The 57,671-nt window shown below is 47.2% G+C and carries 53 protein-coding genes (1 of these 53 running past the window's edge); 41 read left to right on the top strand and 12 right to left on the bottom strand.

Going from position 1 to position 57,671, the window contains the following annotated elements:
* Positions 1-624 carry the start of a bifunctional uridylyltransferase/uridylyl-removing protein GlnD gene (gene glnD / locus AKJ31_RS09705; protein ID WP_053408897.1) on the bottom strand. 1,998 nt of this gene lie to the left of the window's left edge, so the window shows 624 of its 2,622 coding nt (coding positions 1-624); the start codon lies at positions 622-624; the stop codon falls past the left edge of the window.
* Between the two features lie 182 nt (positions 625-806).
* On the bottom strand, positions 807-1,685 hold the full coding sequence (map, locus tag AKJ31_RS09700; protein ID WP_053408896.1) for a type I methionyl aminopeptidase: 879 nt from the start codon (positions 1,683-1,685) through the stop codon (positions 807-809).
* Positions 1,686-2,059: 374 nt separating this feature from the next.
* Between map and rpsB the strand changes: the two genes are divergently transcribed.
* The 21 genes from rpsB to AKJ31_RS09595 all read left to right on the top strand — a co-directional run bounded on the left by rpsB (position 2,060) and on the right by AKJ31_RS09595 (position 24,638).
* Positions 2,060-2,788: a 30S ribosomal protein S2 gene (rpsB, locus tag AKJ31_RS09695; protein ID WP_053408895.1), complete on the top strand. Its 729-nt coding sequence runs from the start codon at positions 2,060-2,062 to the stop codon at positions 2,786-2,788.
* 130 nt (positions 2,789-2,918) lie between these two features.
* The gene (gene tsf, locus AKJ31_RS09690) at positions 2,919-3,764 is read left to right on the top strand and encodes a translation elongation factor Ts (protein ID WP_053408894.1); all 846 of its coding nucleotides are present in this window, start codon (positions 2,919-2,921) and stop codon (positions 3,762-3,764) included.
* A 153-nt stretch (positions 3,765-3,917) separates the two neighbouring features.
* Positions 3,918-4,649 (top strand): UMP kinase, encoded by a 732-nt coding sequence (gene pyrH / locus AKJ31_RS09685; protein ID WP_053408893.1) that lies wholly within the window; start codon positions 3,918-3,920, stop codon positions 4,647-4,649.
* Between the two features lie 103 nt (positions 4,650-4,752).
* Positions 4,753-5,310 (top strand): ribosome recycling factor, encoded by a 558-nt coding sequence (gene frr / locus AKJ31_RS09680; RefSeq protein ID WP_053408892.1) that lies wholly within the window; start codon positions 4,753-4,755, stop codon positions 5,308-5,310.
* Positions 5,311-5,407: 97 nt separating this feature from the next.
* A complete protein-coding gene (locus AKJ31_RS09675) occupies positions 5,408-6,163 on the top strand; it encodes an undecaprenyl pyrophosphate synthase (RefSeq protein ID WP_053408891.1) in 756 nt (251 codons plus the stop codon).
* An 11-nt stretch (positions 6,164-6,174) separates the two neighbouring features.
* The gene (locus AKJ31_RS09670) at positions 6,175-7,017 is read left to right on the top strand and encodes a phosphatidate cytidylyltransferase (protein ID WP_053408890.1); all 843 of its coding nucleotides are present in this window, start codon (positions 6,175-6,177) and stop codon (positions 7,015-7,017) included.
* Positions 7,018-7,058: 41 nt separating this feature from the next.
* Complete coding sequence (ispC, locus tag AKJ31_RS09665; RefSeq protein ID WP_053408889.1) at positions 7,059-8,267, top strand: 1-deoxy-D-xylulose-5-phosphate reductoisomerase; 1,209 nt, start codon at positions 7,059-7,061, stop codon at positions 8,265-8,267.
* On the top strand, positions 8,264-9,622 hold the full coding sequence (rseP, locus tag AKJ31_RS09660) for a sigma E protease regulator RseP (protein ID WP_053408888.1): 1,359 nt from the start codon (positions 8,264-8,266) through the stop codon (positions 9,620-9,622). Before ispC ends, rseP begins: the two co-directional genes overlap by 4 nt.
* 39 nt (positions 9,623-9,661) lie before the next feature.
* Positions 9,662-12,073: an outer membrane protein assembly factor BamA gene (gene bamA, locus AKJ31_RS09655; RefSeq protein ID WP_053408887.1), complete on the top strand. Its 2,412-nt coding sequence runs from the start codon at positions 9,662-9,664 to the stop codon at positions 12,071-12,073.
* 16 nt (positions 12,074-12,089) lie between these two features.
* The gene (locus AKJ31_RS09650; RefSeq protein WP_053408886.1) at positions 12,090-12,599 is read left to right on the top strand and encodes an OmpH family outer membrane protein; all 510 of its coding nucleotides are present in this window, start codon (positions 12,090-12,092) and stop codon (positions 12,597-12,599) included.
* Between the two features lie 6 nt (positions 12,600-12,605).
* Positions 12,606-13,637 (top strand): UDP-3-O-(3-hydroxymyristoyl)glucosamine N-acyltransferase, encoded by a 1,032-nt coding sequence (lpxD, locus tag AKJ31_RS09645; protein ID WP_053408885.1) that lies wholly within the window; start codon positions 12,606-12,608, stop codon positions 13,635-13,637.
* 171 nt (positions 13,638-13,808) lie between these two features.
* Complete coding sequence (gene fabZ / locus AKJ31_RS09640; protein WP_053409095.1) at positions 13,809-14,261, top strand: 3-hydroxyacyl-ACP dehydratase FabZ; 453 nt, start codon at positions 13,809-13,811, stop codon at positions 14,259-14,261.
* Position 14,262: 1 nt separating this feature from the next.
* Positions 14,263-15,051, top strand: coding sequence for an acyl-ACP--UDP-N-acetylglucosamine O-acyltransferase (gene lpxA, locus AKJ31_RS09635; RefSeq protein WP_053408884.1), 789 nt, complete (start codon positions 14,263-14,265; stop codon positions 15,049-15,051).
* Between the two features lie 87 nt (positions 15,052-15,138).
* The gene (gene lpxB, locus AKJ31_RS09630; RefSeq protein ID WP_053408883.1) at positions 15,139-16,287 is read left to right on the top strand and encodes a lipid-A-disaccharide synthase; all 1,149 of its coding nucleotides are present in this window, start codon (positions 15,139-15,141) and stop codon (positions 16,285-16,287) included.
* Between the two features lie 2 nt (positions 16,288-16,289).
* Entirely contained in the window at positions 16,290-16,907 is a 618-nt protein-coding gene (gene rnhB, locus AKJ31_RS09625) for a ribonuclease HII (RefSeq protein ID WP_053408882.1), read from the top strand.
* A gap of 105 nt (positions 16,908-17,012) precedes the next feature.
* Positions 17,013-20,492, top strand: a complete 3,480-nt coding sequence (gene dnaE / locus AKJ31_RS09620) for a DNA polymerase III subunit alpha (protein WP_053408881.1) — start codon at positions 17,013-17,015, stop codon at positions 20,490-20,492.
* 36 nt (positions 20,493-20,528) lie between these two features.
* Entirely contained in the window at positions 20,529-21,488 is a 960-nt protein-coding gene (gene accA, locus AKJ31_RS09615; RefSeq protein ID WP_053408880.1) for an acetyl-CoA carboxylase carboxyl transferase subunit alpha, read from the top strand.
* 96 nt (positions 21,489-21,584) lie between these two features.
* Entirely contained in the window at positions 21,585-22,904 is a 1,320-nt protein-coding gene (gene tilS, locus AKJ31_RS09610) for a tRNA lysidine(34) synthetase TilS (RefSeq protein WP_053408879.1), read from the top strand.
* A gap of 67 nt (positions 22,905-22,971) precedes the next feature.
* A complete protein-coding gene (locus AKJ31_RS09605; RefSeq protein WP_053408878.1) occupies positions 22,972-23,286 on the top strand; it encodes a c-type cytochrome in 315 nt (104 codons plus the stop codon).
* A 106-nt stretch (positions 23,287-23,392) separates the two neighbouring features.
* Positions 23,393-23,731: a nitrogen regulatory protein P-II gene (gene glnB, locus AKJ31_RS09600; RefSeq protein WP_053396781.1), complete on the top strand. Its 339-nt coding sequence runs from the start codon at positions 23,393-23,395 to the stop codon at positions 23,729-23,731.
* A gap of 52 nt (positions 23,732-23,783) precedes the next feature.
* Positions 23,784-24,638 (top strand): endonuclease/exonuclease/phosphatase family protein, encoded by an 855-nt coding sequence (locus tag AKJ31_RS09595; protein WP_053408877.1) that lies wholly within the window; start codon positions 23,784-23,786, stop codon positions 24,636-24,638.
* On the opposite strand, the gene AKJ31_RS09590 is transcribed toward AKJ31_RS09595, so the two are convergent.
* From AKJ31_RS09590 to gloB, 3 genes are all read right to left on the bottom strand, one after another.
* Entirely contained in the window at positions 24,635-25,321 is a 687-nt protein-coding gene (locus tag AKJ31_RS09590) for a YIP1 family protein (RefSeq protein WP_053408876.1), read from the bottom strand. The genes AKJ31_RS09595 and AKJ31_RS09590 overlap by 4 nt on opposite strands.
* Entirely contained in the window at positions 25,318-26,883 is a 1,566-nt protein-coding gene (locus tag AKJ31_RS09585) for a lytic transglycosylase (protein WP_053408875.1), read from the bottom strand. Before AKJ31_RS09585 ends, AKJ31_RS09590 begins: the two co-directional genes overlap by 4 nt.
* A 70-nt stretch (positions 26,884-26,953) precedes the next feature.
* Positions 26,954-27,712 carry a hydroxyacylglutathione hydrolase gene (gene gloB / locus AKJ31_RS09580; RefSeq protein ID WP_053408874.1) on the bottom strand — a complete coding sequence of 253 codons (759 nt, stop codon included), beginning with the start codon at positions 27,710-27,712 and terminating at the stop codon, positions 26,954-26,956.
* A gap of 39 nt (positions 27,713-27,751) precedes the next feature.
* Between gloB and AKJ31_RS09575 the strand changes: the two genes are divergently transcribed.
* Positions 27,752-28,483: a methyltransferase domain-containing protein gene (locus tag AKJ31_RS09575; protein ID WP_053408873.1), complete on the top strand. Its 732-nt coding sequence runs from the start codon at positions 27,752-27,754 to the stop codon at positions 28,481-28,483.
* A 4-nt stretch (positions 28,484-28,487) separates the two neighbouring features.
* Here AKJ31_RS09575 and rnhA read toward each other — a convergent pair whose 3' ends face one another.
* Complete coding sequence (gene rnhA, locus AKJ31_RS09570) at positions 28,488-28,952, bottom strand: ribonuclease HI (protein ID WP_053408872.1); 465 nt, start codon at positions 28,950-28,952, stop codon at positions 28,488-28,490.
* Positions 28,953-29,008: 56 nt separating this feature from the next.
* Here rnhA and dnaQ point away from each other — a divergent pair, with 56 nt between their 5' ends.
* The 8 genes from dnaQ to AKJ31_RS09530 all read left to right on the top strand — a co-directional run bounded on the left by dnaQ (position 29,009) and on the right by AKJ31_RS09530 (position 38,688).
* Positions 29,009-29,752, top strand: coding sequence for a DNA polymerase III subunit epsilon (gene dnaQ, locus AKJ31_RS09565; RefSeq protein ID WP_053408871.1), 744 nt, complete (start codon positions 29,009-29,011; stop codon positions 29,750-29,752).
* An 8-nt stretch (positions 29,753-29,760) separates the two neighbouring features.
* Positions 29,761-31,011 carry a TIGR03503 family protein gene (locus tag AKJ31_RS09560; protein WP_053408870.1) on the top strand — a complete coding sequence of 417 codons (1,251 nt, stop codon included), beginning with the start codon at positions 29,761-29,763 and terminating at the stop codon, positions 31,009-31,011.
* Positions 31,012-31,137: 126 nt separating this feature from the next.
* A complete protein-coding gene (locus AKJ31_RS09555; RefSeq protein ID WP_053408869.1) occupies positions 31,138-32,034 on the top strand; it encodes a LysR family transcriptional regulator in 897 nt (298 codons plus the stop codon).
* Positions 32,035-32,107: 73 nt separating this feature from the next.
* Positions 32,108-33,133: a helix-turn-helix domain-containing protein gene (locus AKJ31_RS09550; protein ID WP_053408868.1), complete on the top strand. Its 1,026-nt coding sequence runs from the start codon at positions 32,108-32,110 to the stop codon at positions 33,131-33,133.
* 140 nt (positions 33,134-33,273) lie between these two features.
* A complete protein-coding gene (locus AKJ31_RS09545) occupies positions 33,274-34,422 on the top strand; it encodes a DmpA family aminopeptidase (protein ID WP_053408867.1) in 1,149 nt (382 codons plus the stop codon).
* Positions 34,423-34,497: 75 nt separating this feature from the next.
* On the top strand, positions 34,498-35,682 hold the full coding sequence (locus tag AKJ31_RS09540; protein WP_053408866.1) for an MFS transporter: 1,185 nt from the start codon (positions 34,498-34,500) through the stop codon (positions 35,680-35,682).
* Positions 35,683-35,857: 175 nt separating this feature from the next.
* Entirely contained in the window at positions 35,858-37,201 is a 1,344-nt protein-coding gene (gene aptA / locus AKJ31_RS09535; RefSeq protein WP_053408865.1) for an omega-aminotransferase AptA, read from the top strand.
* A complete protein-coding gene (locus AKJ31_RS09530; protein ID WP_053408864.1) occupies positions 37,198-38,688 on the top strand; it encodes a CoA-acylating methylmalonate-semialdehyde dehydrogenase in 1,491 nt (496 codons plus the stop codon). Before aptA ends, AKJ31_RS09530 begins: the two co-directional genes overlap by 4 nt.
* Positions 38,689-38,741: 53 nt before the next feature.
* Here the strand turns inward: AKJ31_RS09530 and fadE are convergent, their stop codons facing one another.
* A complete protein-coding gene (fadE, locus tag AKJ31_RS09525; RefSeq protein WP_053408863.1) occupies positions 38,742-41,195 on the bottom strand; it encodes an acyl-CoA dehydrogenase FadE in 2,454 nt (817 codons plus the stop codon).
* 305 nt (positions 41,196-41,500) lie between these two features.
* Between fadE and lpcA the strand changes: the two genes are divergently transcribed.
* Positions 41,501-42,079, top strand: a complete 579-nt coding sequence (lpcA, locus tag AKJ31_RS09520; RefSeq protein WP_053408862.1) for a D-sedoheptulose 7-phosphate isomerase — start codon at positions 41,501-41,503, stop codon at positions 42,077-42,079.
* An 85-nt stretch (positions 42,080-42,164) separates the two neighbouring features.
* Entirely contained in the window at positions 42,165-43,010 is an 846-nt protein-coding gene (locus AKJ31_RS09515) for a class II glutamine amidotransferase (protein WP_053408861.1), read from the top strand.
* 98 nt (positions 43,011-43,108) lie between these two features.
* Here the strand turns inward: AKJ31_RS09515 and AKJ31_RS09510 are convergent, their stop codons facing one another.
* Positions 43,109-44,824 carry a proline--tRNA ligase gene (locus tag AKJ31_RS09510; RefSeq protein ID WP_053408860.1) on the bottom strand — a complete coding sequence of 572 codons (1,716 nt, stop codon included), beginning with the start codon at positions 44,822-44,824 and terminating at the stop codon, positions 43,109-43,111.
* Between the two features lie 113 nt (positions 44,825-44,937).
* Positions 44,938-45,633: a tRNA (N6-threonylcarbamoyladenosine(37)-N6)-methyltransferase TrmO gene (gene tsaA, locus AKJ31_RS09505; protein WP_053408859.1), complete on the bottom strand. Its 696-nt coding sequence runs from the start codon at positions 45,631-45,633 to the stop codon at positions 44,938-44,940.
* A gap of 126 nt (positions 45,634-45,759) precedes the next feature.
* Between tsaA and AKJ31_RS09500 the strand changes: the two genes are divergently transcribed.
* The 4 genes from AKJ31_RS09500 (at position 45,760) to AKJ31_RS09490 (ending at position 48,970) form a co-directional block, all read left to right on the top strand.
* Positions 45,760-46,011: a type B 50S ribosomal protein L31 gene (locus AKJ31_RS09500; protein WP_053408858.1), complete on the top strand. Its 252-nt coding sequence runs from the start codon at positions 45,760-45,762 to the stop codon at positions 46,009-46,011.
* Positions 46,012-46,022: 11 nt separating this feature from the next.
* Complete coding sequence (gene ykgO / locus AKJ31_RS22570) at positions 46,023-46,148, top strand: type B 50S ribosomal protein L36 (RefSeq protein WP_072161297.1); 126 nt, start codon at positions 46,023-46,025, stop codon at positions 46,146-46,148.
* Positions 46,149-46,370: 222 nt separating this feature from the next.
* Positions 46,371-47,957: an AbgT family transporter gene (locus tag AKJ31_RS09495; protein WP_053408857.1), complete on the top strand. Its 1,587-nt coding sequence runs from the start codon at positions 46,371-46,373 to the stop codon at positions 47,955-47,957.
* A gap of 149 nt (positions 47,958-48,106) precedes the next feature.
* On the top strand, positions 48,107-48,970 hold the full coding sequence (locus tag AKJ31_RS09490) for an AraC family transcriptional regulator (RefSeq protein WP_211263052.1): 864 nt from the start codon (positions 48,107-48,109) through the stop codon (positions 48,968-48,970).
* Positions 48,971-49,199: 229 nt separating this feature from the next.
* On the opposite strand, the gene AKJ31_RS09485 is transcribed toward AKJ31_RS09490, so the two are convergent.
* Genes AKJ31_RS09485 through metN form a run of 3 tightly spaced genes read right to left on the bottom strand, consistent with a single transcriptional unit; the run spans position 49,200 to position 51,738 of the window.
* The gene (locus tag AKJ31_RS09485; RefSeq protein WP_053408856.1) at positions 49,200-50,009 is read right to left on the bottom strand and encodes a MetQ/NlpA family lipoprotein; all 810 of its coding nucleotides are present in this window, start codon (positions 50,007-50,009) and stop codon (positions 49,200-49,202) included.
* A 27-nt stretch (positions 50,010-50,036) separates the two neighbouring features.
* Positions 50,037-50,714: a methionine ABC transporter permease gene (locus AKJ31_RS09480; RefSeq protein ID WP_053408855.1), complete on the bottom strand. Its 678-nt coding sequence runs from the start codon at positions 50,712-50,714 to the stop codon at positions 50,037-50,039.
* The gene (gene metN, locus AKJ31_RS09475; RefSeq protein WP_053408854.1) at positions 50,704-51,738 is read right to left on the bottom strand and encodes a methionine ABC transporter ATP-binding protein MetN; all 1,035 of its coding nucleotides are present in this window, start codon (positions 51,736-51,738) and stop codon (positions 50,704-50,706) included. The genes AKJ31_RS09480 and metN overlap by 11 nt, the downstream gene beginning before the upstream one ends.
* 218 nt (positions 51,739-51,956) lie before the next feature.
* Between metN and gmhB the strand changes: the two genes are divergently transcribed.
* From gmhB to treC, 5 genes are all read left to right on the top strand, one after another.
* On the top strand, positions 51,957-52,508 hold the full coding sequence (gene gmhB, locus AKJ31_RS09470; RefSeq protein ID WP_053408853.1) for a D-glycero-beta-D-manno-heptose 1,7-bisphosphate 7-phosphatase: 552 nt from the start codon (positions 51,957-51,959) through the stop codon (positions 52,506-52,508).
* A gap of 47 nt (positions 52,509-52,555) precedes the next feature.
* Positions 52,556-52,882: an MliC family protein gene (locus AKJ31_RS09465; RefSeq protein WP_053408852.1), complete on the top strand. Its 327-nt coding sequence runs from the start codon at positions 52,556-52,558 to the stop codon at positions 52,880-52,882.
* A gap of 105 nt (positions 52,883-52,987) precedes the next feature.
* Positions 52,988-53,935, top strand: a complete 948-nt coding sequence (treR, locus tag AKJ31_RS09460) for a trehalose operon repressor TreR (protein ID WP_053408851.1) — start codon at positions 52,988-52,990, stop codon at positions 53,933-53,935.
* 383 nt (positions 53,936-54,318) lie between these two features.
* Positions 54,319-55,743, top strand: coding sequence for a PTS trehalose transporter subunit IIBC (gene treB / locus AKJ31_RS09455; protein ID WP_053409093.1), 1,425 nt, complete (start codon positions 54,319-54,321; stop codon positions 55,741-55,743).
* 81 nt (positions 55,744-55,824) lie between these two features.
* Positions 55,825-57,507 carry an alpha,alpha-phosphotrehalase gene (gene treC / locus AKJ31_RS09450; protein WP_053408850.1) on the top strand — a complete coding sequence of 561 codons (1,683 nt, stop codon included), beginning with the start codon at positions 55,825-55,827 and terminating at the stop codon, positions 57,505-57,507.
* Positions 57,508-57,671 lie beyond the last annotated feature (164 nt).

Here is a 57,671-nt window from a genome sequence, read left to right as displayed (position 1 = left end):
GCCACCCGGTGTTGATTTGATATCCGGCTCAAGATTGTAGGTCGTGTCGTGGTAACGCGCGTGGCGTTCACGCTGCTCTTGAACCTTCGCTTGATAGAACTGCTCGCTGGGCCAGAATGACTCCGAATGAATCACCACTTTCAGTTGGTGGAAAGTATCCTCACAGCCACACAGTAGTCGAGCTTCTTGCAGGTTTGTGGCAACAGTTAAGTCTTCGCGGCCAATGGTTGCGCACTCTTCAATGCTGCGCACCGCGTGGCCCACTTCGAGTTTTAAATCCCAAAGCAGGGTAATAAATTCGCTGACTTTTGCGGCCAGAGACTCGGGTAACGATTTACGCGAAATAACAAGAATATCGATGTCAGAAAGCGGGTGTAGTTCGCCACGGCCATAGCCGCCGACGGCGACAAGGCTAATGTTCGGTAGGGAAGAAAAGCCAAAGTGGTTCCATAGCCTGTTGAGCATCAAATCAATGAACTCCGCACGACCTAATACGAGATCGGTGACCGGATGATGATTGAGAAATTCCGTTTTCTGGTACTCAGCAAACGCTTCGAGTTGGTTTTTTAGCTCACTAATGGTGATCTGGTGATCTTCTAAAGTCAGCGGTGATTGAATAGGCATATAGCGAGTCCGTGCAAAATATCCTGATTGGATTCAATCTAACAAAATAGGGTTGTAAGAAAAATAACTATTTGGCTTCTCAATAAGCGAGGCAGGCACAAACATGGTCAATCAAGATAGCGATAAAGTCGTGAGGATAGATAAAAAATATCCCCGCCGAGGCAGGGATATCGAAACATCTATTAAGCGTTGTTCATAACGCGAGGGATGGTGTCGTCACTGCGCAGTGTCAGCACTTCACAACCTGTAGCGGTAACAACGATGGTGTGTTCGTACTGTGCCGATTTCTTACCGTCGCCTGTGTAAACCGTCCAGTCGTCTTCCGCGTCTACGCTCACGCCGAATTTACCTGCGTTGATCATTGGTTCGATAGTAAAGCACATGCCTTCTTTTAGTACGCGGCGGTCGTTGTTCTTGTAGTGAACTACTTGTGGTTCTTCGTGGAACTCGTTACCGATACCGTGACCACAGAAGTCCTTCACGATTGAGAACTTATTACGAGGGTTCTTTTTGTTGTTCTCTTTGATGTATTTTTCGATTGCCGTACCGATATCACCCACAGTTGCGCCTGGTTTCACTTTGCGCATACCCACGTAAAGCGCTTCTTGAGTCACTAGACATAGGCGCTTATCCGCTGGGCTTACGTCACCAACAAGGAACATTTTCGACGTGTCACCGTGGTAACCTTCTGGGCGGACAGACAGATCTGCATTTTCGTCGTTTGGTACGATAACCGTGATATCGATGTTGATGATATCGCCGCTTTTCAGTACTGCAGGTTTCACCTGACCGTTGCTACCTTTTTCATCCTGTGATGCAGGAATACCGTGGCAGACGATATGGTTGATTGAAGTACAGATTGATTTAGGGAAACCATGGTAATCAAGCGGAGCAGAGTACGCACCTCTCTCTAGAGCGTAATCGTGACAGATTTGGTTGAGCTCATCTGTCGTCACACCTTCTTTCACATGTGGTTCAATCATCTCTAGAATTTCAGCGGCTAAAGCACCCGCTTTGCGCATACGTTCGATTTCTTCAGCTGTTTTTATCTTGATTGACATCGGCTATCTCTACTTTATTCAATTGCACCTTTTCGTGCGATTCGGCGCATTCTAACAGGAAGATGTCAGAATGTGTAATTGTGACCATCATTGAGACGGGTAGATATTATAATGGATGGCTGGCGATTTAGCGTTTTCTCCATGACGCCCGTCTGTTTTTTTACTAGCCAGATACTAGGGAAATATGGTATAAAGCGCGCCGGAATGTGCACCGTTCTCTCCGTCAGCATAAGCTAAGCGGCGAAGCTGTTTACTTCCAACTAAACTTATATCTTTAAATCACACACATTCCGTCACATGTTCCGGGGTGCTGAGCAGAAGCTCAGTCGGAATTATGGGGGATGTGGAGGCCTAACCCCATAGAGGATTTTAAAATGGCAACTGTATCAATGCGCGATATGCTGAAAGCTGGTGTTCACTTCGGTCACCAAACTCGTTACTGGAACCCAAAAATGAAGCCATTCATCTTTGGTGCTCGTAACCGCGTTCACATCATCAACCTAGAAAAAACTGTACCAATGTTCAACGAAGCTCTAGCTGAACTAGCTAAAGTTGGCGAGAAGAAAGGTAAAGTTCTATTCGTAGGTACTAAGCGCGCTGCATCTGAAGCTGTTAAAGAAGCTGCAATCGCAAGCAACCAGTTCTACGTAAACAACCGCTGGTTAGGCGGTATGCTTACAAACTACAAAACTGTTCGTCAGTCAATCAAGCGTCTAAAAGATCTTGAAGCTCAAGCTCAAGACGGTACTTTTGACAAACTAACTAAGAAAGAAGCTCTAATGCGTACTCGCGAAATGGAGAAGCTAGAGAAATCTCTTGGTGGTATCAAAGATATGGGCGGCCTACCAGACGCTCTATTCGTAATCGACGCTGATCACGAACACATTGCGATTAAAGAAGCTAACAACCTAGGTATTCCAGTATACGCTGTGGTAGATACTAACTCTAACCCAGACGGCGTTGACTACATCATCCCAGGTAACGACGACGCGATCCGCGCAGTTCAACTATACCTAAACGCTGCTGCATCTGCAGTAACTGAAGGTCGCAACAAAGACGTTGCAGTAGTTGCTGAAAAAGACGGTTTCGTAGAAGCTGAATAATAGCGGCTCTGTGTCACACTTAGTTTATGTGAAACCTTGTTGTAGCATAGACTAAGTTATAGTTAGCATCGGGGGCCGACAATGTAGGCCCCTGTTTTTTACCTTATTCGAATCAAACGAGGAATAGAGAATGGCAACTGTAACTGCTGCTCTAGTTAAAGAACTTCGCGAGCGCACTGGCGCTGGCATGATGGAATGTAAGAAAGCGCTTGTAGAAGCAAACGCTGATATCGAACTAGCAATTGAAAACATGCGTAAATCAGGCGCAGCGAAAGCAGCTAAGAAAGCTGGTAACGTTGCAGCTGAAGGCGCAATCATCATCAAAGAAGAAAACGGCGTTGCTGTTCTTCTTGAAGTTAACTGCCAAACTGACTTCGTTGCTAAAGACGCTAACTTCACAGCTTTCGCTGAGAAAGTAGCTGAAGAAGCACTTGCATCTAAAGTTGCTGTTGAAGAACTAGTAGCTAAATTCGAAGAAGAGCGTGTTGCTCTAGTTGCTAAGATCGGCGAAAACATCAACATCCGTCGCGTACAGTACGTTGAAGGCGCTGCAATCGCTTCTTACCGTCACGGTGAGAAAATCGGTGTAGTTGTTGCTGGTGAAGGCGACGCTGAAACTCTTAAGCACGTTGCTATGCACGTAGCTGCTTCTCGTCCAGAGTACGTAAACCCAGAAGACGTACCAGCAGACGTAGTTGCTAAAGAGAAAGAAGTTCAAGTTGAAATCGCTATGAACGAAGGCAAGCCTGCTGAGATCGCAGAGAAGATGGTTGTTGGCCGCATGAAGAAATTCACTGGCGAAATCTCTCTAACTGGTCAAGCGTTCATCATGGAACCTAAGAAAACTGTAGGTGAAATGCTGAAAGAAAAAGGCGCTTCTGTTTCTACGTTCGTTCGCCTAGAAGTTGGTGAAGGTATCGAGAAAGGCGCAGAAATGAGCTTCGCTGAAGAAGTAGCACTAGCTCAGAAAGGTTAATCCTTAGAGACTTGTGTAAGTATTAGACCGTAGCTCAGGCTGCGGTCTTTTTACGACTAACAAGTAATCGATTAACCGTGATGAATGCATACAGCTTTTCTGTGTTTATTCATGACTGTTAATCAAAAAACTCTCTTTTGGAAGGTAAAGTCCATGACTACAAACCCTAAACCTGCATATCAACGTATTCTGTTAAAATTGAGTGGTGAAGCGCTTCAAGGCGAAGACGGTTTTGGCATCGATCCAGCGATCCTTGATCGCATGGCACAAGAAGTGAAAGAGCTGGTTGAACTAGGCGTTCAGGTTGGTGTAGTTATCGGTGGTGGTAACCTGTTCCGCGGTGCTGGTCTGGCTGAAGCTGGTATGAACCGTGTAGTTGGTGACCACATGGGTATGTTGGCTACAGTGATGAACGGTCTTGCAATGCGTGACGCTCTGCACCGTGCATACGTAAACGCTCGTGTAATGTCTGCAATTCCTCTAAAAGGTGTGTGTGACGATTACAATTGGGCAGACGCAATCCGCGAACTTCGCCAAGGCCGTGTAGTGATCTTCTCTGCGGGTACGGGTAACCCATTCTTCACGACGGATTCAGCTGCGTGTCTACGCGGTATCGAAATCGAAGCAGACGTCGTTCTTAAAGCCACTAAAGTAGATGGCGTATTTACGGCAGACCCAGTAGCAAACCCAGACGCAGAGCTGTATGATAAGCTGACTTTCGCTGAAGTTCTTGATAAAGAGCTAAAAGTGATGGATTTGGCAGCATTTACACTGGCACGTGACCACAAAATGCCAATCCGCGTATTTAACATGAACAAACCAGGCGCACTACGCCGCGTGGTTATGGGTGAAGCAGAAGGCACGCTAATTAGCACTGCTGAATAATAGAATTCAACCGCAGCAAATGAATATCCTTGCTGCGGTATTGCCTTTTGAAGAATCCTGTTTAGGCTTTCTTCTAGAAGAATTACATAATTAAGGTGATATTGTGATTAACGAAATCAAAAAAGACGCTCAAGAGCGTATGGACAAAAGCGTCGATGCACTAAAAAACAACCTGTCTAAAATCCGCACAGGTCGTGCACACCCAAGTCTACTATCTGGTATTTCAGTAGAGTACTACGGTGCAGCAACGCCTCTTAACCAAGTGGCAAACGTAGTTGCAGAAGACGCTCGTACTCTAGCAATCACTGTTTTCGACAAAGAGCTAACGCAAAAAGTTGAAAAAGCGATCATGATGTCTGACCTAGGTCTAAACCCAATGTCTGCGGGTACTATCATTCGTGTACCACTTCCACCGCTAACAGAAGAGCGTCGTAAAGACCTTGTTAAGATCGTACGTGGTGAAGCTGAAGGTGGCCGTGTTGCTATCCGTAACATCCGTCGTGACGCTAACAACGACCTGAAAGCGCTGCTAAAAGACAAAGAAATCTCTGAAGACGAAGATCGTAAAGCTCAAGACGAGATTCAAAAACTGACAGATGCTGCAGTGAAAAAAGTCGACGAAGTGCTTGCGGCGAAAGAAAAAGAGTTGATGGAAGTATAATTATTCATAAACTCGGCTTATTAAAGACGCTGTGCTCGCAGCACAGCGTTTTTTTATGCTACTCTCTGACCTTTGCTGACAATCTACCTACCTCTTTATGCAAAATCCACAACTCTCACCAGAACAACTTCCTCAGCACATCGCGATAATTATGGACGGCAACGGCCGCTGGGCAAAAGCTCAGGGAAAACCACGCGTTTTTGGCCATAAAAATGGTGTTGCAGCAGTAAGAAAGACAATTTCTGCCTCTGCTAAGCTTGGCATCAAAGCGATCACTCTGTTTGCTTTCAGCAGTGAGAACTGGCGTCGTCCAGAAGAAGAAGTGGGTGTATTGATGGAACTCTTCATTACGGTGTTAACCACTGAGGTGAAGAAGCTGCACAAAAACAATTTACGTCTGCGTGTTATCGGTGATACGGCACGTTTCAATGACAGGTTGCGTAGTAAGATAGCTCAAGCTGAAGCCCTAACCGAAAATAACACAGGTATGGTTGTCAACATTGCTGCTAACTATGGTGGCAAGTGGGATATTACCGAGGCGACCAAAGCACTCGCAGCGAAAGTGGCCGCAGGAGAGCTGCAGGCCAGCGAAATTACTGAAGAATTGATTACCCAGCATTTGACCATGTCGGACTTGCCTGAAGTGGATCTGATGATTCGTACCAGTGGCGAGTGCCGTATCAGCAACTTTATGTTGTGGCAGATGGCTTATGCAGAGCTCTACTTTACGCCAATTTACTGGCCTGAGTTCGATGAAAACAGCTTAATTGAAGCAGTGACTTGGTTTGTTAACCGTGAAAGGCGTTTTGGCTGCACCGGTGAACAAATCAAGGCATTGATGGAAAGCGAATAAAGGATCCAAGTTTGAAACAAAGAATAATAACAGCACTCATCCTTGCGCCATTAGTGATCTTAGGAATTTTTGAGCTCTCATTACCGATGTTTGTCGTCGCCGTTGCTGCGATTATGTTGATTGGTTATTGGGAGTGGACTCAGTTTGTTGAGTCAAAATCTCGTGCGCTAGCATTGATCCCCGCGTTAGCGGTCAGTGCGTTAAGCCTCGCATTTATCCCGTTCGATTCGGGCAGTCTTAACTTAGTTCTAGAGCCTCATTACCTAATCTTGGCGATAGGCTGTGTTTGGTGGGTATCGGCCAGTGCGTTGGCGATCACTTACCCTAAATCTTCATCTTTATGGCAGCACTCAACACTTCTTCGTCACGCATTCGGTGTGCTGACGCTACTACCGTTTTTCTGGAGTGTGCTGTTATTACGTGCTGAAGGTATCGAAACTGAACCTTACCATGGTGCTAAACTAGTACTGTACGTCTGCTTAATTGTTTGGGCTGCTGACAGTGGTGCTTATTTCGCGGGTAAGAGCATGGGTAAGCGCAAAATGGCGCCAAATGTTAGCCCAAATAAAACCATTGAAGGACTAGTTGGCGGGATCATTACCGCAATTTTGGTCGGGTGGGGCGCATCAACTTGGTTTGATATCGAGTTTTCAAGCCCGCAGGTAATGATAGTGATTACATTGATCACCGTAGTTATTTCAGTGCTGGGTGATCTAGTTGAGAGTATGTTCAAACGAGTTTCTGGTATCAAAGACAGCAGTAACATCATTCCAGGTCACGGTGGCGTTCTTGACCGTATCGACAGCCTGACTGCAGCATTCCCCGTTTTTGCATTTCTTTACTTCATTCTGTAGGCGAGCTTCGGCTTGCCTCAACCACTTATCGGTTTCTTGCTATGCGTAAGTTAACAATTCTTGGTGCTACTGGCTCTATCGGTGCGAGTACATTTAAAGTTATCGAACAAAATCCTGAGCAGTTTTCTGTGGTTGCGTTGGCAGCAGGAAGCAACGTCGAAAAAATGCGTCAACTGTGTCAGAAGTGGCAGCCAAAATACGCAGTCATGGCGTGTGACGATGCGGCGCTACAGCTAAAACACCAACTGTCAGAGCTGAAAGTGAATACCGAAGTGCTGGCAGGTGTGGACGCTATGTGCCAAGTCTCTGCGATGGATGAGGTGGACACCGTCATGGCAGCGATTGTCGGTGCGGCAGGCTTGTTACCGACGATGGCGGCGGTCAAAGTGGGTAAACGCGTTTTATTGGCCAACAAAGAAGCGCTTGTGATGTCTGGGCAACTGTTTATCGATGCGGTCAAGCACTCGGGCGCCGAGCTAATGCCTGTCGATAGTGAACACAATGCGATTTTCCAATGCTTACCAAGCCAGATTCAGACTAACCTCGGTCGCTGTGACCTCGGGCAAGAAGGCATTCAACATATTCTTTTGACCGGTTCAGGTGGCCCTTTCCGTTACTGTGATATCGATACGCTTAGTAGCGTAACTCCTGAGCAGGCGATCGCGCATCCAAACTGGTCAATGGGACCAAAAATCTCAGTCGATTCCGCAACCATGATGAACAAAGGCTTAGAATACATCGAAGCTAAATGGTTGTTTAATACCTCTCGCGAGCAGCTGAAAGTGGTTATCCACCCGCAGTCGGTGATTCACTCCATGGTGCAGTACCAAGATGGTTCCGTGCTGGCGCAAATGGGTGAGCCGGATATGGCGACGCCGATTGCATTGACGCTGTCTTATCCAAATCGAGTTTCGGCTGGTGTGGCGCCGCTCGACTTTACACAAGTCGGAGAACTGACCTTCCTTGCTCCAGACTTTAACCGTTATCCTTGCTTGAAATTAGCCATTGATGCTTGTTACGAAGGGCAACACGCAACGACCGCGTTGAATGCGGCTAACGAGGTAGCAGTCGCTGCATTCTTAGACCGAGCACTCTCTTTCACCGATATCGCGGTTGTCAATGAAGCGGTTCTGTCGAAAGTGTGTGCTGGCTCGACTCGCGCGCACTGTAGCGACTTGGAAAGCATTCTCGAGCTAGATAGAATGGCAAGGGTATTAGCTACCGAGATAGTGAGTGAGCGTAAGTTATGACAGGTATCTTGTGGAACTTTGTTTCTTTCATTATCGCATTAGGTATTCTGGTCGCCGTTCATGAGTTTGGCCACTTTTGGGTGGCGCGTCGTTGTGGTGTCAAAGTAGAAAAGTTTTCTATCGGTTTTGGTAAATCCATCTGGAGCAAAGTCGGTAAAGACGGTACAGAATACAGCCTGGCGGTGATTCCGTTAGGTGGTTACGTCAAAATGTTGGACGGGCGCGTAGATGATGTGCCGGAGTCTGAACAGCAGTTTGCCTTCGATAAAAAGCCATTATGGAAGCGTAGCGCGATTGTGGCCGCAGGCCCAGCGTTTAACTTCTTGTTCGCCATCGTTGCTTACTGGTTAGTTTTTATCATCGGCGTACCAGCGGTAAAACCTGTCGTTGGTCCAATTACCCCTTATTCTATTGCTGCGGATGCAGGGTTAGAACAAGGGATGGAACTTAAGTCTATTTCTGGCGTCAAAACCGCAGACTGGGAATCGGTCAATATGGGGCTGATTTCTCATATCGGCGATGATCGTCTAACCATGACGGTCGCCCCTGCAGATGGCGTTGGAGTTGAGCAAACCCTCACATTTGACTTAACGGATTGGAACTTTGACCCCGAGCAGCAGTCTGCTATGTCAGCGCTTGGATTTGTGCCATTCACACCAGAAATCTCAACCAAGCTAGTGAACATCTCGCAAGACAGTGCGGGAGCGCGTGCTGGTTTGCAAGTAGGGGATACGATAGTCGCAATTAACGGACAAGCCATCACTGGCTGGCAACAAGTTGTCGACTCGATCCAGCAACACCCCAATAAATCGTTGCAGTTAGAAATTTTACGTGAGGCTGAACGTCTCGACATCACCATTATTCCTGACAGTCGTGAGGTTAAGGGTAAAGGTGAAATTGGTTTTGCAGGCATCGCTCCAGAAGTAGCAGAGTGGCCTGAAAGCTACCGTTTTGACTTACAGTTTGGCGCTGTAGAGTCAGTCGGCAAAGCGATTGAAAAAACCGGACAAGTGATTGGGCTAACCATCAGTATGTTGAAAAAGCTGATTGTTGGCGATGTAGGATTAAACAACCTGAGCGGACCAATCTCAATCGCGAAAGGAGCAGGAACCACCGCCGACTACGGACTGGTATATTTCCTCGGCTTTCTAGCGCTGATTAGTGTTAACTTAGGGATCATTAACCTTGTACCGTTACCGATGTTGGATGGCGGACATTTATTGTTTTTTGCTATTGAGGCTGTAATCAGACGTCCTGTTCCTGAAAAAGTCCAGGAAATGGGATACCGCATCGGCGGGGCAATTATCTTCTCTCTTATGGCAGTGGCGATTTTCAATGATTTTGCTCGTCTTTAAACGAGGCAAAGGTTGTAGTAAGGAATAACTAAAACACATATGGCGATGAAAAAGATTCTGTTTGCCACGTTGCTAGCAACTAGTGTAAGCGCAAATGGTGCTGAGAACTTTGTTGTTCAGGATATTCAGGTAGAAGGTTTACAACGTGTTACGTTAGGTGCGGCATTATTGAATATGCCAGTACGTATCGGTGACTCGATTGGCAATCAAGATGTTTCACAGATCATCCGAGCGCTGTATGCGTCGGGTAACTTTGAAGATATCAAAGTACTGCGCGAAGGTGATGTACTTGTCGTTCAAGTTAAAGAACGTCCAACGATTTCCAGTATTTCTTTCTCTGGCAACAAAGCGATCAAAGAAGAGCAGTTAACGCAAAATTTAGAAGCGTCAGATGTTCGTGTGGGCGAAGCGCTCGATCGCACTACGTTGGCAAACATCGAAAAAGGTTTGGAAGACTTTTACTACAGTGTTGGTAAATACAACGCGAACGTAAAAGCGGTAGTGACACCACTACCACGAAACCGTGCTGACCTTAAGTTTGTCTTCTCTGAAGGCGTTTCTGCCAAGATTCAACAAATCAACTTTATCGGTAACGAAGTCTTTACCGATGACGAACTTTTGAGCCGTTTTGAGCTTAACGTTGATGTCTCATGGTGGAACTTCCTTGCAGATGATAAGTACCAGAAGCAGGTATTGGCAGGGGATTTGGAAGCACTGAAATCCTACTACCTCGACCGTGGTTATCTGAAATTTAAGATAGATTCTACTCAAGTCTCAATTTCTCCTGACAAAAAGGGCGTATACGTATCCTTAGTATTAGACGAAGGCAAGCCTTACACCGTTAAGGATGTGAAGTTCCGCGGTGACCTTCCGTCTGGAGAAGAAGAGTTTGAGAAACTGGTTACCTTTGAAATGGGTGAGCTGTATAACGGCTCTGCGGTAACAAGCCTAGAAGAAAACGTTAAGCGACAACTAGGTGAAGCAGGTTACGCGTACCCGCAAGTCCGTACCATTTCAGAGTTTGACGATGAAACTCAAGAAGTCTCACTGGTGGTTAACGTTGAGTCTGGTAAGCGAATTTACGTGCGTGATATCCGCTTTGTCGGCAACAACGCGACCAAAGATGAAGTGTTGCGTCGTGAAATGCGTCAAATGGAAGGCAGTTGGCTGAACTCTAAGTCGATTGAAACAGGCAAAAACCGTCTTAACCGCTTAGGTTTCTTTGAAACGGTTGACGTGCAAACTGTGCGTGTTCCAGGCAGTGAAGACCAAGTCGATCTGGTTTACAGCGTTAAAGAAGCAAACTCAGGCAGCATTAACTTTGGTATCGGTTATGGTACTGAGTCAGGTGTGAGCTTCCAGGTCGGTCTGCAACAAGATAACTTCTTGGGTACGGGTAACCGCGTTGGTGTCAGCGCGATGATGAACGACTACCAGAAAAACGTTAGCTTGGACTACCGCGACCCATACTGGAACCTTGATGGTGTCAGCTTGGGCGGTAAAGTTTTCTACAACCAGTTTGAAGCTAAAGAAGCGGGCATCGTTGACTATACCAACGAAAGTTACGGCACCAGTTTAACTTGGGGTTTCCCGTTTGATGAACTGAACCGTTTTGAGTTTGGTGTTGGCTATACCCACAACAAGATCGGTAATGTACCGACTTACGATCAGGCGCAGTTATTTGCCCAAAGTATCGACCAAGCAGACGGCGATATCATCACCAACGATTTTGACGTTAACGTCGCTTGGACGCGTAACAACTTGAACCGTGGTTATTTCCCAACGGCGGGTAACTACCAACGTGCTTTTGCGAAAGCGACGGTACCGGGTTCAGACGCGCAGTACTTTAAAGTGCAATACGACGTACGTCAGTACATTCCGCTAACCAAGAAACATGAATTTACGCTATTGATGCGTGGTCGTTTAGGTTACGGTAATGGTTATGGCCAAACGGATGGTAACGACAACTTGTTCCCATTCTATGAAAACTATTACGCAGGTGGTTTTACTACCTTACGTGGTTTCCGCTCGAACAGTGCGGGTCCAAAAGCAGTATACACAGTTAACAGTAACCCGATTTTGTGTTCTACCGATTCGTGTGTGAACGCAACGGATGACTCGGTTGGTGGTAACGCCGTGGCGTTGGCAAGTATGGAACTGATTGTTCCAACACCATTTGCTTCTGACGAAGCGCGCAGCCAAATCCGTACCAGTGTGTTTATCGATGCGGCGAGTGTTTGGGATACCGAGTTTGATTATGACTCAGCCTACGACGGCCAACGTTACTACGATGATTACTCGGATCCGACAAACTACCGCGCATCTTACGGTGCAGCGCTGCAATGGATGTCTCCTATGGGACCATTGGTGTTCTCGGTAGCGAAACCAATCGAAAAATACGAAGGTGATGATGAAGAATTCTTCACTTTCACCATCGGAAGAACCTTCTAATACAGAGGAAAATATAGTGAATAAAATGATTAAAGCGGCTGGTCTAAGCCTTCTAGTGATGACGTCTTCAATGTTTGCAAATGCTGCTGAAGCGGCGCAAAAAGTTGGCTACGTAAATACAGCGCAAGTATTCCAAGCTCTTCCTCAGCGTGAAGTTGTTGCTCAAAAAATGCAAAGCGAGTTCAAAGACAAGGTTGATGAACTAAAATCAATTCAAGCTCAAGCTAAGACTAAAATTGAAAAGCTTAAGCGTGATGGTGAGTTGCTTGGCGACGACCAGATCGAAAAACTGCGTATTGAGATCGCTCAGCTAGACAGCAAATACAAAGTAAAAGCTCAAGCTCTAGAGCAAGCAACTGCTCGTCGCGAAGCGCAAGAGAAGCAAAAACTATTTAAAGTTATTCAAGACGCAGTTAAGAAAGTGGCTGAAAAAGAAGGTTACGACCTAATCGTTGATATCCAAGCAATGCAATACGGCAAGCCTGAATACAACATTTCAGAAAAAGTAATCAAACAACTTAAATAATAAATTATGACTACAATTTCTTTGGCCGATTTGGCTAACATTACCGGGGGCGAGCTGCACGGGGATGCAGAAGCCACAGTTACTATGGTTGCGCCAATGGACAAAGCGCAAGAAGGTCACGTGACCTTCTTGTCTAATCCAAAATACGCGAAGCATTTACCAGAATGTAAAGCGACTGTTGTGATGGTTAAACAAGCACAGCTAGAAGCTTGTGTTGGCAACGCTTTAGTTGTCGATGACCCGTACGTTGCGTTTGCAAAAGTCGCGCAAGCTCTAGATACGACGCCAAGTCCTGCTGAGCAGATTGCTCCGTCAGCGGTTGTGGCGGCCGACGTAAAAATGGGTGCGAACGTATCAATTGGTGCTAATGCGGTGATTGAGTCAGGCGTTGAACTTGCTGACAACGTAGTGATCGGTGCAGGTTGTTTTATCGGTAAAAATGCGTCTATCGGTGCTAACACTAAACTTTGGGCAAACGTTAGTATTTACCATGAAGTGGTTATTGGTAGCGATTGTTTGATTCAAGCTAATACCGTCATCGGCTCTGACGGTTTCGGCTACGCTAACGACAAAGGCGAATGGATTAAAATCCCTCAACTTGGTACGGTTCGCGTCGGTAACCGCGTGGAAATTGGTTCATGTACCACGATTGACCGTGGTGCGTTGGACGATACGGTCATCGAAGATAACGTCATTATTGATAACCAAATGCAGATCGCACACAACGTACACATCGGATATGGTACTGCCATGGCTGGTGGTACGATTGTTGCTGGCAGCACTAAGATTGGTAAGTATTGCATTATCGGTGGCGCGTCAGTGATTAATGGTCATATTGAAATCACTGATGGTGTAACGATCACTGGTATGGCGATGGTGATGCGTAGTATCGAAGAGAAAGGTATGTACTCTTCGGGTATTCCATTGCAAACCAATAAAGAGTGGCGAAAGACGGCTACTCGTGTTCATCGTATTGACGAAATGAACAAGCGCCTGAAAGCTGTCGAGAAGCTAATGGAGCAGAAAGAGGAGTCATAATCCCTTTCTGATTGAAAAGGCTCGCGAAGTGCGGGTCTTTTTCGTCTATAATGCTGCCACTAAAAAAATAACATATTGGGTGTGTTTACCCTTTCTAGATGGTGTTTACAACCGACTGGGTTTCGCTGCGAAATTTCAACACACCTTAGCATTCAACATAGGAATATGACTTTGACTACTGAAAAGAAAACGATGAACATCACTGAAATTCAGGAACTGTTACCTCATCGCTACCCATTCTTACTGATTGATCGCGTAACGGATTACCAAGAAGAAAAATACCTAACGGCAATTAAGAACGTTTCAGTGAATGAACCTCAGTTTACAGGTCATTTCCCTCAGCTACCTGTATTCCCAGGTGTACTGATCTTAGAAGCAATGGCACAGGCAACGGGTCTGCTGGCATTTAAATCGTTCGGTGCTCCAACAGAGAATGAGCTGTACTACTTCGCTAGCGTAGACGGTGCAAAATTCCGTAAGCCTGTGACTCCAGGTGACCAACTAGTGATCGAAGTAGAATTTGTAAAAGAGCGTCGCGGCATTGCTGCATTTAACGGTGTAGCGAAAGTTGACGGTGACGTAGTATGTTCTGCAGAACTTAAATGTGCTCGCCGAGAGTTTTAATATGATTCATGAATCTGCTCAAATTCACCCATCAGCGGTTATCGAGGGTGATGTAACCATAGCTGCGAATGTGACTGTTGGTCCATTTACATACATTTCTGGTACTGTTGCTATCGGTGAGGGTACAGAGGTTATGTCTCATGTGGTTATCAAAGGTCGTACGACCATTGGTAAAGAAAATCGCATCTTTCCTCACGCGGTAATTGGTGAAGAAAACCAAGATAAGAAGTACGGTGGCGAAGAAACGACGGTTGTTATCGGTGACCGCAACGTTATCCGTGAAGCGGTACAGATCCACCGTGGTACTGTGCAAGACAAAGCAACTACGGTGATCGGCGACGACAACCTGCTTTGTGTTAACGCTCATATCGCCCACGACGTGATTGTTGGTAACAACACTCATATTGGGAACAATGCGATCCTTGGCGGTCACGTGACCGTTGAAGACTCAGCGGGTGTTATGGCGCTGTCGGCAATTCACCCATTTTGTAAAGTGGGCGCGTTTAGTTACGTTGGCGGCTGTTCTGCGGTCGTAAAAGACGTACCACCTTATGTTTTGGCGCAAGGTAATCACGCGACACCATTTGGTCTTAACTTGGTTGGCCTGCAGCGTAACGGTTTTGAGAAAGACGAGCTGCGAGCACTGCGCAACGCATACAAAGAGTTCTACCGTTCAGGTAAAACTCAAGCAGAAGCAAAAGAAGTCTTAACTGAGATGGCACAACAATGGCCATCGATTAAGCACTTCCTAGACTTCGTGGAAACTTCTGAGCGTGGCGTTATTCGCTAAGCTTAGTAAGTGATTGATTAAAAAGATCGTAGCCGTTAGGTTACGGTCTTTTTGTGTTTTTATACCAATAGAGTTGAATGATTGGATATGGACAGACCATTACGAGTAGGCATTGTCGCTGGCGAATTGTCAGGTGACACGCTAGGCGAAGGCTTTATCAAAGCCGTTAAACAGCAGTATCCTGACGCAGAGTTTGTCGGTATCGGCGGACCTAAAATGATCGCGCAAGGCTGTCAGTCACTTTTCGATATGGAAGAGTTGGCCGTCATGGGGCTGGTTGAAGTGCTTGGTCGTTTACCGCGCCTGTTGAAAGTGAAAGCGGAGCTTGTGAAGTTCTTCACCGATAACCCACCAGACGTCTTTATTGGTATTGATGCACCTGATTTCAACTTGAGATTGGAGTTAGACCTCAAGCAAGCCGGGATCAAAACTGTGCACTACGTGAGCCCTTCGGTTTGGGCATGGCGTCAAAAGCGCATTTTCAAAATTGAAGCAGCAACCAATTTAGTGCTGGCATTTCTACCGTTTGAGAAAGCGTTTTACGACCAATACAAGGTGCCGTGTGAGTTCATTGGCCATACGCTTGCTGATTCGATCCCGTTAGTCTCTGAAAAAGCGCCAGCGCGTGAGTTACTGGGTCTGGAGCAAGACAAAACATGGCTTGCGGTTCTGCCGGGAAGCCGTGGCAGCGAACTGAAAATGCTCTCTCAGCCTTTCATCGAAACTTGTCAGAAACTTAAACAAAAGTACCCAGAACTTGGCTTTGTTGTCGCTTTGGTTAATCAAAAGCGCAGAGAGCAGTTTGAGCAAGCTTGGCAAGAGTTTGCGCCGGAGTTGGAATTCAAGTTGGTTGACGACACCGCGCGTAATGTGATTACCGCCTCTGATGCCGTGATGCTTGCTTCGGGTACGGTTGCACTCGAATGTATGTTGATTAAACGTCCGATGGTGGTGGGTTATAAAGTTAATGCATTTACCGCTTTTCTTGCGCGTAAGATGCTGAAAACAAAATACGTTTCTCTGCCAAACATTTTAGCCGACCAAGAGCTGGTTAAAGAATTTCTTCAGGAAGAGTGCACGGTCGATAACCTCGCGGCTGAAGTGGAACGCTTGCTTGGTGAAGAAGGCAACCAAATGGTCGACAAGTTTACTGAAATGCACCATTGGATCCGCAAAGATGCCGATAAACAAGCGGCAAAAGCGGTTCTCCATTTGATTGGCAAAGATTACGAATAGTTATGACAAAAGAAAACAAAGAACTTCCCCCATTTGAGTACCCGCAAGGCTATCAGTTGGTGGCGGGTGTCGATGAAGTCGGGCGTGGGCCTTTGGTCGGCGACGTGGTCACCGCAGCGGTTATTCTGGATCCGAACAACCCAATCGAAGGGTTAAATGACTCGAAAAAGCTCTCAGAGAAGAAGCGCTTAGCTTTGTTACCTGAAATTAAACAGAAAGCACTCGCTTGGTCTGTGGGACGTTGCTCTCCAGAAGAGATCGACCAACTCAACATCCTGCAAGCGACTATGGTGGCGATGCAGCGTGCGGTCGAAGGTTTGAACGTGACTCCGGATTTGGTATTGATTGATGGCAACCGTTGCCCACAATTGCCAATGCAATCGCAGGCTGTCGTTAAAGGCGATTTACGCGTGGCAGAAATCAGCGCCGCGTCGATTATAGCCAAAGTCGTCCGCGACCAAGAAATGGAAGAATTAGATAAGCAGCACCCTGAATTTGGTTTTGCCAAACACAAGGGATATCCAACCAAAGCCCACTTTGAAGCCATCGAGCAGCACGGCGTGATTGACCAACACCGTAAGAGTTTCAAACCAGTGAAGCGCGCCCTTGGTCTAGAATAAGTCAAACGGAGATATCGCTTACGGAATTAGGGTATATCTCCGATCTTATATCACGTAAAATACCGAGATTATCTTTCCGATTAAGCACTATTTGCGGAACCATTCATGTCAGATCCTAAGTTTATCCACCTTCGAGTACACAGTGACTTTTCCATGGTTGATGGCCTTTCCAAAGTGCCACCTTTGGTTAAGAAAGTGGCTGAAATGGGAATGCCCGCCGTTGCCCTGACCGATTTTACTAACCTATGTGGTTTGGTGAAGTTTTACGGCACGGCGCATAGCTGCGGTATCAAACCCATCATTGGCGCCGATTTTGCGATGCAATCCGATGAGTTTGGCGACGAGCTTACCAAACTGACGGTCATTGCTGCCAATAATGCCGGCTATAAAAACCTGACCTTATTGATTTCGAAAGCATACCTTCGTGGTCACGTGCAGCACCAACCTGTGATTGATAAGGCCTGGTTAGCCGAACTGGCGGAAGGCTTGATTATCTTGTCGGGTGGTAAAAGCGGTGAAATTGGTCGAGCGCTGCTGAAAGGCAACCAAGCTATCGCGCAAAGCTGTGTCGAATTCTATAAAACGCATTTTCCTGACCGCTTTTATCTTGAGTTAACGCGTACGGGCAGAGCGGACGAAGAGAGCTATCTGCACTTTGCGTTGGAATTGGCTGAGCAAGTCGAGTTACCGGTTGTCGCCACCAATGATGTGGTGATATTGGACGAATCATTTTTTGACGCCCACGAAATTCGAGTTGCGATCCACGACGGCTACACCTTAGAAGACCCTCGTCGACCAAAGAACTACAGCCCTCAGCAATACCTGCGTAGCGAAGAAGAGATGTGCGAGTTGTTCGCAGATATTCCTGAAGCGTTAGAAAACAGTGTTGAGATTGCTAAGCGCTGTAACGTGACAGTGCGTCTTGGCGAATACTTCCTGCCTGCATTCCCAACTGAAGGGATGGAAGAGACCGAGTTCTTGGTGAAGAAATCGGAAGAAGGCTTAGAGGAGCGACTCGAGTTTCTATTCCCAGACGAAGAAGAACGTGCGAGACGCCGCCCAGAATACGATGAACGTCTGAAAGTCGAACTCGAAGTGATTAACAACATGGGATTCCCAGGTTACTTCTTGATCGTAATGGAGTTCATCCAGTGGTCGAAAGATAACGATATTCCAGTTGGTCCGGGGCGTGGTTCGGGTGCCGGTTCTCTCGTGGCTTACGCGCTGAAAATCACTGACTTGGACCCGCTTGAATACGATTTGCTATTCGAACGTTTCCTTAACCCAGAACGTGTTTCGATGCCCGATTTCGACGTCGACTTCTGTATGGATAAGCGAGACCGCGTGATCGACCACGTAGCGGAAATGTATGGCCGTGATGCGGTATCGCAGATCATCACCTTCGGTACTATGGCAGCCAAAGCGGTAATTCGTGACGTTGGCCGTGTACTAGGTCATCCGTTTGGCTTCGTTGACCGCATTTCAAAACTGGTACCGCCAGACCCAGGGATGACGCTTGAAAAAGCCTTCAAAGCCGAGCCAGCATTGCCAGAGCTGTATGAAGCCGACGAAGAAGTCAAAGAACTGATCGATATGTGTCGCATTCTTGAAGGCTGTACACGTAACGCTGGTAAGCACGCAGGGGGGGTTGTAATTTCACCCACCACGATTACCGACTTCGCGCCAATCTATGCGGACGCGGAAGGCCACTTCCCGGTTACTCAATTTGATAAGAATGACGTAGAAACCGCTGGTCTGGTTAAGTTTGACTTCTTGGGGCTACGAACCCTGACCATTATCGACTGGGCGTTGGGGTTGATTAATCCACGTTTGGAAAAAGAGGGCAAACCTCCGGTTCGTATTGAGTCAATTCCACTCGAAGACGAAGCGTCATTCCGATTGCTACAAAACTCCGAAACTACCGCGGTATTCCAGTTGGAATCGCGTGGTATGAAAGAGCTGATCAAGCGCCTACAACCTGACTGTTTCGAAGATATCATCGCACTGGTAGCCTTGTTCCGCCCAGGTCCACTGCAGTCGGGCATGGTAGATAACTTTATCGACCGTAAGCACGGCCGTGAAGCGGTCTCTTATCCAGATGAAAAATGGCAACACGAGTCACTTAAAGAGATCCTAGATCCAACGTACGGCATCATCCTGTATCAGGAACAGGTCATGCAGATTGCGCAGGTCTTGTCTGGTTACACCTTGGGTGGCGCGGACATGCTGCGTCGTGCAATGGGTAAGAAAAAGCCGGAAGAGATGGCTAAGCAGCGTGCTACTTTCGAAGAAGGTGCGGTGAAGAACGGCATCGACGGCGAACTGGCGATGAAGATCTTCGACTTGGTAGAAAAGTTCGCGGGTTACGGCTTTAACAAGTCGCACTCTGCCGCCTACGCGCTGGTTTCTTATCAAACACTGTGGCTGAAAACGCACTTCCCAGCTGAATTTATGGCAGCAGTAATGACCGCCGATATGGATAACACCGAGAAGGTCGTCGGCCTTGTTGATGAATGTTTCCGTATGAAGCTCAAAGTGCTGCCACCGGATATCAACTCGGGCTTATACCGCTTTAACGTGGATGAAGATGGCGCGATTGTCTACGGTATCGGTGCGATTAAAGGTGTTGGTGAAGGCCCAATTGAAGCGATCTTAGAAGCGCGTAATAAAGGCGGCCATTTCAAAGATCTATTTGATTTCTGTGCGCGAATTGACTTGAAAAAAGTCAACAAACGCGTGATTGAAAAACTGATTTATGCGGGCGCGCTGGACCGTCTTGGTCCACACCGCGCTGCGATGATGGCGTCATTGAATGATGCGGTAAAAGCGGCAAGCCAACACCACCAAGCCGAAGCGTTTGGTCAAAGTGACTTGTTTGGCGTATTGACCGAAGCGCCGGAAGAAGTCGAACATAAATACATTAAAGTTGAGCCTTGGCCTGAAAAGGTATGGCTTGAAGGTGAACGCTCGACACTCGGCCTGTATTTGACCGGACACCCAGTAAATGCTTATCTGAAGGAACTAGGTAAGTACACCAGTTGTCGACTAAAAGACGCGACCCCGACAAGGCGCGATCAAAGTGTTACAGTGGCAGGTCTGGTGATTGCTGCTAGAGTAATGACAACCAAGCGCGGTACGCGAATCGGTATCATGACCTTGGACGACCGAAGTGGTCGTATGGAAGTGATGTTATTCTCCGATGCGCTGGAAAAATATGCGGAACTGCTAGAAACTGACAGAATTTTGGTCGTTTCGGGACAGGTCAGCTTTGATGATTTCAATGGTGGTCTTAAAATGTCGGCGCGTGAGGTTATGGACCTTGGCGCTGCACGCGAAAAATATGCGCGCGGATTATCTGTTTCGATTGATGAATCTCAAATCGACGGCCAGTTTTTTGAGCGCTTTAGTAAAATTCTAGAGCCTCATAGGGCGGGGACGGTTCCTGTCCATGTATACTACCAACGTAGCGATGCTCGAGCACGTTTAACGTTAGGTACAGAATGGCGAGTAACGCCAAGCGACGCATTATTAGATGATTTAAAACAGCTACTTGGGAAAGGCCAGGTAGAACTCGAATTTAACTAAATTCGGTCAAAGTACCGAATCAAAAAGGATCTATAGATGAGCCTGAACTTTTTAGAATTTGAAAAGCCTATCGCAGAACTAGAAGCTAAGATTGAAGCACTTCGCGACGTATCTCGTCATGGTGGTGATTCTGGCGTAGATCTGGATAAAGAGATCGAACAACTAGAGAAGAAAAGCTTAGAGCTTAAGAAAAAGACCTTTAGCGACCTTGGTGCGTGGGAAACTGCTCAGCTTGCTCGCCACCCGCTACGTCCATACACGCTTGACTACATTGAGCACGTATTTACTGAATTCGAAGAACTCGCTGGTGATCGTGCATACGCAGACGACAAAGCGATTGTTGGTGGTATGGCGCGTCTAAACGGCCGCCCAGTGATGATTATTGGTCACCAAAAAGGTCGTGAGACAAAAGAGAAAGTAAAACGTAACTTTGGTATGCCAAAGCCAGAAGGTTACCGTAAAGCGCTACGCCTGATGGAAATGGCTGAGCGTTTTAACATGCCTATCATCACTTTCATCGACACCGCAGGTGCTTACCCAGGTGTTGGCGCGGAAGAGCGTGGTCAGTCTGAAGCAATCGCGAAGAACCTAAAAGTGATGGCTGGTCTTAAAGTGCCAGTAATCTGTAACGTTGTTGGTGAAGGCGGTTCTGGTGGTGCACTAGCAATCGGTGTGGGTGATTACGTAAACATGCTTCAGTACTCAACGTACTCAGTAATCTCTCCAGAAGGTTGTGCATCTATCCTATGGCGTGATTCAGATAAAGCGCCACAAGCTGCAGAAGCGATGGGTCTAACGGCTCCACGCCTGAAAGAGCTTGAGCTTATCGACCAAATCATCGAAGAGCCTCTAGGTGGTGCGCACCGCGACCACGTTAAGATGGCTGCGAACATGAAAGCGAATCTACTTAAGCAGCTAGAAGAGCTAGAACAGTTCGACACTGACGCACTACTTGAGCGTCGTTACCAGCGTCTAATGAGCTACGGTTACTGCTGATAAACTGACGTAATGATTTGAAAAAGGCTGAACTTAGGTTCAGCCTTTTTGTTTTTGGGTATAGACTTAAGCCAAATATTTTTCCGACACGGCGTTATGAATCTCTATCAGACTTTTTCTACCATCATTGACCGCTACTATGCCCCGAATACGCGTATTGTTCTGGCGTTCAGTGGTGGGGTTGATTCGCGAGTCTTGTTGGATTTGTTAGCGCAATATAAGGATGAAAAACAGGCAGATTGCCTTGCGGTGTATGTGCACCATGGCTTGAGTTCCAACGCCGACGACTGGTTGGCAAAGTGCCAAACATGGGCGATACAGTCAGGGATCGATTTTATTGCCGAGCATGTCCAGCTCAACTCCAATGGAGAAAGCCTTGAAGCGTGTGCGCGAGAGGCGCGTTACCAAGCGCTGAGACAACATCTTGACGCGAATGATTTACTGCTGACCGGGCAACATAGTGACGATCAGGTGGAAACCTTTTTACTGGCACTCAAACGTGGCAGTGGACCCAAAGGTCTGTCCGCGATGGGGGAAGCAACCGCGTTGGGGGCGGCAACCATTGTGCGTCCACTCTTGAGCGTGAGCCGCGCTCAAATTGAACGCTATGCCCTGCAACAAGGTTTGCAGTGGGTGGAAGATGAAAGTAACCAAGACACCCGTTTCGACCGTAATTTTATTCGCCATCAAATCTCGCCACTACTAACTCAGCGGTGGCCGCATTTTGCTCAATCGGTCAATCGCAGTGCTCAGTTATGCGCTGAACAGGAGCTGCTGATTGAAGAGCTGCTTCAAGACAAGTTACAGGCGGGAGTAGCAAAAGACGGCAGTCTGGATATCACATTGTTGAGCTCGGTAAGTGAGTTATCTCGTGCAAGACTGATTCGAATGTGGCTGGCGCAGCAGAACATCCGAATGCCAAGTCGTGAGCACCTCGGACAGATCTGGCATCAAGTCGCGCTGGCAAAACAGGATGCAAATCCAAGCTTAAACCTAGCCGATGGGCAAGTTCGCCGCTTTTCCAATCGGTTATACACCGTCACTAAATACGCAGATATTACCGACTGGCAATCAGCTGTTACTATCAATCAAGTATTATCGTTGCCAGATAATTTAGGTCATTTGTTACTGAAATCGTGTTCTGCGGGACATTTGTCTCAGCATGCTCTAGCGCAGGGAGAGCTAAAAATCACCTTTAACCCAGAGGGGTTGAGTGCACATCCGGCTGAGCGCGGACACAGCCGTAAGTTAAAAAAACTGTTTCAAGAATACGGGGTGCCAAGTTGGCAACGCCGCCGGATGCCGATTCTGATGTGTGGCGATAATGTTGCCGCGATAGCAGATTTGTTTATTGATCATCAATTTACAGGTCAGGATTGTGAACTTATCTGGGACAAGTGCTCAATAGTTGTGTAAAAATCTAATAAATAAAACACCTATAATAAATTGGGTTTTGTAACCCTAGGAACAATAAGGAAGAGCAATGAAAAAACTCGCTATTGGAATGGTACTTGGAATGAGCCTTTTTGCTGGTCAAACACTGGCGGCAGGTGATGCAGCCGCTGGACAAGCGAAAGCAGCAGTGTGTGCAGCGTGTCACGGCGCAGATGGTATTGCAGTGATTCCTGGCTACCCAAATCTAAAAGGCCAGAATGAGCAATACATCATTTCATCTATCAAAGCGTACAAAAACAAAGAGCGTAACGGCGGTCTTGCAGCAGTCATGCAAGCACAAGCTGCAATGCTTAACGATGCGGACATTGCCAACCTAGCGGCTTACTACTCAAGCCTTAAGTAATTAGACATTCGGTTTAATTAAGCCTGAGCCTTCCATGCTCGGGCTTTTTATTGCCTGAATAACATGGGATAATAAGCGAAATCGCAAAAAGTTTAAGGGATGAACAATGAAGAAGATTGAAGCCATCATCAAACCGTTTAAGTTAGACGACGTTCGTGAAGCATTGGCGGAAGTAGGTATCACGGGTATGACAGTATCTGAAGTGAAAGGCTTCGGTCGTCAGAAAGGACACACTGAGCTTTACCGTGGTGCGGAATACATGGTCGACTTTCTACCAAAAGTGAAGTTAGAGATTGTGGTTACTGATGACGTGGCTGAGCAGTGTGTCGATACTATCGTTGAAACCGCTCAAACTGGTAAGATCGGTGACGGCAAGATTTTCATCACAGATGTGGAGCGCGTAGTGCGTATCCGTACTGGTGAAGAAGACGAAGACGCAATTTAATCGTTATCATCCTAAAAAGAGCCGCGAGGCTCTTTTTTTACTTTTAGAGCCTATGAAGAAGAAACTGCTTGTCGCTATCCCATTACTCTCCGCCGTCATTGCGGTTGCTGGTTACCAAGCGATTTTTACCTTACCAGACCAGCCACAACTTTCTTCGGTTTCTGACGACGGTGTGGTGCTTTCACCGCAATGCTACGTCAATCCGCGCGCCAAAGTGCTAGATAAGCAGGGCAGCATTAATCTTTTGGTCTGGAACATTTACAAACAAAATCGTAGCCAGTGGGATGTGGAGTTGACGCGTTTGACTGACGAGGCTCAACTCGCGCTATTGCAAGAAGCAAGCATGACGTCAGAGTTAAAACAGTGGATTAAACGCGAAGGCTGGTTTGCCAATCAAGTTGATGCATTTAAAGCGTTTGATGCCACCGCTGGGGTGTTGAACTTGACCCAAGATACGCCAAATTTGGCGTGCGCCTTTGTCGAATTAGAGCCTTGGTTAAGATTGCCGAAATCGGCGCTCTATGCGACGTATCCGCTCTCTGATGGTGATGAACTTGCGGTGGTCAATATCCACGCTGTGAACTTTACCTATGGAACTGAGGAGTATCTCAGGCAATTGAGTCGGCTGGTGGATGAACTGTTAGAACATCAAGGACCGATCATTGTTGCTGGCGATTTTAATAGTTGGAGTGAGTCACGTTTGGCAGTTATGAAGCAGGCGCTGGATAAGCTCGGGCTGCATGAAGTGACGTACCAAGAAGACCATCGCACCCAGTTTATAACGGGTTTGCCACTCGACCATGTGTTTTATCGTGGCTTAAGGCTAAAAACAGCAGAGGCGCCATTTTCTGACGCCTCTGACCACAATCCTATTTTAGTAAGCTTTGAGCTACTTCCCACCAATTAGAAGATGAGAATGTATAACGCCCATATCGCGTAATACGCCAGCCAAGGTAGGGCTGAAATGACCAGCGCTTGACCGCGCTCAAACTCAGTCCACGTTCCAACCGCTGCATAACCTAGCGCAATGTACCAAGGCAGTAGTAGCGGGAATGAGCTAGCAAACTGCGACCATTCGTTAGTGAGTGGCAGTTTTAGTAAACCGTTCAAACTGTTCAGGTCTGCGGCGTACACCATCACTTGACCGTGCTTGAGTAGCACACTGACGTAACTCGCCAAATCACCAATGATCGCAGGGAAAGTGATCACCGCGCCTGCGGCAAACCAGCGCCAAAAACCGTGTTGGTGTTGGCTTGGTTTTGTCGCTAAGTTAAACCAAAACGCGAGCATTAGAATCGTCAACGTACGTCCGGCAACATCGCTAATGATTTCGCTCGCCATCAGCGTGTTCGCATCGAGCAATTCAAGTTGTTTCGGATTTGTCGCTGCTAACTGAGCCGATAGACCTTCTTTCAACCACGCAAAATTGACGATATCAAAGTAGGCGCCCCAAAACAGGAACGGTGACAAAATCAAAAAGACGTAAGGTTGCCAGCCCCAAGCTCCACGTTGGTATAGCGCAAGAAAGCACGCGCTTGGCGAGCGGAAAATATCCACCAGCATAATTAAAGGGTTACTTGACGGCGTCATACACTCACCTTGGTTACATCAACGTACAGTTTTAATTTTTGTCCTGGCTTGAGGTACTTACTCTTTGCCAGATCATTCCATGCGACGATATCGCTGGATTTGACTTTGAATTTCATCGCGATGCCGCTGATGGTATCTCCAGAACGGACTTTGTAGTAGACGGTGCGAATGATTGCGCCATCAGAGCCATCTTTCCAGATCACCAGCTTTTGTCCGGTACGTAGGGTATCTCTTGGTCCCATACCATTCCACTTGGCTAGAGAACGGTGTGATACCTTGTTGGCTTTGGCGATGCTCCACAAGCTGTCACCTGAGCGAACTGTGTGAGTGAGCTTGTACTTACCTCGACTGATGGATTGCGTTTTCGCCAGTCGGTTAGTCGCAGACAGCTCGTACGCTTTTTCATCTTTGACAGAGGCTGGAATCATCAGGTGTTGGCCGACACGTATGGTGCTGTTGCTCATCCCGTTCGCGCGTTGGATCACTTTGGTCGAAGTGTTGTAGCGGTTAGCAATCACGCTGAGTGAATCACCAGACTTCACTTTGTAGCGTACCAGTTTCATGCCTTTGCCACGGTTCTTTTCAACCTGGCTGTTGAATTTCGCTACTGTGTGAGTCGGAACTAATAGTTGGTAGGGGCCTTCTGGTGCAGTTGACCATTTGTTGTAAGCAGGGTTAAGGCTCTGCAGTTCTTTGACCGAAATCCCGGCGTATTGAGCGGCAATCGCTAGGTCTAATTGCTCTTTTGGATCAACTAATGTCACAACGGGCTTGTTGGCAATCGATGGGATTTCAATACCGTATTTTTCTTGGTTGGCAATAATGTCTGCCAGCGCTAGTAGCTTCGGTACATAACCACTGGTCTCTTTTGGTAAGTTCAAAGAGAAAAAGTCGATGGGTTTACCCTGTTTTTTGTTTTGTCGGATCGCACGTGATACGCGACCGCCACCGCTGTTGTACGCCGCAATAGCGTGTGTCCATTCGCCGTCAAAACGTTTGTTGAGGTAGGTGAGGTAATCCAGCGCGGCGTCGGTTGCTGCCGAGACGTCACGACGACCGTCATACCAGAAATTCTGCTCTAGGCCGTACATTTTCCCTGTTGCCGGTACGAATTGCCATAACCCCGCGGCACTGCCGTGAGAATAAGCAAACGCATCGAACGAGCTTTCTACGACAGGAAGAAGGGCTAACTCCAACGGTAGTCCGCGTTGTTCGATTTTTTCCGTGATCAAATAAAGGAAAGGTTCTGCACGCTGTGAGACTGTGCGCAAATGACCTGGATGCTTGAGATACCAAGTTCGGTAGTAATCAACCGTGCGATGGTCTGGGATCGGCATTTGCAGCTGCATTGCGATACGCTTCCAGACATCTTCTTGAGATTGAGGAGTGACGATCGGTTTCTTATCTTCGACTTGCTCGTCTGGTTGTGCCTTTGGCTCAACCGCTTTCACCGATGTCGATTGGTTGGTGTCTGGTGAAGTCGCTTCACCAGAATCTGATGGCTGGGTTAGCTGACAACCTGTCAGTAAAAGCGCTAAAACCCAGCTGTATTTCATTCGCATTACACAGCCCTTTTTTACTTTGGCTGGTGATAATACTTTCGACTCTATTAGAGTGACAAGCAGCAAATCGTTAAAATTCGTTCTTCCACTCACGTAACGCGGTAAAAATCGCGAGTGAATCCGTCTCTAGCGTACGGTTTGCAACGGATCTCATCACACTTTGCTGATCGGTACGTAAGAAAGGATTAATCCATTTCTCACGTCGAATCGTGGTAGGCACGGTCGGTTGGTTTTGCGCTCGTAGGCGATTGACCTCGTCACGATATTGTTGTAGTTGCTCATTATCGGGCTCGACTGCTAGGGCAAACGCAACGTTACTTGCAGTGTACTCGTGCGCGCAGTAAACCTCAGTTTCTTCTGGCAGGGCAGCGAGTTTGGCCAAAGAGGTGTGCATTTGTTCCATCGTGCCTTCGAATACACGCCCACAACCAGCGGAGAAAAGAACATCACCACAGAACACTTTGCCGTCGCCAACAAAGCCGATATGGCCGAGGGTATGGCCTTCCAATCCTAGGACCAAAAAGACTTCGTCAAACAGCTCGATCTGATCGCCTGCTTCGACAGCGAGCGTTAAAGTCGGTACAGGTTCGTTGGCTGGGCCGACGACGCTGACGTTTGGGTACTGGCGTACCAATTCTGATACACCACCGATATGGTCATTGTGGTGGTGTGTAATTAAGATAGCTTCTAAGCTTAGGTCGTGTTGTTCTAGGTATTCCAACACGGGCTTAGCATCGCCTGGGTCGACAACGGCACAACGCTGATCGCTATTTTGAATCAGCCAGATGTAATTATCATTAAATGCAGGTATGCTTTTGATATCTAACATAGTTATCTCTCCAGTTACCAAGAGTGAGGCAGGTTATTTATGAAACCAGCGCGCAGTAATAAAAAGCTCAAAATGCCTCATTCTTGGTCTCACCTAAAAAATGGCCAATGGGTTAGTGAATCAATTCAAACCCGAATGGACGAGTGGTGCCCGAAACTTTTTGGCTACCATATGCTTAAGCTCGGCGGACTTAGCTGCGAGTTAACCAGCTTTGCTTGCAATATTCAACATCAAGTCAACCTTGATATCCAGAACCCTTTGCATAATGTGATTGCAGATGCTTATGATTTGCCCTTTTTAGAAAAAAGCTTCGACGCAGTTGTGCTAGCGCACCAGCTCGATTACTGCAATGACCCACATCGAGTGTTGCGCGAAGTAGACCGGGTGATGATTGATGATGGCTATTTGATCATTACCGGTTTTAACCCGATCAGCTTTACTGGATTGGCGAGTCTTATGCCGTGGAGAAAGCACAACCTGCCGTGGAGTGGGCGAATGTTTACCCCGACCCGCATTCGCGACTGGTTGGAAGTGCTGAATTATCAAGTGGTGGAATGTGATTGCTACGCGCTGTTTCCGATGCAGAGTTACCGCACTATGTGGACTTGGTTTGAAAACAGTTTAGGCGATTGGGCATCGCCGATGGGCAGCCTGTACTTTATTGTCGCGCGCAAACGCACTTATCCGTTGAAACCGATTAAGCCGCACTGGAAGCTAAAACGAAAATTGACGCCATTGGGCGTCAATTACAAAGTCTCGAATCGGTCGTGAATGGTTAGTTAGGAATGTAACCCGTATCTTCTTCGGTCGGGTTTTCCGCCGCGGCTCTTGCTAACTCATCACACATTTCGTTTTCACGATGACCCGCATGACCTTTTACCCAGCGCCAATCAATTTGGTGACGTTGGGTTTCTGCATCGAGCGCTTTCCACAAGTCCGCGTTTTTCACAGGTTTTTTATCTGCGGTTTTCCAGTCACGTTTCTTCCAGTTGTGAATCCACTGGGTAATGCCTTGGCGGACATATTGACTATCGGTGGTCAAAATAACGTTGCATGGCTCTTTGAGTGTTTGCAGCGCGACTATGGTCGCCATCATTTCCATACGATTGTTGGTGGTTAGCGTGTAGCCTTTGGCAAGGGTTTTCTCGACTTGCTTGTAGCGCAGCACGATACCGTATCCACCAGGTCCAGGATTGCCTAAGCATGAACCATCTGTGAAAATTTCCACCTGTTTCGTCATGATTTGATACTATTGGTTAAAGCATATTATTGGCATAGTCTGACACATATATTGTTATGAATACCAGCAACAATTCTAAATACGATCGCATCATCGTACTCGATACCGAGACCACCGGTATGAACACCGAAGGTGGCCCGCATTATCAGGGACACCGAATCATCGAAATCGGTGCGGTGGAGATCATCAACCGTAAACTGACCGGGCGTCACTTCCACGTTTACATCAAACCGGATCGCGAGATTCAGTCAGAAGCGGTAGAAGTCCACGGTATTACCGACGAATTCTTGGTTGATAAGCCTGAATATCGAGACGTACACGCTGAGTTCTTAGAGTTCATTAAAGGTGCCGAACTGGTTGCCCATAACGCGCCCTTCGATACTGGCTTTATGGATCATGAGTTTAGTATGCTCGATCCATCGATTGGTAAAACCGACGATTATTGTAAGGTGACCGATACCCTTGCCATGGCGAAGAAAATCTTCCCGGGCAAACGAAACAACCTCGACGTGTTGTGTGAACGCTATGGTATCGATAACTCACACCGTACCCTCCACGGGGCATTGCTCGATGCCGAGATCCTAGCCGACGTCTACCTGTTAATGACAGGTGGCCAGACTTCACTGCAATTTAACGCAGGCAGTTCTGAAGACGGCGGAATGGGAGGTGAATCAATAAAACGCGTTGCTGGTGGAAGAAAAGCGCTAAAGGTTATTCGTGCAACGGCCGATGAACTAGATGCACATCAGAGTAGATTAGATATCGTCGAGAAAAGCGGAAGCTGCCTCTGGCGTCAGTAGGAGATAGGATGTTAAGAGTTTGGTTGGCCGCGTTCGGGTTGTTGTTGAGCTTTTCTGGCCTTGCAGCGCAAGAGTCAACAATGAGCTTGCTCGATAACCGTTTTCGCGTCGATCCGTCGATTACGCAAATTACTTTTGTTATCTATCGTGCAGAAGAGAGCAAACCTGTGGTGTTAGTCAGACCTGACGGGAAAAAGTACTATGCGTGGCGTAGCCCAGAGAACGTGCGTTGGTATCAAGAGTCGTCAATGGATATCGTTTCCATCGATAATCCGATGCCAGGTCCGTGGCAAGCGGTCGGCAGCGTAACGCCAAAAAACAAAATCAAACTTATCTCTCATCTCAAGCTTTCTTCGGAGAAGCTGCCAGCTCGCTTGTATCAGGGAGAGTCACTGAAATTTACCGCGCGACTCACCTCCGATGACCAACCTCTAGTGCTGCGGGACTTTTTAGACCGCGTCAAACTCAAAGTTACCTTCACGAAATTTGTCGAAGACGAAGACACTCTAGCCAAAGAAGCGCGCCCGATTGCGGTTGAAATTGGCGAGTTTGCCGATGACGGTCAAGCTCTAGACGAAGTCGCGGGAGATGGTGTCTTTACCGTTGCGTTGCCAATCAATAGTGCTGCGGGTAAATATCGTGTGCGTATTACGTCTGGCAATGGCGTGTTCTTGCGCGCTGAAGAACAAGAAGTCTTGGTCTACCCGTCGCCAATCGAAACGACCTTTATTCAATCTCGAGACGCGTCTCAACCGCACAAAGTAGTCTTCTCTGGAGAGCAAGGCATGGTGATGCCGGGCTCACTGGCGGCGCGAGTTGAACATACTGACCCAGATAAGAAAACGGTCGATGTTCAGGGCGCTGCCGATAGAGAAAGCAATAAGCTGGAGTTGACCATTCCGTACTCTGAAGCGTTGGGTAACTATGCTTGGACGGGCGAAGTCTACGCGACAGAAATGGGCTCAGGTCGACCGTTGGTGTTTGACCTAAACCAACATACATACAGTGTTGTTGATGAACTCGACATCGCAGAAACGCGCCGTTTGCAAGAAATTGAACGCATGAAGCAGCAAAAGCTGTTGGAAGAACAGCAGTTGATTGAAATGCGTGAGCAACAGAAAACTCAGAGCATGATCATGATTGCGGTGGGTAACTTAGTGGTCATTCTACTCGCGCTGGTGGGATGGTTTATTGCCCGTAAGCTCAAAGCGCGTAAGAAAGAAGTACCTGAAATGCAATTAGAAATACCGAAGAAATAACCTTGCTCAAAAGCATTCATTCCGTTGTTATAGCAAACGCCTTCATGATTGAAGGCGTTTTCTTTTTGCGATGATTGACGTAGTCTGACTATCCAGAAATTGTGATTCACGGATTGGGATCGTCAGGTGAAGAAAGGCATAACAGGGCAGTTAAGCGATATTGATTTGCGGTTATTAAGGATATTTAAGACGGTGGTTGAGTCAGGAGGCTTTTCCGCAGCTGAAGTCTCTTTGAATATTAGCCGCGCTGCGATCAGTGCGGCGATGGCGGATTTAGAAGTCAGACTGGGATTAAAGCTGTGCCATCGAGGGCGCTCTGGTTTTTCGATGACCGATGAAGGGCAACAGGTCTACAAATACGTATTGCAGCTACTGGCGTCACTGGAAAACTTCAAAACTCAGGTAAATACCCTGCATGCCAACCTCAGCGGTGAACTCAATATCGGCATTACCGACAATATGGTCTCCATGTCTGAGATGCGTATCACCAATGCGTTAGCTGCGCTTAAAGAAGCGGGGCCAGACGTCAAAATCAATATCCGCATGATTCCGCCGAATGAGGTTGAGAAAGGCATCTTGGACGGCACACTTCATGTTGGCATGATTCCTAAAATTCGTACGCTTTCTGGACTGTCCTATGAACCGCTCTACGACGAAAAGTTGCTGATGTACTGCGGTAAAGGTCATCCGCTGTTTAACAGTGATCACGCAGAGCTAAGCTTGAGCGACTGGGATGTTGTCATCCCCGCGTATGCGCAAACGCCAGAAGTGCACGCCTTGTATGCGGATATGAAAGGGGCGGCGAGTGCGACCGACCGTGAAGGAATAGCCTTCTTACTACTTACGGGTCAGTACTTAGGCTATTTGCCAGACCACTTTGCAAAGCGCTGGGTCGATGATGGCTCGATGCAAGCCGTTGACCCGAAACGTTTTGGCTATACTCAACAGTTCGTTTCCATCACCAGGAAGGAAAGACGAGCAAACTTGGTGTTGGAAACCTTTTTGCAGTCGCTGAACGGTTGAGAACAAAGCTGTATTGGCTTTGATTGCGGTTTGTAGATTTGATGGAAAGAAGACTTAAACAAGGAAGTGACTAGTGTTCACGGTTTCAGGAACAATATCGCGTATTTTTTCGGATCAGGTGCTGGCGTATCTGCGTAGCCAGTATGGCGACAAAAACCAGAAGGACTTACCTTGTCCTGGTGAGTCGGTTCAGTATCTTGATGATGAATACTATCTCTATATCAGTGATTTCTACCAGTTTTTAAATCAGGCTGAGTTGTATACCAACAACCCTGAATTTGCTTGGGAGGTCTACGATGATTTTGACTTTCGTAATATGGGGATTCTTGGTTATGCAATCGTCAATTCCACCACCTTACAAGAAGCGATTGCTGTAGCATGCGATTATGTTCTGTTGGTGCAGAGCCATACCGAAGTGTTCATTAGGCCAAGTCAACACCACTCCGGTTGTTTTGATCTGTGCTACCAAGTGGAATCAGGTCCGCTTGCGTGCCACCACGACACCCATATGTCCTTGGTGTTTTTTATCCGCCTTATTCAAGTGCTCCATGATTCGAGTTGGAAGCCAATACTGATTGGTTTGAATCATGCCGAGCGCAGCCAAGCAATCGCGGACAAAACTGGTGTAAATGTAGTGACAGATCAAGACTACAACTTTATCACCATCGAAAAGGATGTCTTGCACGCCCAAGTCACAACCTCTGACCCGCGCCTGTTTGACATTATGCATGCTAACCTCAGTGAGAAAATTGCCCAGCAGGCGGAAACGCTGACGTTTTTTCAGCAGTTGGAAGAGGCGATTTTCCGTTTACTATCGGATGATGAATGCAATATCGACAAGGTAGCAGAGCAGATGTGTATGAGCCGACGAACCCTCCAACGCCGTCTTGCCGATTACAGTGTCAGCTTCTCTCAGCTTTTGGACAATGTGCGGCGACACTATGCTTGCCAGCTCTTGAATCAAACGTCTGTCTCAATGAATGAAGTCGCGCTAACTCTTGGCTATTCAGAGCTTGCCGCTTTTTTGCGTGCATTCAAACGTTGGTACGGGATAAGCCCGTCAGAATATCGAGAGTTCATACTCGGTGAGCGCGATTAGCGTCTTTTCTCGTTGAGGTGACACAAGTTTGTCACCTCAAGTCAATACAGCCTGATTTGAGTGTTTTATCTTGAGTTAAATGTTAGTTATTTGTAAATAAAAAGTAACTAATGGTTTAATAATAAAATCGAGATAAAACCATGCTTATTTCAGACACCTACATTGCTCCACAAACCAAACCCCGCGCCCGCGACTTAGGTATTCCCTTTGAAGGCGAACCTGCCACTTTTAACGCCATCACTGATGTGAAAGGGGTTGAAGTGGGTTACTCGACCTTAATCGACCCACACAACAATATCTGTACTGGGATCACCGCGATTCTTCCGCGTGGCAAGTGCAAAACACCCAGTCCGGTTTGGGCGGGGCAATATGATCTTAACGGTAACGGTGAGATGACAGGGACGCACTGGATTAACGAAGCTGGCTATTTTCTTGGCCCTGTTTGTATTACCAATACCCATTCTGTCGGTATGGTCCATCACGCGACCACCAAGTGGATGCTAGACACGTATGATGCCCATTTTAAACATGGTCATGCTTGGGCAATGCCGGTTGTGGCGGAAACTTACGATGGGTTTATGAATGACATAACCAAGCAGGTAGTGGGTGAAGAGCATGTACTGCATGCGCTGGATAATGCGCAATCGGGAGCGATTGAAGAGGGCAACGTTGGTGGCGGCACTGGGATGCAAACTTACGAGTTTAAAGGTGGTTCGGGGACCGCGTCTCGTGTGGTGAACATTCCCGATAACGAGTTTGTTGTCGGCGTGTTCGTGCAATCCAACTTCGGTTTACGCCATGAACTGAATGTTGCGGGTGTGCCTGTAGGCCAATACATGAACGACAACCGTCCGATTGTCGCTGCAATGAACCACGACGCCAGAGATACAGGCTCGATCGTCGTGACTATTGCCACCGATGCGCCTTTGCTACCGCTACAATTGCAGAGCTTAGCCAAACGAGCAGCAATAGGACTTGGCCGCACCGGTACTTCAGGTGGTCATTATTCGGGAGATATCTTCTTGGCATTCTCTACTGCCAACGACAATGGCATGCCGTTCAGTTGCGGTAAAGCGGGCAGTCCGGTTCAGACCATTCAACACCTCAACGAACATTATCTTGATGAGATCTACAGCGCAACGGTTCAGGCAGTCGAAGAGGCGATCCTCAATGCGATGATTGCGGCGCAATCGACGCCAAGCGTCAAGCCAAAAGGATTGATGTTTGATGCGATAGACCACCATACGCTGATTACACTGCTGAAAAAACATCATCGCGTCTCGGCTTAACGAGTTTTATCGCCAGAAGGTTTTGGCGAGTTTGACGCTTCGCTGCTCATTACAAAGGATTGAAGAGGGACCATCATGTACAAATCAGAACACTATCCCAACTCGTTATCGGTCATGTTAACGGCGTGTGCCGGTATATTGCCGGCGTTTGTTTTCTTAATTGCTCCTGTGTTTGTCGGGGGATTGGTTGAAATAGGAGTCGAAGTCGAAAAGGCGGGATTTCTTCTCTCCGCGGAGCTCGGTGGCTTCGCCGTCGGTGGCTTATTGGCCACATTGTGTCTTAAGCACCTTCGCTGGCAGAGCATCGTTTACTTATCTCTGAGTGCGATTATTGTGGGTAACTTGTCGAGCGCTTATTTGTCATCGAATATCCTCGCAAGTTACGACCTGTTGATGTGGGTGCGAGTGATTTGCGGACTTGGTAGCGGCAGCTTAGCGGCTATCATCAATGTTGCGCTTAGCCGTGCTCAAAACAGTGAGCGTGCGTTTGCCTATCTACTATTTGCACAACTCTCATTCAGTGCGTTGGGCATCTATTTGTTTCCCGATATTATCGCGGCGTTAGGCAGCGTTGATGTGGTGTTTTACGTGCTTTCAGCGCTCTGCGTCTTGTTGTTTTTCTCTGTTCCATTTTGTGGTGAGCGAATTGAAATTACACGCCCGGGTGATGGCGAATCTTCCGCACCACCTAAGTGGGGCAGCACGGTTATTGTTTTATCGGCGCTGACGATGTTTTTCTTCTACTCGGCAGAAAACGCAGTATGGGCATTTTTAGAAATCATTGCCGAACAAGGTGGCATCTCAGGCAGTGAAATTGGTGAACTGCTAGGTATCATTGGCCTGACGGGGTTAGCTGGGGCGGCTTGCGCGGTGATTCAAGCCGATAAGTTGGGTCGGGCGATCCCTATCTTACTGACGATATTGGTTCAAATTGGCGTGGTGGTGGTTCTACATGGTGAGATAGCACCGATGACATTCTTGTATCTCGCGTCGATATTCAACTTCCTTTGGAATTATTGTGCGCCTTACTTGTTTGCGGTGGCGGCGGATGTGGACCCTTCCGGGCGAGCCGTTGCGTTGAGTATTCCTGCGCTTGGAATGGGGTTAACGGTTGGGCCTTTGATCGTGGGCGTGCTACTGCCAGAATTCGGTTTAACGGTTGTGAATGCGATAGCGATTGTTGCTTTGATACTGGCTGCATTTAGCGTGATACCCCTGTTTAGAAGGCGCTCAGTAACGGCCAATGCGTTGACGCAATAACCTTACAGAAAACCTCGCATAAACGCCCTCTTTCGAGAGGGCGTTTTCGTTTTGCTCTACGGATGGTTTTAGGTAACTAAATGGTTAACTGAACTTAAATAATTCAATATTTAACCGATGTATTCCTTTGTCTACTCTAAAAATTCATTAGTACATTGACGAGTAGGCACAGAACATGGACTTTCAACACCCTCCTATTTCCAGCGAACAGTTAGCGGCTCACTGGATGCCATTTACTGCAAACCGTGAGTTTAAGCAGTCTCCACGGATCATTGAGTCAGCAGAGGGGCACTACTACACGGATCATCAAGGTCGTCAGATTTTTGATGGCTTATCGGGTTTATGGACCTGCGGGTTGGGGCATTGTCATCCCAAGATCGCGCAAGCCGTTAGTGAACAAGCGCGTACCCTTGATTACTCGCCAGCGTTTCAGTTTGGTCACCCTAAGTCATTTGAGCTGGCAGAACGTATCGCATCGTTGATGCCGGAAGGTTTAAACCGCGTATTTTTTACAGGGTCAGGTTCTGAGTCAGTGGACTCAGCGCTGAAAATCGCGCGTGCCTATTGGAAAAAGCGCGGAAAAGGCAGCAAAACCAAGTTAATCGGCCGAGCCAAAGGCTATCACGGCGTGAACTTTGGTGGCATTAGCGTCGGTGGTATTGGCGCAAACCGTGCCCTCTATGGAGAAGGCATCGCCAGTGACCACCTTGCGCATACCTTACTGGAAGACAACCTGTTTTCGCGTGGTTTACCCGAACAAGGGGCTGAACTTGCGAATGAACTGGAACAAAAAGTATTGCTCCACGGCGCTGACAACATTGCGGCGGTCATTGTTGAACCTGTCGCGGGCAGCGCTGGCGTCATTCCTCCACCGGTTGGTTACCTGAAACGACTAAGAGAGATTTGTAACCAACATGAAATCCTGTTGATTTTCGATGAGGTGATCACGGGATTTGGTCGTATGGGCAGTTACAGCGCCGCAGAGCTATTTGGCGTAACGCCGGATCTGATGACTATAGCCAAACAAATCACCAATGGCGTGGTACCGATGGGCGCAGTGATCGCCAAGCAAGAGATCTATGACACCTTTATGGATACAGGTGGCGCGCACTACTTGCTTGAATTACCCCACGGCTATACCTATTCAGCACATCCCATTGCCTGTGCCGCCGCGCTTGCAACCTTAGACGTTATGCAAGACGAAGGCGTATTGGCGCAGGTGCGAGACTTAACACCTGTGTTTGAAAGCAAAGTGCATAGTTTACGTAGTTGCGACGTGGTCGCCGATATCCGCAACTTTGGTCTCGCTGCAGGCTTAACCCTTCACTCGGTGGAAGGGCAGCCTTTGCTTAACCCGTATCGCGTTGCAATGGCGTGTTGGGATAAAGGTTTTTACGTGCGTTATGGCGGCGATACGATTCAGATGGGAATTCCATTTAGAACGACAGAAAACGAGTTGGACCTAATGATTAATGCGCTTGGAGAAGCGTTAGCAGAACAAAGTAAGGACGAAAAATGAAATCAATCGGGCATTGGATTAATGGGCAACATGTATCAACGGATGGACGCGATCAGGACGTATTCAACCCTGCGTTAGGCGAAGTGATTCGCCGCGTACAACTGGCTGACCGAAAGACGGTTGAAGACGCGATCTCCGCCGCGCAGCAAGCATTTGAAAGCTGGAAACGTACACCGCCGAGTAAGCGCGCCAGAGTGATGTTTCAGTTCAAACAGCTGGTTGAAATCAACCAAGATAAACTGGCTCGTTTGATTGGGGAAGAACACGGTAAAACGGTCAGCGATGCGAAAGGTGAAATTCAGCGTGGGCTTGAAAACATCGAGTACGCATGTGGTGTCGCGGATGCACTCAAGGGCGAGTACAGCAAAAATGTGGGACCTGATATCGATTCTTGGAGTGATTTCCAACCCCTTGGTGTTGTGGCAGGTATCACCCCATTTAACTTCCCAGTTATGGTTCCGATGTGGATGTTCCCGCTGGCAATTGCATGCGGCAACACTTTCGTGCTGAAACCGTCAGAACGTGACCCGAGTTCAACCTTATTCTTAGCGGATTTATTGTCTCAATCGGGTCTACCAGAGGGTGTGTTTAACATCGTCAATGGTGACAAAGAGGCGGTGGATACACTATTAGAAGACAAACGCGTCAAAGCAGTAAGTTTTGTCGGCTCGACTGCGATTGCAGAGAGCATTTACCGCAAAGCGTCAGACAATGGCAAACGTTGCCAAGCGCTGGGTGGTGCAAAAAACCACGCCATCGTAATGCCAGATGCGGACTTAGACAGTACGGTCAATCAACTACTTGGTGCTGCGTTTGGTTCCGCGGGAGAGCGTTGTATGGCGTTGTCGGTTGTAGTGGCGATTGGTGATAAAACGGCGGATGCTCTTATCGACCGACTTAAAACCGAAATGGCAAAACTGAAAGTGGGCTCTTGCCTTGATAGCGAGAATGATTTTGGCCCGCTAGTTACTAAACAGCACCAAGACAAAGTGTGTAATTACATAGCCAGCGCGCAGCTTCAAGGTGCAGAGATTGTGGTCGATGGTCGAGATATTGCCGTGCCTGGCTATGAGTCGGGTTACTTTGTCGGCGGCACACTGATTGATAAGGTCACATCGGAGATGACGAGCTACCAAGAAGAGATCTTTGGCCCGGTGCTACAAGTGATGCGGGTTGATTCAATGCAGCAAGCGATGCAACTGATCAACGACCATGAATACGGAAACGGCACTTGTATCTTTACCCGAGACGGTGAAGCTGCGCGCTACTTTGCCGACAACATCGAAGTGGGTATGGTGGGGATCAATGTACCGCTACCTGTACCTGTGTCTTATCATAGTTTTGGTGGTTGGAAGCGTTCGCTGTTCGGTGACCTTTCTGCGTATGGACCAGACGGTGTGCGTTTTTACACTCGAAGAAAAACCGTAACTCAGCGATGGTTTTCCGCTGGAGTGCGAGAAGGGACACAGTTCGCGTTCCCAAGTTAATTTAGACAAACAAAAAGGGCTGCGATTGCAGCCCTTGGTTTTTATTCAGTCAGTTACGCGACTTCTTCCATCTTTGGTGTTGGTTCATGTAGTGGCTTTGCTGCCAATTCCTCGGGCGCAAAATCATCAACATTAATCACGTACAGACGATGTGCTTCGGCATCTTTCAGCAATGCGGCTTCTTTGTCATTAATAATGCCTTTTTCCAAACCTAACTCTGCAATTGCGTCTAAGCGTAAGAATGGACGTCTCTGACCAAGTTCTTTGCATACCTTATCGAACACAGGTTCCGCCTCAAGGATCACTTCCAGCGCCTGTTCAATCTTACCTGCTGGGTTAAATGCACTGGCTGTCATGTATTGGTTACGGCCGATACGAGAGCGAGTTGCTGACGGTGTTTGGAGAATACGCGCCACTTGGCTATCCAGTTTGTCACTTGGAGCCTGACGAATACGACCGAATGGCAGGATCAGTACTCTTAACGCTTTACCCAACCATTTGTTCGGGAAGTTTGCCAAAAACTCATCAATTGCCAACTCAGTTTGTTTTAGGCTGTCTTGTAGACCCCAGTGTACCAATGGCAAATCTTCGGCGATTCGACCTTCGCTTTCAAAGCGTTTTAGTGTAGCTGAGCTCATGTATAGCTGACTTAGGATGTCACCGAGACGCGCTGATAAACGTTCTTTACGTTTTAACGAGCCGCCCAATACTGCCATTGAAATATCAGCTAGGAACGCGATGTTTGCGCTGTAGCGATTCAACTGTTGGTAGTAGCGAGCCGTCGAGTCTTTGACTGGTGTATCGGAGAAGCGACCGTCTGTCAGACCTAACCAGAAGCTACGGACTAGGTTGCTCATCGTGAAGCTAACGTGACCTGCGAGCGCGCTATCGAACTTATCTAAGGCATCCGATGAATCAGAGTAGGCTGCGTTCATTTCTTCCAACACGTAAGGATGGCAGCGGATAGCCCCTTGACCAAAGATGATCATTGAACGGGTTAAGATGTTTGCGCCTTCAACGGTGACCGCAATCGGTGCGCCTTGATAGCCACGAGCCAAAAAGTTAGATGGACCAAGGCAGATACCTTTACCGCCGACAATATCCATCGCATCGATAATGCTTTGCTGACCACGGTGAGTACAGTGGTACTTCACAATCGCCGAGATAACAGACGGTTTCTCACCAAGGTCGATACCTGCAACGGTTAGATTGCTGGCTGCATCCATTACATAAGCGTTACCACCCAAGCGCGCCAAAGGTTCTTCTACACCTTCCATGTGGCCGATAGGTTGTTTGAACTGACGGCGGATACGAGCGTATGCACCAGTGGCTAGAGCCGCAGTTTTGATTCCGCCCGTAGAGTTGGATGGTAGGGTGATACCACGACCAACCGACAGACATTCCACCAGCATACGCCAGCCTTGGCCAGCCATCTTTGGACCACCGATGATAAAATCAAGCGGTACAAATAGATCGTTCGCGCGGGTCGGACCGTTTTGGAACGGGACGTTTAATGGGAAATGGCGGTTACCAATCTCAACGCCTTTTAGGTCAGTCGGGATCAGCGCACAAGTAATGCCGATGTCTTCTTTATCACCTAATAAACCGTCAGGGTCACGCAGTTTAAATGCAAGGCCAAGTACTGTCGCGACAGGCGCTAGCGTGATGTAACGTTTGTTCCAGGTTAAGCGCATCCCTAGCACTTCTTTACCTTTCCACTTACCTTTGCATACTACACCGAAATCTGGGATAGAACCCGCGTCAGAGCCAGCTTCTGGGCTGGTTAAAGCAAAACATGGGATCTCTTTACCTTCTGCTAAGCGAGGCAAGTAATGGTTCTTTTGATCGTCTGTACCGTAGTGTTGCAGCAGTTCACCAGGGCCAAGAGAGTTTGGTACACCCACGGTTGAAGAAAGCACACCTGAAACGCCAGTTAACTTTTGTAGAACGAGTGATTGCGCGTATGCCGAGAACTCCAGACCACCGTATTTCTTTTTGATGATCATGGCGAAGAACTTATGCTCTTTAAGGTATTGCCACACTTCTGGTGGTAAGTCTGCCAGTTCATGGGTCACATGGTAGTCGTTGACCATCGCACAGACTTCGTTCACCGGACCGTCCAGAAACGCTTGCTCTTCAGCGCTTAGCGTTGGCGCTTTGATGCTGTGGAGTTTGTTCCAATCTGGTTTGCCTTTAAATAGCTCGGCTTCCCACCACACAGTACCCGCGTCAAGCGCTTCTTTTTCGGTCTGCGACATCGCAGGTAAGACTTTCTTAAACAGGCTCAGCGCTTTTTTACTGATCAGTGATTGGCGAATTGAAGGTACGCCCAGCACAATGACCGCAGCGATATACAACAGCCAACCGACCGAGCCAGCCGTTCCAATCAATGAGAGTACGACCATGGTCGCGGTCAAGGCAGCAACAGAAGTAAACAACGAGGTTCTGTGGTAAAGGCATGTCGCCAAAACTGCAGCAAACCCGAGTATAGAGAGCAAAATATCCATATCTTTTTCCTTATTCGGCGCTTTGTTTTTGGATTGCACCGTGTTTTAAGTAAGAGGTCTTACCAGTTAAGTGTAATCAAAATATTAATAAAATGTAAAACCCATTCTTGTCTAAAAAGTGATCTAAGTAGAGTGAAAGTTCTAAAACGCGATGGCGGTGCCGATTTTGTGAGCGTTGAAGTGCAAGAAAGCTGCAATTGTTTCCCGTGATCTATCGACAGTGGCAAATGTTTGAGTAAACTCATCAAATAAGGTTGGGATGCGAATCGCTCCCATATTAAATACACAATAATTAGAGATACCCTATGTACCAGGATCTGATTAAAAGCGAGTTACTTGAAGCTGCGGACGTATTGAACAAATTCTTGAGCGATGAAAACAACATCGCGCAAATCGAGTCAGCGGCGAAAATGATTGCCGACTCATTTAAACAGGGCGGTAAAGTTCTATCTTGTGGTAACGGTGGTTCTCACTGTGACGCGATGCACTTTGCAGAAGAGTTGACTGGCCGTTACCGTGAAAATCGCCCAGGCTTCCCTGGTATCGCGATCTCTGACCCTAGCCACCTATCTTGTGTGAGTAATGATTTTGGTTACGACCACGTATTTTCTCGCTACGTAGAAGCCGTAGGCTCTCAAGGTGATGTGTTGTTTGGTCTGTCTACCTCTGGTAACTCAGGCAACATCCTGAAAGCGATTGACGCTGCAAAAGCGAAAGGCATGAAGAGTATTGCCCTAACCGGTAAAGACGGCGGCAAAATGGCGGGTCTGGCAGATATCGAAATTCGTGTACCTCACTTTGGTTACGCGGATCGTATCCAAGAGATCCACATCAAAATCATCCATATTATTATTCAGTTAATTGAAAAGGAGATGGAGAAGTAAATCTTCTTCATTTTATCGCGGTGAAGCACTCGAACGTCGGGTGCTTTGTAGCTGCGATAGTCGTAGTCAGGGAGTTGCTTAAACCATGTGTGAATTGCTCGGAATGAGCGCGAATGTGCCGACAGATATCTGTTTTAGTTTTACAGGTCTGATGCAACGTGGTGGTAAAACTGGACCTCACCGAGACGGCTGGGGGATTACGTTTTACGAAGGAAAAGGCTTCCGTACTTTTAAAGATCCTAACCCGAGTTGCCAGTCGAAAATCGCTGAACTGGTGCAGAACTACCCGATCAAAAGTCGTGCGGTGGTGAGTCATATTCGTCAGGCAAACCGTGGCGGTGTGAACCTAGAAAATACGCACCCATTTACCCGTGAGCTATGGGGACGTTACTGGACGTTTGCCCACAATGGTCAACTCACTGACTACCAGAGTTTAGCCACAGGTCGACATCGTCCGGTTGGGCAAACCGACAGCGAACTGTCCTTTTGTTGGTTGTTAAAGCAAATGGAAGACCGCTACCCAGAACCTCCTCAGGATATGGTGGGTGTGTTTCGTTTTGTCGCGCAATGCTGTGAAATGCTGAAAGAGAAAGGCGTATTTAACATGCTGCTTTCTGACGGCGAATACGTGATGACTTTCTGTACCAATCACCTTTATTGGATCACTCGTCGTGCGCCATTTGGTAAAGCAACCTTGATCGATGAAGACGTGACGATCAACTTCCAAGAAGAAACCACACCGAACGATATTGTGTCGGTGATCGCGACTCAGCCGTTAACTGACAACGAGAATTGGCATCGAATGAAGCCGGGTGAGTTTGGTATCTTCCATTTTGGTGAGCTGATTGATGGCAACGCTGCAGAGTTGGCAGATGTCGCCTATGCGCCTAAGAAAGTAGAGAGCCAAGCACCGACGGAGCCGTTAGAGTAATGCTCTGTTGAGCTAAGTCTTGGTGGCGTGTAAATTGAATACAAATAAAAAAGGTTGATGCATGAGCATCAACCTTTTCTTTATTCACTATAAGGTGATTAAGCCATCTGAGCTTTGATGTGCTCTACGATGTCAGCCATCGCAACGGCTTCTTTCTCACCAGTACGACGGTTCTTGTACTCGAAGTTACCTTCTTTCATCGAACGGTCACCGATGATGACAGTGTGTGGTACACCAAGCAGTTCCATATCAGAGAACATTACGCCTGGGCGTTCTTTACGGTCATCAAACAGTACTTCGATACCCATAGCGGTCAGTTCAGCGTACAGCTTCTCAGCTGCTTCTTTCACTTCTTCTGACTTGTGCATGTTCATCGGTACGATAGCCACTTGGAACGGCGCCAACGCGTCTGGCCAAATGATGCCGTACTTGTCGTGGTTCTGTTCAATCGCAGCCGCTACCACACGAGTGATACCGATACCGTAACAACCCATCTCTAGAATCACGTTCTTACCGTCAGGACCAAGCACGCCACAGTTCATCTTCTCAGAGTAGTTTTTACCAAGCTGGAAGATATGGCCAACTTCGATACCGCGTTTAAGTAGGATAGTCCCTTTGCCACATGGGCTCGGGTCGCCTTCAACCACGTTGCGCAGGTCTTCAACTTGACCAAGCTCTACGTCACGACCCCAGTTAATACCGAAGTAGTGTTTACCATCAACGTTTGCACCTGCGCCAAAGTCACTCATTACCGCTACGCTGCGGTCAACGATGAACGGTAGCTCAAGACCAACAGGGCCGAGTGAACCAGGGCCAGCACCGATCAGTGCGCGAATCTCTTCTTCTGTAGCCATTTCCAGTGGAGCTGCTACTTGTGGAAGGTTTTCTGCTTTCACTTCGTTCAATTCGTGATCGCCACGAACGATCAGAGCGATGATTGGCGCATCGACTTCGTCAGACGCTTTAACAAACAATGTCTTAACTGTTTTTTCGATTGCTAGACCGTGTTGCTCAACCAGTTCCGCGATAGTTTTCGCGTTTGGCGTATCAACCAGCGTCATCTCTTGAGTTGGCGCTGGCGCCGCGTCAGCAAGAGCGACTGCTTCTGCTTTTTCGATGTTCGCTGCGTAGTCTGACTCGGTTGAGAACGCAATTAGGTCTTCGCCGCTTTCTGCAAGTACGTGGAACTCTTGAGAGCCGCTACCACCGATAGCGCCGCTATCAGCAAGTACTGGACGGTAATCCAGACCCATACGGTCAAACGCGCGGCAGTATGCATCGTGCATTGCGTCGTATGACTTCTGTAGGCCATCTTTGTCGATGTCGAAGCTGTACGCATCCATCATCGAGAATTCACGAGAACGCATTACGCCAAAGCGAGGACGACGTTCGTCACGGAATTTAGTCTGGATTTGGTACAGGTTCAGAGGAAGCTGCTTGTATGAGCTTACTTCGTTACGAACTAAGCTGGTGATCACTTCTTCAGCGGTCGGGCTAAGAACAAACGGACGAACATGACGGTCAGTAAAGCGAAGTAGTTCAGGACCCATTTTTTCACTGCGGCCTGTCTCTTCCCAAAGTTCAAACGGCTGAACAACGGGCATCAAAGTTTCGATTGCACCTGCATTGTCGATCTCTTGACGAACGATGTTTTCGACTTTACGCAGCACACGTAGACCAGTAGGTAGCCAGGTGTATAGACCTGAAGCCAGCTTACGGATCATACCTGCACGTAGCATGAGCTGGTGGCTCACTACTTCTGCGTCGTTTGGAGTCTCCTTCAGAGTAGAAAGAAGATAATTACTGGTACGCATTAATTCTATCCGTTTATTAAAGTTAAATACTTGAGTTGAACATAACCCAAGACTGAAAGCCCCAAGAGTGGGGATAAAGTTAAGCCGTCTATAATATCAGCCAATTTGCTTTGTCAAAAGCGTTCAATAGCGGTAACTGTTATTAAGTTGCCATTTACCCTGAACTTTACGTTCAGATCGAACAAATTTACCGCATATTCTTTATCGTCGGATTTGTTTTTCTTATAAGCAGGGCGAGGATCTTGAGCTAATACTTGTTCGATCACTTGCTGCTGCATCAAACCGTCTTTGCGCGATTGCAGCATGGTTAACGCTTGAACCGAAAAGCACACTTGTGATGTTTCTGGTTCGGCTTCAGCGTAACCGCCTGTCGCATCGCTAATTGAGTCCGAGTAGGGAATATAAGGTTTGATATCTACAATCGGTGTGCCATCAACCAAATCGACACTGCCCAGCTCCAGATACAACTGATCGCCTTTTTTACTCACGCCTTTTATTTCGACCGCGGACATGCCGATTCCATTGGGGCGAAATGTAGAGCGCGACGCAAATACCCCGATTCGCTCGTTACCACCCAGCCTTGGAGGACGCACGGTCGGTTTCCAGCCAGCGTCAATATTCTGGTCAAACAAGAACAACAGCCAGACATGACTAAATTGTTCTATGCCACGCAGCGCTTCTGGGCTATTCGCCGCACCAGACAGTCGCACTCTGGCTCCAGCTGCGGGCACCAATCGCGGTTGTCTCGGTACGGCAAATTTCTCTTTATAAGGGCTTTCAATGAAACCGATTGGCTCTATGGAATACATCGCATGTTCGTGTCTGTCTAACTATCTTGCGCTCAAAATATCACAAAAATGACTTGCAAAACTTTTTGATAATGATTATTAATTGAAATGTTATAACATAACAGTTTGTGTTTTTTGAGGAGAGTTATGAAACCGAATATCCATCCGGAATACCGCAAAGTGGTGTTTCACGATACGAGTGTCGATAAATATTTTTTGGTCGGTTCAACGTTACAGACGGACCGCACCATCGAATGGGAAGATGGCAACACTTATCCGTATTTTACGATCGAAGTTTCTTCTGAGTCGCATCCGTTTTATACCGGTAAGCAGCGCGTGATCCAGAAAGAAGGAAGAGTGGCGAACTACAATCGTCGATTTGGTCAGTTTGGTAAATAAAGGGTAGAAAAATGAAGGTATTAAAGTCATTAAAGAGCGCGAAAAATCGTCACCCTGATTGTCAAATCGTCAAGCGAAAAGGGCGCCTATATGTGATTTGCAAGGCGAATCCTAGATTTAAGGCGGTGCAAAAGTAACATAACTAGAGTGATTGGTATTAAGTGAATTATCATGCTGATGATTGTTTTTAAATTGGTGTTTTTTGCTATTTATTTGTTCAAAAGACGTTAAAAAATCTGATCTAATACACACTTTGTAACATTTTGGATTTTAAATTGAACGACTTGTCGAGTACTCTGCGCCGGCTTTGTTGACATTTTTGTCACATTGGCGCAGGAAAAACTACAAGGAGTAAACAGATGAGTTCATCTGCTTCAATTAAACAAAATTCACCGAAGAAGCCGTTATTTACGCGCTTTCTTGATAGTGTTGAATATTTAGGGAACCTATTACCCCACCCAATCACTCTTTTTGCACTTTTTTGTGTGGCAATCCTAGTTGCATCAGGTATCGCAGGATATTTCGATGTTGCAGTTGTAGACCCTCGCCCTGAAGGCGCGAAAGGTCGTGCTGCAGACGGCATGATTCAGGTTGTTAGCCTGCTGAATGCGGATGGTCTTGAGCTAATCGTAACTAACCTAGTGAAAAACTTTGTTGGTTTTGCTCCGCTAGGCACTGTATTGGTGGCTATGCTGGGTGTGGCTATCGCTGAATATTCAGGTCTTCTGTCTGCTGCAATGCGCGGCTTGGTAATGGGCGCTTCTAAGCGCATGGTTACTGTTACAGTTGTATTTGCTGGTATCATCTCTAACACAGCATCTGAGCTTGGCTACGTGGTTCTTATCCCACTAGCGGCGATGTTGTTCCACTCTCTTGGTCGTCACCCTCTTGCTGGTCTTGCTGCGGCATTCGCTGGTGTATCTGGCGGCTACTCAGCAAACCTTCTGATCGGTACGGTTGACCCACTGCTTTCTGGTATTACAGAAACAGCAGCACAAATGATTGACCCAACTTACACGGTAGGCCCAGAAGTTAACTGGTACTTCATGTTTGTTTCTACCTTCTTTATTGCAGGTATGGGTGCGTTTGTTACTGAGAAAATCGTTGAGCCAAAACTAGGCAAATACAACGACGAAGAAGCGTCTGAAGATCTTTCAAATGACAAGATGGGCAGCCTCACTGCTATCGAGAAGAAAGGTCTAAAACTAGCTGGTGTTGCGATTCTTGTTGTTTCAGCACTGCTTGCGTGGACTGTTGTTCCAGCAGACGGTGTTTTACGTTCTGATGCAGGTACGATCGCAGGTTCTCCATTCCTGAAAAGTATCGTAGCGTTCATCTTTGTGTTCTTCGCTATTCCGGGCTTTGTGTACGGTAAAGTGGTTGGCACAATGAAGACAGACCGTGACGTGATCGACGCAATGGCGAAATCAATGTCATCAATGGGTATGTACATTGTATTGGTATTCTTCGCTGCTCAGTTCGTTGCTTTCTTTAAGTGGACGAACTTTGGTCAGGTATTTGCAGTTGCGGGCGCGGACTTCCTACAAAGCATCGGTCTAACGGGCCCAATGCTGTTCTTCGCGTTCATCCTAATGTGTGGTTTCATCAACCTGATGATCGGCTCTGCATCTGCTCAGTGGGCAGTAACAGCTCCAATCTTCGTACCAATGCTGATGCTAGTGGGTTACGCACCTGAGACTATTCAGGCGGCTTACCGTATCGGTGACTCAACGACCAACATCATCACGCCAATGATGAGCTACTTTGGTCTGATCTTGGCTGTTGCGACACGCTACATGAAGAACCTAGGTATCGGTACGCTAATCGCGACCATGCTACCTTACTCAATCTGTTTTATCGTAGGTTGGAGCTTCTTGTTCTACCTATGGGTATTCGTGTTCGGCCTACCAGTTGGTCCTGGTGCGGCGACGTACTACACGCCTTAATTTTCAGATTAATCTTTCTTTCGTCAAAGCCGGAGCACTCAGCTCCGGCTTTTTTTATGTTTAAATAAAATAAATTGCGCAATCTCAATCAGGCTTCTCTCTCGGCTGAGCCATATTATTTGCATACAGCCACCAACGTGAAATGGAACATTGTGACGAATCAACAACATTTAAACAGAATCGAACGGGTGTGTGATTATATTGCTACACACCTCGACGAGGCGCTGACACTGGACGTGCTTAGTGAGGTTGCGATCTGTTCGAAGTACCATTTCCACCGTTTGTTTAAGGCTTACATGGGAGTCAGCGCAGTACAGTATGTGCAGATGGCAAGGTTGAAGCGCGCTTCATTTCGTTTGGCGTTTGAAGCGAAGTACAGCGTTACTGATATTGCTTATGAAGCGGGATTTGAGAGCCCAGAGGCGTTCTCACGAGCATTTTCTCGCATCTTTGACCAGACTCCTTCTCAATTTAGAACTCAGCCTGCGTGGCAACATTGGCATGCGCAATACGCAGCCCAGCCACCAATGCAAGGAGAAAACATGTTAGACGTAACTGTGGTGGATTTCGCGCAACGTGAAGTCGCACTGATTGAACACAAAGGGCATCCGAATCTGGTGCTCGAAACCGCAAGCAAGTTTATTCAGTGGCGCAAAAGCACAGGGTTATCACCGGTCGACAAAAGCGAAACATTTGGTGTACCGTATTCTGACCCAAATGACACCCCCGCGGATGAATTTCGTTTTGATATCTGTGGTACTCATCAAGGCGAGGTGCCTGAGAACGTATTTGGCGTGAAAGCAGGAGTCATTCCGGCAGGGCGCTGCGCGATGGCGATTCATAAAGGCAGTCACGACAGAATTGGCGAAACCGTCTATCAGCTATACCGAAGCTGGTTGCCGCAAAGTGGTGAAGAGTTGAGAGACTATCCGTGCTTTTTCCACTATCTCAACTTTGTTCACCAAGTGGACGAGTGTGATTTAGTCACAGAAGTTTACTTGCCACTGAAATGATACCAATCGTAGTAAATAACTGTTCATTCTAGCTTGTTAAAATACTCGATAACTGCGTTAACTTTTCGTTTAAAGTAAGTTGATTGTAGAATAACTACTAATCGAAAAATTTTGCCTTGTTCTCAAGCATTTTTCCTACGCTATTTCTGACCATTTACCTACTGTGATTGGTATAAAAAAGGCCGACGTTTTCACGTCGGCCTAGTCATTTATAGCGAGTAGTCAGCGATTACCAACCTTTAACTACGCCACCTTTGAAGATGTCAGATGCTGCTGTGTACACTTCGTCAGTTTGGTATGACTTAACAAAGTTCTGTACGTTTTCAGCGTTAACGTTCTCTTCACGTGCCACGATTAGGTTTACGTATGGAGACTCTTTGTCTTCAACGAATACACCGTCTTTCTGTGGAGTCAGGTCGATTGAGCTCGCGTAAGTCGTGTTGATGATAGAAAGAGCTACGTCGTCTAGTGAACGAGGAAGTTGCGCCGCTTCTAGCTCAACAATTGTGATGTTTTTCGGGTTTTCAACGATGTCACGTACAGTCGCTAGTAGACCTACGCCTTCACGAAGTTTTAGTAGACCTTGTTGCTCAAGAAGAAGCAGCGAACGACCTAGGTTAGTTGGATCGTTTGGTACCGCGATACGGTCGCCTTCTTTGATTTCTTCAACGGACTTAACTTGCTTTGAGTAACCCGCGATTGGGTAAACAAACGTGTTACCTGCGATGGTCAACTTGTAACCACGGTCAGCAACTTGCTGATCTAAGTATGGCTTGTGTTGAAACGCGTTGATGTCGATAGAGCCGTCATCCAATGCAGCGTTTGGTGTTACGTAGTCAGTGAAAGTAACCAATTCAACGTCTAGGCCGTATTTTTCTTTTGCTACTTTAGCTGCAACTTCAGCAACTTGTGCTTCAGCACCAGCCATAACACCGACTTTGATTTTGCTTGTATCGGCTTCTTTTTCACCACAGCCAGAAAGAATAAGTGCAGAGGCTGCAGCAGCGATGGCTAGTAAACCCTTAAGATTGAATTTCATGACTATCTCCTTGTAATAAAATGAATTTTATCTGTGATCTACACGGCGAACCACGGCGTCGCCAATAGACTGAATAATTTGTACCAACACGATAAGCATTACTACCGTCACGGCCATGATGACCACGTCGTAGCGGTGGAAACCGTAGCGGATCGCTACGTCACCAAGACCGCCGCCGCCCACGGTACCTGCCATTGCTGAGTAGCTCACCAAGGTGACTAGAGTAATGGTTACCGAGTTAACGATTGTCGGTAGCGCTTCCGGTAGTAGCACTTTGTTGATGATCTGTAGCGGCGTTGCTCCCATAGATTGCGCGGCTTCTACTAGACCTGATGGTACTTCCAATAACGCACCTTCAATCAGGCGAGCGACGAATGGAATAGCGCCGATGGTCAGCGGAACAATCGCGGCTGTGGTGCCGATAAATGTACCGACCAACAGTTTAGTTACTGGAATGATAGCCACCATCAACACGAGGAAAGGCACTGAACGACCAATATTGACGATGGCGCCAAGTACGCTGTTTACACGCGTATTTTCTAGCAATCCGCCTTTCTTGGTTGTGTGTAAAACCACACCGAGAGGAATACCAATCGCAAAGCCAACGATGCCCGCGACAGCAACCATGTAGAGTGTTTCCCAAGTCGCGCCCAACAGTAGGTCGCCGTTTAGGCTCAGCCAGTCTGAAATCGTCTTAAAGGACATAACCAAGTACCTCTACTTTTACGTTGTGGTCACGCAGGAATTCGATCGCTGCATTATCATCATCTTCATTACCAAACAGTTCAGCGACCATCATGCCGAACTTCACACCGCCAGCGTAATCGAGATCAGAACTCAAAATGCTTACGTCGATGTTAAATTTACGTGTAATTTGGCTCATCAATGGCGCATCGACAGTGGCGCCTGTGAACTCAAGGCGAACCAGTGGGTAGCTGCCTTCAACGCGCTCGCTTTGTAATCTTGCTTGATAATCTTCAGGAATCGAAAGATCCAGCGTCGAACGAATAAATTGGTGTGCCAGCTCTGTTTTCGGGTGAGCGAAAATTTCACCGACTGTGCCTTTTTCGACAAGCTCACCGTCACCGATGATCGCCACTTCGTGACAGATGCTCTTCACAACGTCCATTTCATGCGTGATCAGCAGCATGGTGATGTTGAGCTTGCGGTTGATCTCTTTGAGAAGTTCCAAAATTGATTGGGTTGTCGCTGGGTCTAGTGCACTCGTCGCTTCATCACACAGCAATACTTTCGGGTCTGAAGCTAGGGCGCGAGCAATCGCAACACGCTGTTTCTGGCCGCCACTTAAGTTTGATGGGTAGCTTTCGTGTTTATCTGCCAAGCCAACTAACTTAAGTAACTCAGTAACTTTCTCGTTGATTTTCGCTTTGTCTGCGCCCGCCAGTTCCAACGGTAGCGCAACATTATCAAACACGGTACGTGATGAAAGCAGATTAAAGTGCTGGAAAATCATGCCGATGTTGCGGCGTGTTTTGCTTAGCTCTGATTTAGATAGTTGAGTCAGGTCAACACCATCAACAATGATAGAGCCGCTTGTTGGCGCTTCCAGCATGTTTACACAACGTATCAGCGTACTTTTACCCGCTCCTGATGAGCCAATAACACCGAAAATCGTGCCTTGAGCAATATGAAGGTTAATGTCTTTCAGAGCGTTGATTTGCTTAGTGCCCTGATAGAAAACCTTGTTGACTTGATTAATTTCAATCATCGATAAACCCACTTTAAATCTCTGGAGCAGTAGATAATTTCGAACTACATCCTGTTATGTAGATGATGCTATGGGTTTGTTGTATAGGTGTCAATAGATATTTTTACGTCTAGACGTCTAAACGTATTTTTTGCCCAACCGTTTGGTAATTAGATAGTGATGAAAGAAATAAAGCGTGCAATAATTCTGGGTATAAGCAAAAGATAGAGAAGCAAATTTTGGCTAAACCAGCAGTCTTTTTAGATCGTGATGGCGTGATTAACGTCGACCACGGTTACGTGCATGATGAGCATGACTTCGAATTCATTGATGGCGTGTTTGAAGCAACCAAGAAATTGAAAGAAATGGGCTATTTATTAGTACTGGTCACCAACCAGTCTGGTATTGCGCGTGGTAAGTTTAGCGAAGAGCGCTTTTTGTCTTTAACTCAATGGATGGATTGGAACTTCGTCGACAACGGCGTTGAATTCGATGGCATCTATTATTGCCCACACCATGCAGAGCACGGCCAAGGTAAATACAAAGAAGATTGTGACTGCCGTAAGCCGAAACCGGGGATGTTTAACTCGGCACGTGAGTTCCTCAAGATCGATATGGAAAAGTCGGTGATGGTGGGCGATAAAGCCGAAGATATGATGGCTGCGCAGGCGGCAGGTGTTGGAACGCGCATTCTGGTTCGCACTGGTAAACCGGTTACGGAACAGGGCGAATCTTTGGCGTCAGCAGTGCTAGATAGTATTAAAGACGTGCCAGCGTATTTGGCAAAGTAATACAGTTAAGGTCGCATCTGCGGCCTTTTTGTTTGTTGGAGGCAAGAATGAATTCGAAATTTCTAACAATCACGATGATGAGCGCAGTTCTGGCGGGGTGTGCTGGTTCTTCAGATAACGTGAACTTTTTGCAGTACCAATGTGAAATGGGCAAGAGCTTCGCAGTCGCTTACTTCCCAGAGCAAGAGCGCGCAACATTGCGTCTATCCGGGCAAGAGTTTCCAATGATTCAAGTGCCGTCAGGATCAGGTACACGTTATATTCTTGATGACGGCAGCGCTGAAACGCAAAACCCTTTGACCTTGTACACAAAAGGCAACGATGCCCGTTTAGAGTACGAGCGAGTGATTTACAAATATTGTAAAACCAACTAGCGTATATCCTCTAAAAGCTCAGGCTGTTGGTCTGAGCTAAAATACCAGATTTTATGTTTGAGCTGTCTTTAGCTCACCAGACTCCCTGAAACCGACCAAACCATTATGAATAAGAAACTCACCATTCTCGACATCGCTAAACTTTCTGGAGTGGGTAAATCTACCGTCTCTCGAGTTCTGACCAATGACCCTAAAGTCAAACCAGAAACCCGAGCCAAAGTTGAGCGAGTGATTGCTGAGTCTGGTTATGTGCCTTCTAAGTCTGCGCAAGCGATGCGTGGTGGCAGCCAAAAGGTCGTGGGGGTCATTATCTCTCGTCTTGATTCTCCCTCAGAGAACAAAGCGGTCAGCAGCATGTTGCAAGCACTGTATCAAGCCGGTTATGACGTGGTAATCATGGAAAGCCAGTTTGACCGTGACAAAACCAATGAACACCTTGATGTACTAACCAAACGCAATGTTGATGGTGTGGTGGTGTTTGGTTTTAGCGATTTTGATATCGATAGACTTAAGACCTGGCAAAATCGTAGTGTCGTGATCGCTATGGATACCGACGTAACTTCTTCAATCAATTACGATAACCATGGCGTTATCGAGAAAGCGTTGCAGTATCTTCGCGAGCAAGGGATTGATGATATCGCGTTTATTGGCGTTGACCCGACCGATAAGACGACCGGTAAAATTCGACTCAATGCGTATCTTGAGTGGTGCAAAACGCACGCTCTAGAACCTCAATATAAGACCGGTAAACTGACTCACGAAAGTGCGTATAAGCTGGTGGATGATATATTGACGCCAGCGACGCAAGCTATTGTTTGCGCCAGCGACACGTTAGCGCTCGGGGTGATCAAACGTCTGCAAGAACTGGATCGTGAAGATGTTCTCGTCACTGGGGTAGGAGGAAACGAACTGCTTTCTTTCTTATTTCCTAAAGTGTTTAGTATCGACCCTGGCTACTCTCAAGCGGGGGCTATGGCTGCTAACTTATTGATCTCTCATATTAATGGTGAACAAGAATTGCATCATTTAACCCAAGAACCTGTAATGAGCTGAGCAATAGTTGCGGGTGTAACGTAGCTCTTACCTTTCTCTTTTTCTCCTTATATAGAGCCAACGATGTACTCGCTATCGTTGGCTCTTGTGCTTTTTCGAACCTAAACTCGCTGCTTGATCACAGCTTACCTAAACGTGATGTTTTCGCACTGATATAAGCTACTATTTTTAAAGTGGTTTAAAAATATACTGTGATCTCATTCAATTTATGGGATTGTTCCCATTTTTATTTAATATTAGATCTGACAATATAATAACCACATTTGGGAACATTCCCAAAATAACTATAAAGTCAGTTTAAGGCTGGAAAGCCTAACAGTATCTTCCCTAAATAGTGGGTTGATATACACATGAATGAGAATCCAACTAGGGTGGACATGGATATGAGTAAGATTGCTAAACACGAAGTTGAGCGTCTGATTGAACTGGTAGGAGGCCGCGAAAATATCGCGAGCGTGACCCACTGTTTGACTCGCCTACGTTTCGTATTAAATGATACCGATAAAGCCGACGTGAAAGGGCTGGAAGCGTTGTCGCTGGTTAAAGGTTGCTTTACCAATGCAGGCCAATTTCAGGTAGTCGTCGGTACTGAGGTCGATGAAGTTTACAAAATCCTTATCGAACTGACTGGTCAAAAGTCAGCCTCGAAAGACGAAGCGAAACAAGCGGCCCGCCAAAATATGAACTTCCTGGAGCGCGGTATTTCCCATCTTGCCGAAATCTTTGTACCGCTGCTTCCTGCAATCATCACTGGTGGTCTGATCCTTGGCTTCCGTAACGTGATTGGCGATATCAAGATGTTTGACGGCCAAACCTTGACGCAAATCAGCCAGTTTTGGGCAACGGTACACAGCTTCTTGTGGCTAATTGGTGAAGCGATCTTCTTCTTCCTACCTGTCGGCGTATGTTGGTCGACCGTGAGAAAACTCGGTGGTACGCCGATTCTTGGTATCACTTTGGGTGTGACCTTGGTTTCACCGCAGCTCATGAACGCTTACTTGATTGGTAAGCAAGTGCCTGAAGCGTGGGATTTCGGACTGTTTGTTATCGAGAAAGTTGGCTATCAAGCTCAGGTTATCCCTGCGATGTTGGCGGGTGTTGCGTTAGCGTTTATTGAAACTCGTCTAAAACGCATTGTTCCATCGTATCTCTACCTAGTGGTTGTGCCATTTGTCTCCATCATTGTATCGGTCATTCTGGCGCACTCATTAATTGGTCCTTTTGGTCGTATGTTGGGTGATGGTGTGGCATTTGCAGCAAAAGCAGCCATGACGGGTGACTTTGCGATGATCGGTTCAACTATCTTTGGTTTCCTATACGCACCGCTAGTAATTACTGGTATTCACCACACCACTAACGCCGTCGACCTTCAGTTGATGCAAGAGCTGGGTGGTACACCGATTTGGCCGCTGATTGCGCTGTCAAATATTGCTCAGGCGTCTGCCGTTGTCGGTATCATTCTAATTAGTAAGAAACACGGTGAGCGCGATATCTCGGTACCTGCGGCAATCTCTGCTTACTTAGGTGTTACTGAGCCTGCAATGTACGGTATCAACTTGAAATACAAGTTCCCAATGTTGAGCGCAATGATTGGTAGTGCGATTGCAGCGGCGATTTGTGGTAGCGCGGGTGTTATGGCGAACGGTATCGGTGTCGGTGGTCTGCCGGGTATCTTGTCTATCCAACCACAGTACTGGGGAATCTACGCACTGGCGATGTTGGTAGCGATTTTGATTCCAGCATTACTGACCTTGTTCTTCTACAAACGCGCAGAGATGAAAGGTGAGCTAGAACCTGCTGACGCATAACAACTAACTAGCAAATTAATTTTGGGGCGACTTTCTTCGCCCCTCTTTGTTCAACGTTCGATTTGGTAAGTGAGTTTCGAAATGACAACAATCAAAAATGATGCAAACTGGTGGAAAACAGCCACGATATATCAGATTTATCCAAAAAGTTTTTGTGATAGCGGAAGTAAAGGGACGGGAGATATCAAAGGTATTATCTCTAAACTCGATTACTTGAAACTGCTTGGCATTGACGCGATTTGGTTAACCCCAGTATATCAGTCACCGATGATTGATAACGGGTACGATATTTCAGATTACTACGCGATTAACCCTCAGTTTGGCAGCATGGCCGATTTCGATGAGTTGTTAGCGCAAGCCCACCAACGCGGTATCCGTATCATTATGGATATCGTCGTCAACCATACTTCGACAGAGCACCACTGGTTCCAGTCTGCATTGGGCGATAAAAGCAGCCCTTACCGCGACTACTACATTTGGAAAGATCCCGTAGACGGTGGAATCCCGAACAACTGGCAGTCCAAATTTGGTGGCAGCGCTTGGGAACTCGACCAGCAAACTGGCCAATACTTTTTACACCTATTTGCGAAAGAGCAGGCAGACCTGAACTGGGAAAACCCGAAAGTTCGCCAAGAAGTCAAAGATGTAATCAGCTTTTGGGCAGAAAAGGGCGTTGATGGTTTCCGCTTAGACGTGATTAACCTGATTTCTAAACAGCAAGATTTCCCGAATGATGATATTGGCGATGGTCGACGTTTTTACACCGACGGGCCTCGAGTGCATGAATTTCTTCAGGAAATCAGTTCTGCGGTATTTCAGAAGTACGGCAGCGTGACGGTCGGCGAAATGTCATCCACCACGCTTGAGCACTGCCAACAGTATTCGTCGCTTGATAACAAAGAGTTATCGATGGTGTTTAACTTCCACCACCTTAAAGTCGATTACCCGAATGGTGAAAAGTGGACCAAAGCGCCGTTTGACTTTCAGCAACTCAAGCAGATTTTCAACCACTGGCAAACCGGTTTGAATGGCAAAGGTTGGGGCGCTCTGTTCTGGTGTAACCACGATCAGCCTCGCGTCGTGAGTCGATTAGGCGACGATAAACAGTATCGTGTTGAATCCGCGAAAATGCTGGCGGCTTCGGTTCATATGATGCAAGGCACGCCATACATCTATCAAGGTGAAGAGATCGGCATGACCAACCCTGGGTATCAGTCAATCGAACAATACCGCGATGTTGAGAGCACCAATATGTATGACATCATGGTCAATCAACAAGGTGTGAGCCATGAAGATATGATTGCGATCCTAGCGCAGAAATCACGTGATAATTCTCGTACGCCAATGCAGTGGAACAACGAAGCATTTGCTGGTTTCTCCCAAGCTCAACCTTGGCTAGAAGTCGCGGAAAACTACCCCCAAGTGAATGCCGACAAAGCAGTGGCCGATCCAAACTCCGTGTTCTATTTCTATCAACGACTGATTCAGTTACGTAAAGAGATCGAAGTGATCACTACTGGGGATTATCAGGATCTCTATCCAGAGCATAACTCTGTGTTTGGTTATAAGCGCCAGAGTGAGAGTCAGGTTTTGATTTGTTTGAATAACTACTATGGAAAAGAGACAGAATGCTTACTGCCGTCAGAGTTTGACGTGAGTAAGGCGAAGTATGTGTTGGGCAATTATGCTGATTTGACTGAGTCCGTAAGTCAGCATCAGGTGCTTCGTCCGTATGAGACTCGCATCATTCTTTTACAGGACTAGCATTCCCCATCATTGTGTTAGTTCTTTTGCCCCGAGGAGTCGGGGCCTTTTTGCGTCTGGAGAAAAGGATGTCTCCAGACTCGTTAAGATGTCGCGATGGTATGAAACGAAAAAAGCCAGCTCAATGAGCTGGCTTTCTTTTGTATGGTGGAGGGGGACGGATT

This window comes from Vibrio hepatarius, from assembly GCF_001274785.1.
GTDB classification, from domain to species: Bacteria; Pseudomonadota; Gammaproteobacteria; order Enterobacterales; family Vibrionaceae; genus Vibrio; species Vibrio hepatarius.
This window is presented reverse-complemented; position numbering and strand designations above follow the sequence as displayed.

What these genes read in the sequence shown, in the direction of transcription:
- lpxD (WP_053408885.1), top strand. Translation starts at nt 12,606, where the DNA reads ATGACTACAATTTCTTTGGCCGATTTGGCTAACATTACCGGGGGCGAG.
- treR (WP_053408851.1), top strand. Translation starts at nt 52,988, where the DNA reads ATGAATAAGAAACTCACCATTCTCGACATCGCTAAACTTTCTGGAGTG.
- tilS (WP_053408879.1), top strand. Translation starts at nt 21,585, where the DNA reads ATGAATCTCTATCAGACTTTTTCTACCATCATTGACCGCTACTATGCC.
- AKJ31_RS09485 (WP_053408856.1), bottom strand. Translation starts at nt 50,009, where the DNA reads ATGAAATTCAATCTTAAGGGTTTACTAGCCATCGCTGCTGCAGCCTCT.
- AKJ31_RS09545 (WP_053408867.1), top strand. Translation starts at nt 33,274, where the DNA reads ATGCTTATTTCAGACACCTACATTGCTCCACAAACCAAACCCCGCGCC.
- fadE (WP_053408863.1), bottom strand. Translation starts at nt 41,195, where the DNA reads ATGGATATTTTGCTCTCTATACTCGGGTTTGCTGCAGTTTTGGCGACA.
- AKJ31_RS09510 (WP_053408860.1), bottom strand. Translation starts at nt 44,824, where the DNA reads ATGCGTACCAGTAATTATCTTCTTTCTACTCTGAAGGAGACTCCAAAC.
- AKJ31_RS09675 (WP_053408891.1), top strand. Translation starts at nt 5,408, where the DNA reads ATGCAAAATCCACAACTCTCACCAGAACAACTTCCTCAGCACATCGCG.
- AKJ31_RS09530 (WP_053408864.1), top strand. Translation starts at nt 37,198, where the DNA reads ATGAAATCAATCGGGCATTGGATTAATGGGCAACATGTATCAACGGAT.
- dnaE (WP_053408881.1), top strand. Translation starts at nt 17,013, where the DNA reads ATGTCAGATCCTAAGTTTATCCACCTTCGAGTACACAGTGACTTTTCC.
- rnhB (WP_053408882.1), top strand. Translation starts at nt 16,290, where the DNA reads ATGACAAAAGAAAACAAAGAACTTCCCCCATTTGAGTACCCGCAAGGC.
- AKJ31_RS09595 (WP_053408877.1), top strand. Translation starts at nt 23,784, where the DNA reads ATGAAGAAGAAACTGCTTGTCGCTATCCCATTACTCTCCGCCGTCATT.
- AKJ31_RS09590 (WP_053408876.1), bottom strand. Translation starts at nt 25,321, where the DNA reads ATGACGCCGTCAAGTAACCCTTTAATTATGCTGGTGGATATTTTCCGC.
- rseP (WP_053408888.1), top strand. Translation starts at nt 8,264, where the DNA reads ATGACAGGTATCTTGTGGAACTTTGTTTCTTTCATTATCGCATTAGGT.
- rpsB (WP_053408895.1), top strand. Translation starts at nt 2,060, where the DNA reads ATGGCAACTGTATCAATGCGCGATATGCTGAAAGCTGGTGTTCACTTC.
- aptA (WP_053408865.1), top strand. Translation starts at nt 35,858, where the DNA reads ATGGACTTTCAACACCCTCCTATTTCCAGCGAACAGTTAGCGGCTCAC.
- treC (WP_053408850.1), top strand. Translation starts at nt 55,825, where the DNA reads ATGACAACAATCAAAAATGATGCAAACTGGTGGAAAACAGCCACGATA.
- gloB (WP_053408874.1), bottom strand. Translation starts at nt 27,712, where the DNA reads ATGTTAGATATCAAAAGCATACCTGCATTTAATGATAATTACATCTGG.
- metN (WP_053408854.1), bottom strand. Translation starts at nt 51,738, where the DNA reads ATGATTGAAATTAATCAAGTCAACAAGGTTTTCTATCAGGGCACTAAG.
- glnB (WP_053396781.1), top strand. Translation starts at nt 23,393, where the DNA reads ATGAAGAAGATTGAAGCCATCATCAAACCGTTTAAGTTAGACGACGTT.
- ykgO (WP_072161297.1), top strand. Translation starts at nt 46,023, where the DNA reads ATGAAGGTATTAAAGTCATTAAAGAGCGCGAAAAATCGTCACCCTGAT.
- AKJ31_RS09585 (WP_053408875.1), bottom strand. Translation starts at nt 26,883, where the DNA reads ATGCGAATGAAATACAGCTGGGTTTTAGCGCTTTTACTGACAGGTTGT.
- ispC (WP_053408889.1), top strand. Translation starts at nt 7,059, where the DNA reads ATGCGTAAGTTAACAATTCTTGGTGCTACTGGCTCTATCGGTGCGAGT.
- dnaQ (WP_053408871.1), top strand. Translation starts at nt 29,009, where the DNA reads ATGAATACCAGCAACAATTCTAAATACGATCGCATCATCGTACTCGAT.
- AKJ31_RS09575 (WP_053408873.1), top strand. Translation starts at nt 27,752, where the DNA reads ATGAAACCAGCGCGCAGTAATAAAAAGCTCAAAATGCCTCATTCTTGG.
- map (WP_053408896.1), bottom strand. Translation starts at nt 1,685, where the DNA reads ATGTCAATCAAGATAAAAACAGCTGAAGAAATCGAACGTATGCGCAAA.
- pyrH (WP_053408893.1), top strand. Translation starts at nt 3,918, where the DNA reads ATGACTACAAACCCTAAACCTGCATATCAACGTATTCTGTTAAAATTG.
- lpcA (WP_053408862.1), top strand. Translation starts at nt 41,501, where the DNA reads ATGTACCAGGATCTGATTAAAAGCGAGTTACTTGAAGCTGCGGACGTA.
- AKJ31_RS09560 (WP_053408870.1), top strand. Translation starts at nt 29,761, where the DNA reads ATGTTAAGAGTTTGGTTGGCCGCGTTCGGGTTGTTGTTGAGCTTTTCT.
- AKJ31_RS09500 (WP_053408858.1), top strand. Translation starts at nt 45,760, where the DNA reads ATGAAACCGAATATCCATCCGGAATACCGCAAAGTGGTGTTTCACGAT.
- lpxB (WP_053408883.1), top strand. Translation starts at nt 15,139, where the DNA reads ATGGACAGACCATTACGAGTAGGCATTGTCGCTGGCGAATTGTCAGGT.
- treB (WP_053409093.1), top strand. Translation starts at nt 54,319, where the DNA reads ATGAGTAAGATTGCTAAACACGAAGTTGAGCGTCTGATTGAACTGGTA.
- rnhA (WP_053408872.1), bottom strand. Translation starts at nt 28,952, where the DNA reads ATGACGAAACAGGTGGAAATTTTCACAGATGGTTCATGCTTAGGCAAT.
- accA (WP_053408880.1), top strand. Translation starts at nt 20,529, where the DNA reads ATGAGCCTGAACTTTTTAGAATTTGAAAAGCCTATCGCAGAACTAGAA.
- bamA (WP_053408887.1), top strand. Translation starts at nt 9,662, where the DNA reads ATGGCGATGAAAAAGATTCTGTTTGCCACGTTGCTAGCAACTAGTGTA.
- AKJ31_RS09540 (WP_053408866.1), top strand. Translation starts at nt 34,498, where the DNA reads ATGTACAAATCAGAACACTATCCCAACTCGTTATCGGTCATGTTAACG.
- lpxA (WP_053408884.1), top strand. Translation starts at nt 14,263, where the DNA reads ATGATTCATGAATCTGCTCAAATTCACCCATCAGCGGTTATCGAGGGT.
- AKJ31_RS09495 (WP_053408857.1), top strand. Translation starts at nt 46,371, where the DNA reads ATGAGTTCATCTGCTTCAATTAAACAAAATTCACCGAAGAAGCCGTTA.
- AKJ31_RS09465 (WP_053408852.1), top strand. Translation starts at nt 52,556, where the DNA reads ATGAATTCGAAATTTCTAACAATCACGATGATGAGCGCAGTTCTGGCG.
- tsaA (WP_053408859.1), bottom strand. Translation starts at nt 45,633, where the DNA reads ATGTATTCCATAGAGCCAATCGGTTTCATTGAAAGCCCTTATAAAGAG.
- AKJ31_RS09605 (WP_053408878.1), top strand. Translation starts at nt 22,972, where the DNA reads ATGAAAAAACTCGCTATTGGAATGGTACTTGGAATGAGCCTTTTTGCT.
- tsf (WP_053408894.1), top strand. Translation starts at nt 2,919, where the DNA reads ATGGCAACTGTAACTGCTGCTCTAGTTAAAGAACTTCGCGAGCGCACT.
- AKJ31_RS09480 (WP_053408855.1), bottom strand. Translation starts at nt 50,714, where the DNA reads ATGTCCTTTAAGACGATTTCAGACTGGCTGAGCCTAAACGGCGACCTA.
- AKJ31_RS09515 (WP_053408861.1), top strand. Translation starts at nt 42,165, where the DNA reads ATGTGTGAATTGCTCGGAATGAGCGCGAATGTGCCGACAGATATCTGT.